The sequence below is a fragment of the Cellulosimicrobium sp. AB352 genome (genome assembly GCF_049538415.1).
Classification (GTDB): Bacteria; Actinomycetota; Actinomycetes; order Actinomycetales; family Cellulomonadaceae; genus Cellulosimicrobium; species Cellulosimicrobium funkei.
This window is the reverse complement of the sequence record NZ_JBMVFX010000002.1, coordinates 56,167-113,837: the sequence shown is the minus strand read 5'-3', so window position 1 is coordinate 113,837 and position 57,671 is coordinate 56,167. Positions and strand designations below refer to the sequence as shown.

43 protein-coding genes, 2 pseudogenes and 1 riboswitch (2 of these 46 only partly in view) are annotated in these 57,671 nt (G+C 75.1%); of the genes and pseudogenes, 25 read left to right on the top strand and 20 right to left on the bottom strand.

The window, feature by feature from the left end:
• The 5 genes from pulA to ACPCUX_RS02005 form a co-directional block, all read left to right on the top strand.
• Positions 1 to 5,267 carry the 3' portion of a pullulanase-type alpha-1,6-glucosidase gene (gene pulA / locus ACPCUX_RS02025; protein WP_423388075.1) on the top strand. The gene continues 925 nt to the left of window position 1, outside the view, so the window shows 5,267 of its 6,192 coding nt (coding positions 926–6,192); its start codon lies off the left edge, out of view; it ends in the stop codon at positions 5,265 to 5,267.
• Positions 5,268 to 5,426: 159 nt separating this feature from the next.
• On the top strand, positions 5,427 to 5,918 hold the full coding sequence (locus ACPCUX_RS02020; RefSeq protein ID WP_137280146.1) for a GNAT family N-acetyltransferase: 492 nt from the start codon (positions 5,427 to 5,429) through the stop codon (positions 5,916 to 5,918).
• Positions 5,919 to 6,266: 348 nt separating this feature from the next.
• Positions 6,267 to 7,823, top strand: a complete 1,557-nt coding sequence (mmsA, locus tag ACPCUX_RS02015) for a multiple monosaccharide ABC transporter ATP-binding protein (protein ID WP_114552655.1) — start codon at positions 6,267 to 6,269, stop codon at positions 7,821 to 7,823.
• A 54-nt stretch (positions 7,824 to 7,877) separates the two neighbouring features.
• A complete protein-coding gene (mmsB, locus tag ACPCUX_RS02010; RefSeq protein WP_051027756.1) occupies positions 7,878 to 9,167 on the top strand; it encodes a multiple monosaccharide ABC transporter permease in 1,290 nt (429 codons plus the stop codon).
• Positions 9,168 to 9,238: 71 nt separating this feature from the next.
• The gene (locus ACPCUX_RS02005; RefSeq protein WP_034655403.1) at positions 9,239 to 10,351 is read left to right on the top strand and encodes a sugar-binding protein; all 1,113 of its coding nucleotides are present in this window, start codon (positions 9,239 to 9,241) and stop codon (positions 10,349 to 10,351) included.
• Between the two features lie 153 nt (positions 10,352 to 10,504).
• Here ACPCUX_RS02005 and purU read toward each other — a convergent pair whose 3' ends face one another.
• A complete protein-coding gene (purU, locus tag ACPCUX_RS02000; RefSeq protein WP_043652779.1) occupies positions 10,505 to 11,425 on the bottom strand; it encodes a formyltetrahydrofolate deformylase in 921 nt (306 codons plus the stop codon).
• A gap of 108 nt (positions 11,426 to 11,533) precedes the next feature.
• Between purU and ACPCUX_RS01995 the strand changes: the two genes are divergently transcribed.
• The 5 genes from ACPCUX_RS01995 (at position 11,534) to ACPCUX_RS01975 (ending at position 16,703) form a co-directional block, all read left to right on the top strand.
• Complete coding sequence (locus ACPCUX_RS01995; RefSeq protein WP_043652776.1) at positions 11,534 to 12,052, top strand: GNAT family N-acetyltransferase; 519 nt, start codon at positions 11,534 to 11,536, stop codon at positions 12,050 to 12,052.
• Between the two features lie 31 nt (positions 12,053 to 12,083).
• Positions 12,084 to 12,194, top strand: a riboswitch (ZMP/ZTP riboswitch).
• Positions 12,195 to 12,275: 81 nt separating this feature from the next.
• The gene (gene glyA / locus ACPCUX_RS01990) at positions 12,276 to 13,565 is read left to right on the top strand and encodes a serine hydroxymethyltransferase (protein WP_085388352.1); all 1,290 of its coding nucleotides are present in this window, start codon (positions 12,276 to 12,278) and stop codon (positions 13,563 to 13,565) included.
• The gene (locus tag ACPCUX_RS01985; protein ID WP_043652770.1) at positions 13,562 to 14,443 is read left to right on the top strand and encodes a bifunctional methylenetetrahydrofolate dehydrogenase/methenyltetrahydrofolate cyclohydrolase; all 882 of its coding nucleotides are present in this window, start codon (positions 13,562 to 13,564) and stop codon (positions 14,441 to 14,443) included. The genes glyA and ACPCUX_RS01985 overlap by 4 nt, the downstream gene beginning before the upstream one ends.
• A gap of 85 nt (positions 14,444 to 14,528) precedes the next feature.
• Positions 14,529 to 15,854 (top strand): MFS transporter, encoded by a 1,326-nt coding sequence (locus tag ACPCUX_RS01980; protein ID WP_423388074.1) that lies wholly within the window; start codon positions 14,529 to 14,531, stop codon positions 15,852 to 15,854.
• A gap of 45 nt (positions 15,855 to 15,899) precedes the next feature.
• Entirely contained in the window at positions 15,900 to 16,703 is an 804-nt protein-coding gene (locus tag ACPCUX_RS01975; protein ID WP_114554294.1) for an exodeoxyribonuclease III, read from the top strand.
• 10 nt (positions 16,704 to 16,713) lie between these two features.
• Here ACPCUX_RS01975 and galK read toward each other — a convergent pair whose 3' ends face one another.
• The 7 genes and pseudogenes from galK to ACPCUX_RS01940 all read right to left on the bottom strand — a co-directional run bounded on the left by galK (position 16,714) and on the right by ACPCUX_RS01940 (position 24,834).
• Complete coding sequence (gene galK / locus ACPCUX_RS01970; RefSeq protein ID WP_371810618.1) at positions 16,714 to 17,976, bottom strand: galactokinase; 1,263 nt, start codon at positions 17,974 to 17,976, stop codon at positions 16,714 to 16,716.
• A gap of 24 nt (positions 17,977 to 18,000) precedes the next feature.
• Positions 18,001 to 19,203, bottom strand: a pseudogene (galT, locus tag ACPCUX_RS01965) (galactose-1-phosphate uridylyltransferase); the annotation flags it as partial.
• A 63-nt stretch (positions 19,204 to 19,266) separates the two neighbouring features.
• Positions 19,267 to 20,040 (bottom strand): DeoR/GlpR family DNA-binding transcription regulator, encoded by a 774-nt coding sequence (locus tag ACPCUX_RS01960; protein WP_043652765.1) that lies wholly within the window; start codon positions 20,038 to 20,040, stop codon positions 19,267 to 19,269.
• A gap of 92 nt (positions 20,041 to 20,132) precedes the next feature.
• Entirely contained in the window at positions 20,133 to 21,344 is a 1,212-nt protein-coding gene (locus tag ACPCUX_RS01955) for an ABC transporter permease (protein ID WP_043652762.1), read from the bottom strand.
• Positions 21,341 to 22,234, bottom strand: coding sequence for an ABC transporter ATP-binding protein (locus ACPCUX_RS01950; RefSeq protein ID WP_081599852.1), 894 nt, complete (start codon positions 22,232 to 22,234; stop codon positions 21,341 to 21,343). Before ACPCUX_RS01950 ends, ACPCUX_RS01955 begins: the two co-directional genes overlap by 4 nt.
• Positions 22,234 to 23,262 (bottom strand): efflux RND transporter periplasmic adaptor subunit, encoded by a 1,029-nt coding sequence (locus ACPCUX_RS01945; RefSeq protein ID WP_423388073.1) that lies wholly within the window; start codon positions 23,260 to 23,262, stop codon positions 22,234 to 22,236. Before ACPCUX_RS01945 ends, ACPCUX_RS01950 begins: the two co-directional genes overlap by 1 nt.
• A 423-nt stretch (positions 23,263 to 23,685) precedes the next feature.
• Positions 23,686 to 24,834, bottom strand: coding sequence for an Mrp/NBP35 family ATP-binding protein (locus tag ACPCUX_RS01940; RefSeq protein WP_085388348.1), 1,149 nt, complete (start codon positions 24,832 to 24,834; stop codon positions 23,686 to 23,688).
• A 109-nt stretch (positions 24,835 to 24,943) separates the two neighbouring features.
• Between ACPCUX_RS01940 and ACPCUX_RS01935 the strand changes: the two genes are divergently transcribed.
• A complete protein-coding gene (locus tag ACPCUX_RS01935; RefSeq protein ID WP_085388347.1) occupies positions 24,944 to 25,741 on the top strand; it encodes a maleylpyruvate isomerase N-terminal domain-containing protein in 798 nt (265 codons plus the stop codon).
• A gap of 10 nt (positions 25,742 to 25,751) precedes the next feature.
• Here ACPCUX_RS01935 and ACPCUX_RS01930 read toward each other — a convergent pair whose 3' ends face one another.
• The gene (locus tag ACPCUX_RS01930; RefSeq protein WP_085388831.1) at positions 25,752 to 26,261 is read right to left on the bottom strand and encodes a DUF1003 domain-containing protein; all 510 of its coding nucleotides are present in this window, start codon (positions 26,259 to 26,261) and stop codon (positions 25,752 to 25,754) included.
• Positions 26,254 to 27,594 carry a magnesium transporter MgtE N-terminal domain-containing protein gene (locus ACPCUX_RS01925; RefSeq protein ID WP_085388346.1) on the bottom strand — a complete coding sequence of 447 codons (1,341 nt, stop codon included), beginning with the start codon at positions 27,592 to 27,594 and terminating at the stop codon, positions 26,254 to 26,256. The genes ACPCUX_RS01930 and ACPCUX_RS01925 overlap by 8 nt, the downstream gene beginning before the upstream one ends.
• A 155-nt stretch (positions 27,595 to 27,749) precedes the next feature.
• Here ACPCUX_RS01925 and ACPCUX_RS01920 point away from each other — a divergent pair, with 155 nt between their 5' ends.
• Entirely contained in the window at positions 27,750 to 28,532 is a 783-nt protein-coding gene (locus ACPCUX_RS01920; RefSeq protein ID WP_423388072.1) for a general stress protein, read from the top strand.
• Between the two features lie 267 nt (positions 28,533 to 28,799).
• Here ACPCUX_RS01920 and ACPCUX_RS01915 read toward each other — a convergent pair whose 3' ends face one another.
• Positions 28,800 to 30,452 carry an aminopeptidase P family protein gene (locus tag ACPCUX_RS01915; RefSeq protein ID WP_144722398.1) on the bottom strand — a complete coding sequence of 551 codons (1,653 nt, stop codon included), beginning with the start codon at positions 30,450 to 30,452 and terminating at the stop codon, positions 28,800 to 28,802.
• A complete protein-coding gene (locus tag ACPCUX_RS01910; protein WP_396050803.1) occupies positions 30,449 to 31,345 on the bottom strand; it encodes an alpha/beta fold hydrolase in 897 nt (298 codons plus the stop codon). The genes ACPCUX_RS01915 and ACPCUX_RS01910 overlap by 4 nt, the downstream gene beginning before the upstream one ends.
• A gap of 117 nt (positions 31,346 to 31,462) precedes the next feature.
• On the opposite strand from ACPCUX_RS01910, the gene ACPCUX_RS01905 reads away from it, so the two are divergent.
• Complete coding sequence (locus tag ACPCUX_RS01905) at positions 31,463 to 32,302, top strand: PHP domain-containing protein (protein WP_085388342.1); 840 nt, start codon at positions 31,463 to 31,465, stop codon at positions 32,300 to 32,302.
• Between the two features lie 7 nt (positions 32,303 to 32,309).
• The gene (locus tag ACPCUX_RS01900; protein ID WP_021482981.1) at positions 32,310 to 32,942 is read left to right on the top strand and encodes a MarC family protein; all 633 of its coding nucleotides are present in this window, start codon (positions 32,310 to 32,312) and stop codon (positions 32,940 to 32,942) included.
• 87 nt (positions 32,943 to 33,029) lie between these two features.
• Here ACPCUX_RS01900 and ACPCUX_RS01895 read toward each other — a convergent pair whose 3' ends face one another.
• Positions 33,030 to 34,859, bottom strand: coding sequence for a chitinase (locus ACPCUX_RS01895; protein WP_423388071.1), 1,830 nt, complete (start codon positions 34,857 to 34,859; stop codon positions 33,030 to 33,032).
• A 139-nt stretch (positions 34,860 to 34,998) separates the two neighbouring features.
• On the opposite strand from ACPCUX_RS01895, the gene ACPCUX_RS01890 reads away from it, so the two are divergent.
• Both ACPCUX_RS01890 and ACPCUX_RS01885 read left to right on the top strand, forming a co-directional pair.
• On the top strand, positions 34,999 to 35,724 hold the full coding sequence (locus ACPCUX_RS01890; RefSeq protein WP_085388340.1) for a FadR/GntR family transcriptional regulator: 726 nt from the start codon (positions 34,999 to 35,001) through the stop codon (positions 35,722 to 35,724).
• The gene (locus ACPCUX_RS01885) at positions 35,721 to 36,911 is read left to right on the top strand and encodes a CynX/NimT family MFS transporter (protein ID WP_423388070.1); all 1,191 of its coding nucleotides are present in this window, start codon (positions 35,721 to 35,723) and stop codon (positions 36,909 to 36,911) included. Before ACPCUX_RS01890 ends, ACPCUX_RS01885 begins: the two co-directional genes overlap by 4 nt.
• A 97-nt stretch (positions 36,912 to 37,008) precedes the next feature.
• Here ACPCUX_RS01885 and ACPCUX_RS01880 read toward each other — a convergent pair whose 3' ends face one another.
• A complete protein-coding gene (locus ACPCUX_RS01880) occupies positions 37,009 to 38,676 on the bottom strand; it encodes a DEAD/DEAH box helicase (protein ID WP_423388069.1) in 1,668 nt (555 codons plus the stop codon).
• A 242-nt stretch (positions 38,677 to 38,918) separates the two neighbouring features.
• On the opposite strand from ACPCUX_RS01880, the gene ACPCUX_RS01875 reads away from it, so the two are divergent.
• Positions 38,919 to 39,632, top strand: coding sequence for a ferritin-like fold-containing protein (locus ACPCUX_RS01875; protein WP_171467618.1), 714 nt, complete (start codon positions 38,919 to 38,921; stop codon positions 39,630 to 39,632).
• Between the two features lie 87 nt (positions 39,633 to 39,719).
• Here ACPCUX_RS01875 and ACPCUX_RS01870 read toward each other — a convergent pair whose 3' ends face one another.
• Together ACPCUX_RS01870 and ACPCUX_RS01865 are read right to left on the bottom strand one after the other, a co-directional pair.
• Complete coding sequence (locus ACPCUX_RS01870; protein WP_034654117.1) at positions 39,720 to 39,944, bottom strand: DUF3107 domain-containing protein; 225 nt, start codon at positions 39,942 to 39,944, stop codon at positions 39,720 to 39,722.
• Positions 39,945 to 40,038: 94 nt separating this feature from the next.
• Positions 40,039 to 40,776, bottom strand: coding sequence for a TetR/AcrR family transcriptional regulator (locus ACPCUX_RS01865; protein ID WP_085388337.1), 738 nt, complete (start codon positions 40,774 to 40,776; stop codon positions 40,039 to 40,041).
• A 66-nt stretch (positions 40,777 to 40,842) separates the two neighbouring features.
• Between ACPCUX_RS01865 and ACPCUX_RS01860 the strand changes: the two genes are divergently transcribed.
• From ACPCUX_RS01860 to ACPCUX_RS01850, 3 genes are all read left to right on the top strand, one after another.
• Positions 40,843 to 41,817, top strand: a complete 975-nt coding sequence (locus ACPCUX_RS01860; RefSeq protein ID WP_085388336.1) for a DUF3152 domain-containing protein — start codon at positions 40,843 to 40,845, stop codon at positions 41,815 to 41,817.
• 62 nt (positions 41,818 to 41,879) lie between these two features.
• Positions 41,880 to 45,326, top strand: coding sequence for a PD-(D/E)XK nuclease family protein (locus ACPCUX_RS01855; protein ID WP_396050809.1), 3,447 nt, complete (start codon positions 41,880 to 41,882; stop codon positions 45,324 to 45,326).
• Positions 45,323 to 48,910 (top strand): UvrD-helicase domain-containing protein, encoded by a 3,588-nt coding sequence (locus tag ACPCUX_RS01850; protein WP_423388068.1) that lies wholly within the window; start codon positions 45,323 to 45,325, stop codon positions 48,908 to 48,910. The genes ACPCUX_RS01855 and ACPCUX_RS01850 overlap by 4 nt, the downstream gene beginning before the upstream one ends.
• Positions 48,911 to 48,922: 12 nt before the next feature.
• On the opposite strand, the gene ACPCUX_RS01845 is transcribed toward ACPCUX_RS01850, so the two are convergent.
• On the bottom strand, positions 48,923 to 49,843 hold the full coding sequence (locus ACPCUX_RS01845; protein ID WP_085388334.1) for a phosphotransferase: 921 nt from the start codon (positions 49,841 to 49,843) through the stop codon (positions 48,923 to 48,925).
• A 120-nt stretch (positions 49,844 to 49,963) separates the two neighbouring features.
• Between ACPCUX_RS01845 and nudC the strand changes: the two genes are divergently transcribed.
• The gene (gene nudC, locus ACPCUX_RS01840; protein WP_232322608.1) at positions 49,964 to 51,091 is read left to right on the top strand and encodes an NAD(+) diphosphatase; all 1,128 of its coding nucleotides are present in this window, start codon (positions 49,964 to 49,966) and stop codon (positions 51,089 to 51,091) included.
• Positions 51,092 to 51,221: 130 nt separating this feature from the next.
• On the opposite strand, the gene ACPCUX_RS01835 is transcribed toward nudC, so the two are convergent.
• Positions 51,222 to 51,488 carry a mycoredoxin gene (locus ACPCUX_RS01835; RefSeq protein WP_076405151.1) on the bottom strand — a complete coding sequence of 89 codons (267 nt, stop codon included), beginning with the start codon at positions 51,486 to 51,488 and terminating at the stop codon, positions 51,222 to 51,224.
• Positions 51,489 to 51,614: 126 nt separating this feature from the next.
• Between ACPCUX_RS01835 and ACPCUX_RS01830 the strand changes: the two genes are divergently transcribed.
• The 3 genes and pseudogenes from ACPCUX_RS01830 to ACPCUX_RS01820 all read left to right on the top strand — a co-directional run.
• Positions 51,615 to 53,669 (top strand): ATP-dependent helicase, encoded by a 2,055-nt coding sequence (locus ACPCUX_RS01830; protein WP_409141047.1) that lies wholly within the window; start codon positions 51,615 to 51,617, stop codon positions 53,667 to 53,669.
• A 166-nt stretch (positions 53,670 to 53,835) separates the two neighbouring features.
• Entirely contained in the window at positions 53,836 to 53,991 is a 156-nt protein-coding gene (locus ACPCUX_RS01825; protein ID WP_157446666.1) for a hypothetical protein, read from the top strand.
• Between the two features lie 250 nt (positions 53,992 to 54,241).
• Positions 54,242 to 54,529, top strand: a pseudogene (locus tag ACPCUX_RS01820) (WhiB family transcriptional regulator); the annotation flags it as partial.
• Positions 54,530 to 54,574: 45 nt separating this feature from the next.
• On the opposite strand, the gene ACPCUX_RS01815 reads toward ACPCUX_RS01820, so the two are convergent.
• Positions 54,575 to 55,675, bottom strand: a complete 1,101-nt coding sequence (locus ACPCUX_RS01815; protein ID WP_144722404.1) for a ThiF family adenylyltransferase — start codon at positions 55,673 to 55,675, stop codon at positions 54,575 to 54,577.
• Between the two features lie 235 nt (positions 55,676 to 55,910).
• Here ACPCUX_RS01815 and ACPCUX_RS01810 point away from each other — a divergent pair, with 235 nt between their 5' ends.
• Positions 55,911 to 56,510 (top strand): YgjP-like metallopeptidase domain-containing protein, encoded by a 600-nt coding sequence (locus tag ACPCUX_RS01810; protein ID WP_232322607.1) that lies wholly within the window; start codon positions 55,911 to 55,913, stop codon positions 56,508 to 56,510.
• A 13-nt stretch (positions 56,511 to 56,523) separates the two neighbouring features.
• Here the strand turns inward: ACPCUX_RS01810 and ACPCUX_RS01805 are convergent, their stop codons facing one another.
• Positions 56,524 to 57,671, bottom strand: the 3' portion of a protein-coding gene (locus ACPCUX_RS01805) for a zinc-dependent metalloprotease (protein ID WP_423388067.1). 445 nt of this gene lie beyond the right edge of the window; 1,148 of the gene's 1,593 nt are visible here — the last part of the coding sequence; the start codon falls outside the window, past its right edge; its stop codon occupies positions 56,524 to 56,526.

Below are 57,671 nucleotides of genomic sequence, written 5' to 3'. Positions count from 1 at the left end.
TCACGAACCACACGGCCGACGTGATCGACTACGAGGAGAAGCAGTACTCGTACGTCGACCAGGCCACGTCGCCGTACCGCGACGCCGAGGGAACCGTGTTCGACCCGGCGGACCACGCGCGCACCGGCGACTTCCCGGCGCTGGACGCCGCGACGTCGTTCCCGTACACGCCGGTCGTCCCGGCGGGCAAGGAGGACCTCAAGGTCCCGGCCTGGCTCAACGACCCGACGCTCTACCACAACCGCGGCAACTCGACGTGGACCGGGGAGTCCGTGACGTACGGGGACTTCGACGGCCTCGACGACCTCATGACCGAGCACCCGACGGTCGTCGACGGGTTCGTCGACGTCTACCAGGACTGGATCGACCTCGGCATCGACGGCTTCCGCATCGACACCGTCAAGCACGTGAACTTCGAGTTCTGGGAGACGTGGACCACCGAGGTCCTCGACTACGCGCACGCGCAGGGCAAGGACGACTTCTTCATGTTCGGCGAGGTGTACGACGCCGACGCGGCGAAGCTCTCGCCCTACGTGCGCAAGACGGACATGAGCTCGACGCTGGACTTCACGTTCCAGTCCGCCGCGACGAGCTTCGCGAGCGGCAACAGCGCCAAGGGCCTCGCGTCGCTCTTCGCGAGCGACGACATGTACACGACGCCCACGACGAACGCGCAGGCGCTGCCGACGTTCCTCGGCAACCACGACATGGGCCGCGTCGGGTACATGCTCGCGAGCACCGACGACCCGCTCGCGCGCGACGAGCTCGCGCACGACCTCATGTACCTGACCCGCGGGCAGCCGGTCGTGTACTACGGCGACGAGCAGGGCTTCGCGGGGAAGGGCGGCGACAAGGACGCGCGCCAGACCCTGTTCGCGACCCAGGTCGACGAGTACGCCGACCAGCCGCTCGTCACGGGCGAGCAGGCGGGCAGCGTCGACCGCTTCGGCACGGACGCGCCGCTGTACGCGCACATCGCCGAGCTCGCCGCGCTGCGCGAGGCGCACCCGGCGCTGGCCGACGGCGCCCAGGTGGAGCGGTACGTCGAGAACGGCGCGGGCGTGTACGCGTTCAGCCGCGTCGACCGCGAGGAGAAGGTCGAGCACCTCGTCGCGCTGAACAACGCGGCGCAGGAGCGGACGGCGACGTTCACGACCCTCACGCCCGGCGCCTCGTACGAGGTGCTCTACGGCGAGCAGGCCGCCCCCGTCACCGCCGACGCGGACGGCGTCGTCACGCTGAGCGTCCCGGCGACGGGCACCGTCGTGCTCCGGGCCGACCGCGAGGTCGGCGCGGACTCGTCGGGCGACATCGCCCTCACCGTGCCGCAGGCCGGGGGCGCGGTCACGGGCGTCGCGCCCGTGGCGGCCACGGTCGACGCGGACGCGTGGGCCGAGACGTCGTTCGCGTGGCGCGAGGTCGGGAGCGCCGAGTGGCACCCGCTCGGCACCGCGGAGGACACGGCGCCGCGCGTCTTCCACGACGTCGCGGGCCTCGCCGACGGCACGCTCGTCGAGTACCGCGCCGTGACGACCGACGCCGACGGCGACCGCGCCGCCGCGTCCACCTTCGCGAGCGTCGGGGTCGACGTGAGCGGGGTCGTGGGCGAGGAGCCCGAGCCCGAGATCGACCTCGTGACCGTGCCCGGCAGCCACAACGCGGCCATGGGCTGCGCGGGCGACTGGGCCCCGGGCTGCGAGGCCGCGAAGCTCACGAAGCGCGCGGACGGCGTCTACGCGGGCACGTTCGACGTCCCCGCCGGGACGTACGAGTACAAGGTCGCGATCAACGGGTCGTGGACCGTGAACTACGGCGTCGGCGGTGTGCAGGACGGCACCAACGCGACGTACACGACGGCCGGCGGCCCGGTGACGTTCTACTGGGACCCGGTGAGCAAGGACTTCTCGAGCACCGCGCAGGGGCCGATCGTCACGCTCGCGGGCTCGTTCCAGGACCAGGTCGGCTGCCCCGGCTCGTGGGCGCCGGACTGCCTGGCGTCCTGGCTCAAGGACCCGGACGGCGACGGCGTCTACACCTGGTCGACCGACCGCCTCGCGGCCGGCGCGTACGAGGGCAAGGTCGCGCACGGCCTGAGCTGGGCCGAGAACTACGGCGTCGGCGGCGCGCGCGACGGGGCGAACTACCAGTTCTCCGTCGGCGACGGCGAGCTGGTCACGTTCTCCTACGACCTCGCGTCCCACGTCCTGACGATCGACGTCGCGAACCCGCCGCTCCCCGGCACCGGCCAGCAGGCCGCGCACTGGGTGCGCGAGGGCGTCGTCGCCTGGCCGGGCGACCTCGGCACGGGCGACGAGTGGACCCTGTGGTCCGCCCCGGAGGGCGGGCTCTCGGTCACCCCGGGCGGCGCCGACGGCGAGGTGCAGGCCCCGGAGGGCACGGCGTCGTACACGCTCCAGGTCGACCCGTCGGGCCTGCCCGACGACGTCGCGGCCGAGTTCCCGGCGCTGGCCGGGCACACCGCGCTGCGCGTGCTCGACGACGGCGAGCCGCTCGACCGCGCGGAGGTCGAGGCAGCGCTCACGGGCCAGCTCCTCGTCACCCGGGCCGACGGCGGCGCGCTCACGGCCGCGACCGGTGTCCAGGTGCCGGGCGTCGTCGACGACCTGTTCGCCGAGGACGCGGCCGAGCGCGAGCTCGGCGTCTCGTGGCACGCCAACGGCAAGTGGGCGTCGTTCGCGCTGTGGGCGCCGACGGCGAAGGCCGTCTCGGTGCTCGCGTGGCCCGCGGGGGCGTCGCTCGACGACGACCCGCGCCGGTTCGAGGCCGCCCGCCAGGCCGACGGCACGTGGACCCTCGACGGCAAGGCGGCCGACAAGAAGCTCGGCGGCGCGGCCGTCGGCTGGAAGGGCGCGCGCTACCTCTACGAGGTGCAGGTCTACGTCCCGAGCACGGGGAAGGTCGAGACGAACGTCGTCACCGACCCGTACTCGGTGGGTCTCACGCTCGACTCCACGCACTCGGTGGCCGTCGACCTCGACGACCCCGCGTTCCGCCCGAGCGCCTGGGAGGGCACGCCCGCCCCGGTCGTCGAGCGGTCGGTCGACCAGACGATCTACGAGCTCCACGTCCGGGACTTCTCGATCTCCGACGAGACGGTCCCGGCGGAGCGGCGCGGCACGTACCTCGCGTTCGCGGAGAAGGACTCGGCCGGCATGACGCACCTGCGCGAGCTCGCGGACGCGGGCGTCACCACGGTGCACCTGCTCCCGACGTTCGACATCGCGTCGATCCCCGAGGACCGCGCGGCCCAGGCCACGACCGGTGACCTCACCGGGTTCGCGCCCGACTCGCCCGAGCAGCAGGCCGCGGTCGCGGCGGTGCAGGCGCAGGACGGCTTCAACTGGGGCTACGACCCGTGGCACTTCAGCACGCCGGAGGGGTCGTACGCGGTCGACGCGGACGGCGGCGCGCGCGTGGCCGAGTTCCGCACCATGGTCGGCTCGCTCCACGGTGCCGGGCTGCAGGTCGTGCTCGACCAGGTGTTCAACCACACCGCCGCGAGCGGGCAGGACGCGAAGTCCGTCCTCGACAAGGTCGTGCCGGGCTACTACCACCGGCAGAACCCGACCACCGGCTCCGTCGAGACGAGCACGTGCTGCCAGAACGTCGCGACCGAGCACGCGATGGCGGGCAAGCTCATGGTCGACTCGGTCGTCACGTGGGCGAAGGACTACCGCGTCGACGGGTTCCGGTTCGACCTCATGGGCCACCACTCGAAGCAGAACATGCTCGACGTCCGGGCCGCGCTCGACGAGCTCACGCTCGCCGAGGACGGCGTCGACGGGAAGTCCGTCTACCTGTACGGCGAGGGCTGGGACTTCGGCGAGGTCGCGGGCAACGCGCTGTTCGAGCAGGCCACGCAGGGCCAGCTCGGCGGCACGGGCATCGGGACCTTCTCCGACCGGCTGCGCGACGCCGTGCACGGCGGCTCGCCCGTCGACGGCGCCACGACGTTCACGCAGGGCTTCGGCACGGGCCTCGCGACCGACCCGAACGGGCAGCCCGCCCGGGCGGGGGAGCCGGGGACCGTGAACGACGGGTCCGCGGACGAGCTCGCCGACCTCGGTCACCAGACCGACCTCGTGCGCCTCGGCCTCGCGGGCAACCTGCGCGACTACACGCTCGTCACGTCGACGGGCGAGGAGAAGCGCGGCGACGAGATCGACTACCGCGGGGCGCCGGCCGGCTACGCCGACTCGCCCGAGGAGGTCGTGACCTACGTCGACGCGCACGACAACGAGACGCTGTTCGACCTGCTCGCGCTCAAGCTCCCGGCCGACACGCCGATGGACGAGCGCGTGCGCATGAACACGGTCTCGCTCGCGACCGCGGCGCTCTCCCAGACGCCGTCGTTCTGGCACGCGGGCACGGACCTGCTGCGGTCGAAGTCGCTCGACCGCAACAGCTACGACTCGGGCGACTGGTTCAACGCGATCGACTGGACCGGTCAGGACAACGGGTTCGGCAAGGGCCTGCCGATGGCGGCCGACAACGAGGACAAGTGGCCGCTCATGGCCCCGCTCCTCGCGAACCCGGCGCTCAAGCCGTCGCCCGACGACATCGCCACCGCGTCGGCGCAGGCGCAGGACCTCCTGCGGCTGCGGCACTCGACCGAGCTGTTCCGGCTCGGCGACCCGGAGCTGATCCGGGAGAAGGTCACCTTCCCGGGTGCCGGGACGGACCAGGTCCCGGGCGTCGTGGCGATGGCGGTGGACGACACCGTCGGCACCGACGTCGACCCCGCGCTCGACGGGCTCCTCGCCGTCTTCAACGCCTCCCCGGACGAGGTCACCGTCCCGCTGTCCGCGCTCGCGGGCCGCGAGTACGTGCTCTCGCCCGTGCAGCAGGAGGGGAGCGACGACGTCGTGCGCGGCACCACGTGGGACGCGGCCACCGGCACGGTGACCGTCCCCGGGCGGTCCGTCGCCGTCCTGGTGCAGCCGCAGGCCGGGGCGGAGCTGCCCGTGTCCGTCGACGTGCAGACGCGCTGCCTCGCGGGCAAGGCGTACGTCGCGGTCCGGGCGACGAACGACGGCGCCGTGCCGGTGGACGTCCGGCTCGCCACGCCGTTCGGCGAGAAGCAGGTCGCGGACGTCGCGCCCGGCAAGAACGCCTACCAGTCGTTCGCGACGCGCCAGAAGGCGGTCGCGGCCGGCGAGGCCACGGTGACCGCCACCGCGGTGGTCGACGGCGAGGAGGTCACCTCGACCTTCACCGTCGAGCACGAGGGAGCCACCTGCTCCTGAGCCGACCGCCGAGGTAGGACGACCCGCCGAGGTAGAGCCCTGGTCATCGCCAGGGCTCTACCTCGGCCTACCCGGTTCTCGCTCGGCTCACCAGGGCTCTACCTCGGCGCACCCCGGTCGGCGTCGTTCTCTCCGGGGCTGGTGCTAGCGTCGCGAGCCGTGACCACCTCGCCCTCGTCCGCCGTCCGCCCGACGGCGGGTCTCGTCTTCCGTCCGGCCGTCGCCGCCGACCTGCCCCGGGTGGTCGAGCTCATCGCCGACGACGCGATCGCGCGCGCCCGCACCGGCGAGGTCGGCCCGGAGCACGAGGCGGCGTTCGCCGCGATCGACGCGGACCCGAACAACGCCCTGGTGGTCGTGGAGCGCGACGGCGAGGTCGTGGGCACCATGCAGCTCACCGTGGTCCCCGGGATCTCCCGCGGCGGCGCGTCGCGGCTGCTGGTCGAGGCCGTCCGGGTCGACCGGCGGCTGCGGGGCCAGGGCGTCGGTCGCGCGATGATGGCGTGGGCGCACGCGTGGGGCGTCGCGCGAGGCTGCGCGCTCGCCCAGCTCACGTCCGACAAGCGACGCACGGACGCCCACCGGTTCTACCGGTCGCTCGGTTACGAGCAGTCGCACGAGGGCTTCAAGCGCCCGCTCCCACCTCGCTAGGCCCGCTCCCACCTCGCGAGGCCCGGACGGCCGGCACCGCCGCGGCCGCCTCGGTGCACCACGCCTGTCGGCAGCGCTGTGCGCTCTCGCCTGAAAGCGCTCTCAAGCATTCACGTCCTGATCGCTTGGGCCAGACCGCACGTGTTCGCGCTCACATCCGGGGCATATGTCTGCGCTGTCATAGGACCAAGGTCGCTATTCGATCACAGTTCGCCCCGGCCTTGCGTTCAGGAGTTGACGCCAAGATCGCGACGGGCATAGCGTCGGGCCCGCTCGGACGGCGCTGAGGGTGTCCGGGTCCGCGGGGCACAGGTGCCCCGCGCGCTGTCCTCGGCAGGAGGAGGTCCGATGACGGACGAGCGCGTGATCCTCGAGATGCGGGGCATCACCAAGGAGTTCCCGGGCGTGCGCGCCCTCGACGACGTCAACCTGCGCGTCCGCGCGGGGGAGATCCACGCGATCTGCGGGGAGAACGGCGCCGGCAAGTCGACGCTCATGAAGGTGCTCTCGGGCGTGTACCCGCACGGCACGTACACGGGCGACATCTACTACGAGGCCGCCGAGGTCCGGTTCAAGGACATCCGCTCGAGCGAGCAGGCAGGCATCGTCATCATCCACCAGGAGCTCGCGCTCATCCCGGAGCTCTCGATCACCGAGAACATCTTCCTCGGCAACGAGGTCAAGGGGTCGTTCGGGATCGACTGGGGCGTGGCGCGGCGCCGGGCGGAGGAGCTCATGGCGCGCGTCGGGCTCCAGGAGTCGCCGGACGCGCAGATCAAGAACATCGGCGTCGGCAAGCAGCAGCTCGTGGAGATCGCCCGCGCGCTGGCGAAGGACGTGCGGCTGCTCATCCTCGACGAGCCGACGTCCGCGCTCAACGAGGAGGACTCGGAGCACCTGCTGGACCTGCTGCGCGGCCTGCGCGCCAAGGGCATGACGAGCATCATCATCTCGCACAAGCTCAACGAGATCGAGGCGATCGCCGACTCGATCACGATCATCCGCGACGGCCGCTCGATCGAGACGCTCGACGTGAAGGACGACGCCGTCGACGAGGACCGCATCATCCGCGGCATGGTCGGCCGTTCGCTCGAGTCGCGCTTCCCCGACCACACCCCGTCGATCGGCGAGACCTTCTTCGAGGTCGAGGGGTGGACCGTCGAGCACCCCGAGGTGCCCGGCCGCCTCGTGTGCAAGGGCTCGACCTTCCACGTGCGGAGGGGAGAGATCGTCGGTTTCGCCGGGATCATGGGCGCGGGGCGCACCGAGCTCGCGCGCTCGATCTTCGGGCGCACCTACGGCCGCTACCTGTCCGGCGTCGTCCGCATCGACGGGCGCGAGGTCTCCATGCCCACGGTGCTCTCGGCGATCGAGAACCGGATCGCGTACGTCCCCGAGGACCGCAAGTCGCTCGGCCTCAACCTGCTCGACACGATCCTGGGCACGATCCAGTCGGCGAACCTGCCGCGCATCGCGAAGGCCGGCGTCATCGACCGCGACGCGGCGTTCGTCGCGGCGGAGGGCTACCGCAAGGCGTTCTCCATCAAGGCGCCGAGCGTGCACGAGGGTGTCGCGAAGCTCTCCGGCGGCAACCAGCAGAAGGTGCTGCTCGCCAAGTGGATGTACACCGAGCCGGAGCTCCTCATCCTCGACGAGCCGACGCGCGGGATCGACGTCGGCGCCAAGTACGAGATCTACGGGCTCGTCCAGAAGCTCGCGGACGCGGGCCGCGGCGTGGTCGTCATCTCGTCGGAGCTGCCCGAGCTGCTCGGGCTGTGCGACCGCATCTACACCGTCTTCGAGGGGCGCATCACCGGTGAGGTCTCCCGGGCCGACGCGACCCAGGAGGGGCTCATGCGGCTCATGACCGGGACGCAGAGCGACGCGCCCGCCGACGCGGCCTGACCCGGCCGCCCCACCCCCAGCCACCCCGTCTCGACCGAGAAGGAACCACCGACGATGTCGTCCATCAAGCAGCTGCTGAGCGGCGGAGCGCGCCAGTTCGGCATGCTCTTCGCGCTCCTCGCCCTGATCATCTTCTTCCAGATCGCGACCGGGGGGCGCGTCCTCACCCCGAGCAACGCGCAGAACCTGCTCAACGGCAACTCCTACATCCTCATCCTCGCGATCGGCATGGTGCTCGTGATCATCGCGGGCCACATCGACCTGTCCGTCGGGTCGGTCGCGGCGGTGACCGGCATCATCGTCGCCCTCGCGATCCGGGACTGGGGGATCCCGTGGTGGCTCGGCATCCTCCTGGGGCTGTGCGTCGGCGCGGTCATCGGCGCGTGGCAGGGCTTCTGGGTCGCGTACGTCGGCATCCCGGGCTTCATCACGACCCTCGCCGGGATGATGATCTTCCGCGGCCTCAACCAGTACATCGGCAAGTCCAACACCGTCCCCGTCCCGACCGAGATCCAGTGGATCGGCGGCGGCTACCTGCCCGAGTGGGGACCGGGCACCGGTCTCAACAACTCGACGCTCCTGCTCGGCGTCCTCGCGATCGCGGCGGTCGTGTGGTCGGAGCTCCGCCGCCGGGCCAGCGCCCGCAAGCTCGGCGCCGACCCGGTCCCGACGTCGGTCGCCGTGACGCGCGTCGTCCTCTTCAGCGCCGTCATCGCCTACCTCACGTACCTCTACGGCTCGGGCCGCGTCGGGACCTCGATCCCCGTGCCCGCGGTCATCCTCATCCTGCTCGTCATCGTCTACCAGTTCGTCGCGCAGCGGACCGTCGGCGGCCGCCACGTGTACGCGGTCGGCGGCAACCGGGCCGCCGCGGCGCTGTCCGGCGTCGACATCAAGCGCACGAACTTCTTCGTCATGATGAACATGTCGGTCCTCGCGGCGCTCGCGGGCATGATCTTCATCGGCCGCTCGACCGCGTCCGGCCCCTTCGACGGCAACATGTGGGAGCTCGACGCGATCGCGGCCGTCTTCATCGGCGGCGCCGCCGTCTCGGGCGGCGTCGGCACGGTCGTCGGCTCCGTCATCGGCGGGCTCGTCATGGCCGTGCTCAACAACGGCCTGCAGCTCATGGGCATCGGCTCGGACCGCACCCAGATCATCAAGGGCCTCGTGCTCCTCATCGCGGTCGCGTTCGACGTCTACAACAAGGTGCAGGGCCGCCCGTCGATCATCGGGCTGATCTTCCCCTCGCGACGCGACAAGGGCACCGGTGCCGTCACCGGCGCCGACGACCCGCAGCCCGAGGTCCCGGTCGAGGCCGGCGCCACGGCCGCCAAGGGCTGAGCCCTCCCGAACCTTCCCGCACGACCCCCGGACCGCATCCGACGACGGATGCCCGACAGAAAGTGGTACCCATGAAGAAGCTCACCACGACGCTCCTGGCGCTCACCGCCGCGAGCGCGCTCGTGCTCAGCGGCTGCTCCTCCGAGCGCGGGGGCGACAGCGGTGGCGGCGAGACGTCCGGCGGCGGCGAGTCCGCGGCGGCCGGCTTCGAGGAGGGCGCGACGATCGGTGTCGCGCTGCCGCAGAAGACGTCGGAGAACTGGGTCCTCGCCGAGAGCCTGTTCAACGACGGTCTCGAGGAGGCCGGCTTCAAGCCGATCGTCCAGTTCGCCAACGGCGGCGTCTCCGAGCAGCAGAGCCAGATCGACGCGATGGTCGAGCAGGGCGCGAAGGTGATCATCGTCGGCGCGATCGACGGGTCGCAGCTCGGCACCCAGCTCAAGAACGCCAAGGACAACGGCGCGACCGTCATCGCGTACGACCGTCTCGTGAAGAACACGGACGCCGTGGACGAGTACATCGCGTTCGACAACTTCAAGGTCGGCGAGCTCCAGGGCCAGGCCCTGCTCCAGGGCCTCGAGGAGCGCAAGGGCGAGGCGCCGTACAACATCGAGCTCATCGCCGGCTCGCCCGACGACGCGAACTCGACGCCGTTCTTCGAGGGCGCCATGAGCGTCCTCCAGCCGAAGATCGACGACGGCACGCTCGTCATCCCGTCCGGCCAGACGTCGTTCGAGCAGGTCGCGACGCAGGGCTGGAAGGCCGAGAACGCCCAGAAGCGCATGGACACCGTGCTCTCGGGCAGCTACTCCGACAAGGAGATCGACGGCGTCCTGTCGCCGAACGACACCCTGGCGCGCGCCGCCCTGACGTCGGCGAAGCAGGCCGGCAAGGAGACCCCGGTCATCACCGGCCAGGACTCCGAGGTCGAGTCCGTGAAGTCGATCGTCGCGGGCGAGCAGTACTCGACGATCTACAAGGACACGCGCAAGCTCGTCGAGGAGTCGATCAACGCGGTCACGGCGCTCCAGGCGGGCGACGAGCCGGAGATCAACGACACCGAGTCGTACGACAACGGCGTGAAGGTCGTCCCGGCCTTCCTGCTCGAGCCCGTCATCGTCACGCAGGAGAACGCCGCCGAGGTCTACGCGGGCGACCCCACCCTGGAGGAGCTCACCAAGTGACCCGTTCGCGCTGAGCGACCGGGAGGCGGCGGCGAACCGGCACGCCGCCGCACGACGGCCCCTGTCACGTCCGAGACGTGGCGGGGGCCGTCGTCGTGCCGGGGAGAGCGGCGGGTGCGCGCCCGGGCTGCCGGGAGCGCGCCCGGCGGCTGCTCAGCGGAAGACGACGGTGCGGTGCCCGTCCAGGAGCACGCGGTGCTCCGCGTGCCAGCGGACGGCGCGCGCGAGCGTCTGGCGCTCGACGTCCTCGCCGATCGCCACGAGGTCCTCGACGCGGCGCGAGTGGTCGACGCGCTCGACGTCCTGCTCGATGATCGGGCCCTCGTCGAGGTCGCCCGTCACGTAGTGGGAGGTCGCGCCGATGAGCTTGACGCCGCGGTCGTGCGCCTGGGCGTACGGGCGCGCGCCCTTGAAGCTCGGCAGGAACGAGTGGTGGATGTTGATGATGCGCCCGGGCATCTCGCGGCACAGCTCGTCCGAGAGGATCTGCATGTACCGGGCGAGCACGACGAGCTCGACGTCGAGCTCGTCGACGAGCTCGCGCAGGCGCGCCTCGGCGACGGCCTTCGTGTCCCGCGTGACGGGCACGTGGTGGAAGGGCTTGCCGTAGAACGACGCGATGTCCTCGAGGTCGCGGTGGTTGCCGACGATGCCGACGACCTCGATCGGCATGCCCTGCGAGCGCTCGCGGTACAGGAGGTCGACGAGGCAGTGCGGTGCCTTCGAGACCATGAGCAGGGTGCGCACGCGCCGCCCGACGACGTCGAGCCGCCACGTCATGGCGAACCGCGCCGCGACCTCCTCGACGGCCCGCTCGAGCTCGGCGCGCTGCGCGGCGGCCTCGACCTGGACGCGCATGAAGAACAGCCCGGAGAGCGGGTCGCCGAACTGCTGCGACTCGGTGATGTTGCCCCCGAGCCGCGCGAGGGCCCCGGCCACGGCGTGCACGATCCCCGGCCCGTCCGGGCACGAGAGCGTGAGGACCCAGTGCGTGGGTTCGCCGGTGGGGGGCTGCGCGGTGCGGGTCGCCGGGACGTCGGTGACGTCGGCGCCGCGGGGATCTGTCGTGGACACCCCTCAGAGGGTAGCCGCGCCCGCGCCCGGCAGGGGCCGCGTCTTGCTCGCGGACACGACCGGTGGACGTGCCCGGTCCTGGTGCGCGATGTCTGACACGATGTCCCCATGAACGACGCGCAGATCACGACCCGCCTCGTCACCGACGCCGAGGCCGGTGAGCTCCTGACCCTGCGCCGGGCGGCGTTCGTCACCGAGGCGCAGCTCTACCAGGACCCGAACATCCCGCCGCTGACCCAGACGCTCCACGAGCTGCGCGAGGACCTCGCGCGCGAGGACGTCGTGACGATCGGTGCGTGGCTCGGCCCGCGGCTCGTCGGGTCCGTGCGGGTGGAGATCGAGGACAGCAAGGCGACGCTCGGCCGGCTCGCCGTCGCGCCGGACATGCAGGGCCGCGGCATCGGGACCCAGATGCTCTTCGAGGTGCTGCCGTACCTGCCGGAGCAGACGACGGAGATCTGGGTGTTCACGGGCAAGGACTCGAAGCAGAACCTCGCCATGTACACCAAGCACGGCTACGAGGAGCAGTACGACAAGGCGGCGGGCGACCTCACGTACACCTACCTGCGCCGCATCCTCGGCGAGGCCGAGGCGCGCAACGAGTCGGGCGCCGTCGGGCAGGAGTAGCCCGGGACCGCCCACGGGCCGTGCGCTAGGATCGACGCGTCGCGACTGGCGCCGCCCGGTGGAACTCCGCCCGGGCAGGGTGGATCACCACCGGGGAGCGGCACGCTGTGCAGACGACGGGTCGTTCGCCTGGGCCCCGGGTCACCCCCTGGTGGGGCGTACCCGGCGAGCCGGGAACGTGACCACCGACGACGAACTGCCAGACACCCGCGGAGGAGACGCCATGAGCGCCCAGCCAGCCGACAACGTCCTCGACACCCCGCTCGCCGAGCTCGACCCCGAGATCGCGGCCGTCCTCGACGGGGAGCTCGCGCGACAGCGCGACACCCTCGAGATGATCGCGTCCGAGAACTTCGTCCCGCGCGCCGTCCTGCAGGCGCAGGGCTCCGTGCTCACCAACAAGTACGCCGAGGGCTACCCGGGCCGCCGCTACTACGGCGGCTGCGAGCAGGTCGACATCGCGGAGAACCTCGCGATCGCCCGCGCCAAGTCGCTGTTCGGCGCGGAGCACGTCAACGTCCAGCCGCACTCGGGCGCCCAGGCGAACGCCGCCGTCCTGCACGCGCTCATCAACAAGGGCGACCGGATCCTCGGCCTCGAGCTGGCGCACGGCGGCCACCTCACGCACGGCATGAAGATCAACTTCTCCGGCAAGCTCTACGACGTCTCCGCCTACGGCGTGGACCCGCAGTCGTACCGCGTCGAGATGGACGAGGTCCGCAAGCAGGCTCTCGAGACCCGTCCCGACGTCATCATCGCCGGCTGGTCCGCGTACCCGCGCCACCTCGACTTCGCGGCGTTCCGCGAGATCGCGGACGAGGCCGGCGCGAAGCTGTGGGTGGACATGGCGCACTTCGCGGGCCTCGTGGCCGCGGGCCTGCACCCGTCCCCGGTGCCGTACGCGGACGTCGTGTCCTCCACGGTCCACAAGACGATCGGCGGCCCGCGCTCCGGCTTCATCCTCAGCAAGGAGGAGTACGCCAAGAAGATCGACTCGGCCGTGTTCCCGGGCCAGCAGGGCGGCCCGCTCATGCACGTCGTCGCGGCCAAGGCCGTGTCGTTCAAGGTCGCGGCCACGGACGGCTTCCGCGACCGCCAGGAGCGCACCCTGCGCGGCGCGAGCATCATCGCGGACCGCCTGACCCAGGCCGACGTCGCCGAGGCCGGCGTCTCGGTCCTCACGGGCGGCACCGACGTCCACCTCGTCCTCGTCGACCTGCGCCACTCGGCGCTCGACGGCCAGCAGGCCGAGGACCTCCTGCACGAGGTCGGCATCACCGTGAACCGCAACGCCGTGCCGTTCGACCCGCGCCCGCCGCGCGTCACGTCCGGCCTGCGCATCGGCACGCCGGCGCTCGCGACCCGCGGCTTCGGCGACGCCGAGTTCACGGAGGTCGCCGAGATCATCGCGACCGCGCTGCGCGAGGGCGCCGCGACCGACGCCGAGGCGCTGCGCGCCCGCGTGCAGAAGCTCACGGCCGACTTCCCGCTGTACCCGGGCCTCCAGCAGTGACCGCCCGGATCCTCGACGGCAAGGCCACCGCCGCCGCGATCAAGGCGGAGCTCAAGGACCGCCTCGCGGTCCTCGCGGGGAAGGGCGTCGTGCCCGGTCTGGGCACGCTCCTCGTCGGCGACGACCCGGGCTCGCAGTGGTACGTCGCGGGCAAGCACCGCGACTGCGCGGAGGTCGGGCTCGCGTCGATCCGGGAGGACCTCCCGGGCGACGCGACGCAGGAGGAGATCGAGGCCGCCGTCCGGCGCCTCAACGACGACCCGGCCTGCACGGGGTACATCGTGCAGCTCCCGCTGCCGCGGGGCATCGACACCAACCGGGTGCTCGAGCTCATCGACCCGGCCAAGGACGCGGACGGGCTGCACCCGACCAACCTCGGCCGGCTCGTGCTGCGCGTCAACGAGGAGGTCACGTCGCCGCTCCCGTGCACGCCGCGCGGGATCATCGAGCTCGTCGAGCGGCACGGGATCTCCCTCGCGGGCAAGGAGGTCGTGGTCGTGGGGCGCGGCGTCACCGTCGGCCGCTCGATCGGCCTGCTGCTCACGCGGCGCGCGGTCAACGCGACCGTGACGCTCACGCACACCGGCACGACGGACCTCCCCGCGCTCGTGCGCCGCGCCGACGTCGTCGTCGCGGCCGCGGGGGTCCGCGGGATCGTCACGCGCGACATGGTGAAGCCGGGCGCCGTCGTGATCGACGTCGGCGTCTCGCGCGAGGTCGACCCGGAGACCGGCAAGAGCCGCGTCGTCGGGGATGCCGCGCCCGACGTCGCCGAGGTCGCGGGCTGGATCTCGCCGAACCCCGGCGGGGTCGGCCCGATGACGCGCGCGATGCTCCTCGCGAACGTCGTCGACGCGGCGGAGCGCGCCTCCGCCTGAGCTCGACGCAGGGCGCGGTCGCGGGTCACCCGCGGCCGCGCCCTGCGGCGTTCCCGGGACGGCGCGCGAGCGCTAGTCTGCGCGGGTGACGGAGCGCATCGCGACGACGGCGGCGTACGCCGTGCAGGGCTTCGGGTTCGCGGTGGTGCTCACGAGCATCCCCGGCTACAAGGACCGGCTCGGCATGGGCGACGACGTCGTGACGCTCGTCGTGCTGGGCGTGTGCGTCCTCGCCGGCCTGGGCAGCGCGCTGTCGGGCGTCGTGGCGGCCGTCCGCGGCGCGCGCACCGTGGTCGTCGGGGGCCTGCTGCTCGCCGCGACGGCGGTGGCGGGGATCGGTCTCGCGCCGTCGTGGCCCCTCTTCTTCGGGGCGATCGGCCTCTACGGGCTCGCGCTCGGCGCCGTGGACGCCGCGATGAACATGCTCGGGATCGACGTCGAGCGCGCGCACGGACGCAGCCTGCTCGCGTCGTTCTACGCCGCGAACGCGGCCGGGGGAGTGCTCGGTGCGCTCGCGGTCTCGGGCGGCGCGCTGGCCGGTCTCGGCCAGCCGCTCGCGCTCCCGCTCGTGGCGCTGCTCGTCGCCGTGGGCGCGGCCTGGCTCGCCCTGCGCCTGCCCGACGGCGGTCGCCCGGTCCCGGAGGCCGTCGCCCCGGACGCCGTGGTCAGGGACGCCCAGGCCAGGGATGCCCAGGTCAAGGATGCCCAGGTCAGGGATGCCGTGGTCGGGGATGCCGGCGTGCGGGACGCCCCGGTGACGTGGGTCGCGGCGGGCACGATCGCGCTGCTCGGTGCAGGGATGCTCGCGTTCCCCGTCGCCGACTCCGCGGTGTCGAGCTGGAGCGCGACGTTCCTGCGCGACGGCCTCGCGGCGAGCGCGGCCGCCGCCCCGCTCGGGTACGCGGCGTACCAGGCGGCGCTCATCGTGTCGCGGCTCGTCGGGGACGGTCTCGTCGAGCGCCTCGGCCGGGTCCGGGTCGTGCGGCTGGGCGGCACGCTCGGCGCCCTGGGGTTCGTCGCGGTGACGGCCGCCCCGGCGTGGCCCGTCGCCGTGCTGGGCCTCGCCGTGACCGGCCTCGGGCTCGGCGTCGTCGCCCCGCTCGCGTTCTCGGCGGTCGGGGACCGGGCCCGGGAGGCGGTCGCGTCGGGCCGGGCGGGAGCGGCGGGGGAGCCCGCCGCCGGGGTCGTGGCGACGGTCACCGACCGGGCGGTCGCGCGGCTCAACGTCTTCACCTACGCGGGCGCCGTGCTCGGCGGCGTCCTCACCGGCGTCTTCGCGACCGCCCACCACCTCCGGGTCGGCTTCGTGGTGCTGGCCGTGCTCGCCGCCGTCTCGGCGGTCCTCGCGAGCGCGTTCCGGCCGGCCCGCGTCGTCGCGGCGCCCGTGAGCGAGGCCACGCCGCCCGCCTGACGCCGGGGCCCGTCGTTGTCGGTGGCGTGTGATGGGATGGCCCGCGTGCTGACCCTCGCCACCGCCAACGTCAACGGAATCCGCGCCGCCTACCGCCGGGGGATGGACGCCTGGATCGCGTCCCGGACGCCCGACGTCCTGCTGCTCCAGGAGGTGCGCGCCCCCGACTCGGTCGTCAACGACCTGCTGGAGGGCTGGCACGTCGCCCACCAGGCGTGCGACATCAAGGGCCGCGCCGGGGTCGCGGTCGCGTCACGCCTGCCCGTGTCCGCGGTCCGCGTCGGCCTCGGGGCCGGCGAGCCCGAGCCGCCGGTCGACACCGGTCGCTGGGTCGAGGCCGACCTGGAGCTGCCCGACGGCGGCCGTCTCACCGTGGTCTCGGCGTACATCCACTCGGGCACCGTGAGCCAGCCGGAGACGATGGTCGCGAAGTACGCCTACCTGGAGAAGGTGACCGCGCGGCTGCGCGAGCTCGCGGCCACGGGCGAGAAGGTCGTCCTGGCGGGCGACCTCAACATCGCGCACCGCAACGTCGACATCAAGAACTGGAAGGGCAACCTCAAGAGCGCCGGCTTCCTCCCGGAGGAGCGCGCGTACGTCGACACGTGGCTCGACCAGGTCGGCCTCGTGGACCTGGGTCGCGTCCACGGCGGCGAGGGCCCGGGCCCGTTCACCTGGTGGTCCTGGCGCGGGCGCGCGTTCGACAACGACTCGGGCTGGCGCATCGACTACCAGCTCGCGACGCCCTCCCTCGCGGAGCGCGCGGTCAAGGTCGAGGTCGACCGCGCGCCGTCGCACGAGGAGCGCTGGAGCGACCACGCGCCCCTCGTCGTCACCTACGACGTCTGAGCGGGACCGGTCAGGCGACCCGCTCGGCGGGCGCGGACGGCGTCGCGAGCAGGAAGCCCGGGGCGCCCAGCCCTTCGCGCTCGAACGCGGCGCGCACGGCGTCGGCGACGGTCTCGACCTGGTCCGCGCGCACGAGCGCGATGGCGGAGCCGCCGAACCCGCCGCCGGTCATTCGCGCACCGAGGGCGCCCGCGACGCGCGCCGCGTCGACCGCGACGTCGAGCTCGACGCTCGAGACCTCGTAGTCGTCGCGCAGCGACGCGTGCGACGCGTTCATCAGCGGCCCGACGGCGTCCGGCCGGCCCTCGCGCAGGAGCGCCACGAGCGCGCGGACGCGGCCGATCTCGGTGACGACGTGGCGCACGCGGCGGCGCGCGACGTCGTCGGGCAGAGCGTCGAGCGCGCGGGCGAGCGCGGCCGCCGGGTCGTCGCTCGCGTCCACCGCGTCGGCGAGCTCGCGCAGCGAGCCGATCCCGAGCGTGCGGGCGGCGTCCTCGCACGTGGCGCGGCGCTGCGCGTACTGGCCGTCGACGAGCTGGTGCTCCGCACGGGTGTCCACGACGAGCAGGGCGAGGCCCGCGGCGTCGAGGTCGAACGGCACCTGCGTGGCGGACTCGACCGGGTCGAGCCCGGGGCGGCAGTCGAGGAGGAGCGCGTGACCGGCCTGCGCGCGCAGCGCCGCCGACTGGTCCATGCCGCCCGTGGGTGCGCCCGCGATCTCGTTCTCGGCGCGGACGCTCGCGGTGGCGAGGACGGCGCGGCCCGCGTCGGTCGCCGCGAGGCCGAGCCCGGCGACGTCGTCGAGCGCGACGGCGACCGCGCACTCGAGGGCCGCGGACGACGAGAGCCCGGCGCCGAACGGGACGCTCGAGTCGACGGCCGCGTCGAACCCGGGGACGGCGGCGGGGTCCGCGCCCTGGGCGACGAGGTGCTCGCGCAGCGCCCACGCGACGCCCGCGACGTACGAGCCCCAGCCCGCGACCTCGCCCGGGCCGACGTCCTCGAGGCGGGCCGTCCACGTCTCGCCGGGCGCCTGCGCGGACGCGAGGCGGACGAGCGAGTCGGTGCGCGGCCGCAGCGCCACGTAGGTGCGGTGGGGCAGCGCGACCGGCAGGCACAGGCCCGCGTTGTAGTCGGTGTGCTCCCCGATGAGGTTGACGCGCCCGGGCGCGGCCCACACGCGGACCTCCTCGCCGGGCTCGTCCGCGCCGAACGCCTCGGCGAGCACGGCACGGGCGCGCGCGGCGCCGTCGTCGTCCGCCAGCGCGGGCACCCAGCCCCGGGCGGCGCTCGTCGGGGCGAGCTCCTGGAGGCGTGCGGCGATGCGCTCGGGCGTCGTGTCGCTGATCCACGCCCCCATGCCGGACTCCGAGCCCGCGAGGTACTTGAGCTTGCCCGGCGCGCGGAGGACGGAGAACACCTGCAGGTGCAGCCGAGCGAGGGTGACGTCGTCGGTGCCGCCGTCGGCGACCGAGCGGCCCTCGCGGGCCGGGGCCTGGTGCCACGCGGCGATGTACGGCAGGGGGATGGGCTCGCCGTCGGCGGTCTCGAAGAACCGGTCGAGGCGGCGCAGCAGCTCGAGGTAGGCGGTGGCCAGGTCGTCGCGCTCGGCGTCCGTGAGCGCGGGCAGGTCGGGCACGTCGCGCCGCGGCGCGAGGTGGACCTCGACGGGCCAGCGCGCCGCGTAGGGCACGTAGGCGACCCAGTGCTCCGTCTCGAGGACCACGCGGCGGCCGTCCGCGAGCTCGGACTCGAGCACGTCGCGCAGCAGGCTGCGGCCGGTGCGGCGGTGGTGCTCGCGCGCCTGGTCGAGCAGCGCGCGCGTGCGCGGCGTCACGTACGGGTAGCCGTAGATCTGGCCGTGCGGGTGGTGCAGGGTGACGCCGATCTCCGGGCCGCGGTTCTCGAAGCAGAAGACCTGCTCCACCCCCGGCTCGGCGCCCAGCGCGGCGGTGCGGTCCGCCCACGCGTCGATGATCGTGCGGACCCGCTGCGGCGGGAGCGCGCCGAACGACGCGCGGTGGTCGCTCGAGAAGCACACGACCTCGCACCGACCCGCCGCCGGTGCGTGCTGCTGGAGCGGCGCGTCCGTGACCACCGCGTCCGGGACGCCGGGCACGCGCTGGAGCGACGGGAAGCGGTTCTCGAAGACCACGACGTCGTAGTCCGTGTCGGGGACCTCGCCGTCCGAGTACGCGCTGCCGGGCCGCGCGGGGCAGAGCGGGCACGAGTCCGCGGCAGGCAGGAAGGTCCGGTTCATGCGGTGCGCGGCGAGCGGGACCCAGTCGCCGGTGAGCGGATCCCGGCGCATCTCCGGGCCGACGTACGGGTGCGGGGTCCCGTCCGGGCCCGGCACCGGGGCGAAGCGGTCCGGCAACGGTCGCGGGTCGTCGAGCCGTCGCGTGCGCTCGCCCGAGACGTACGCGGGGGAGTCGTCGAAGTAGACGAGCTCGCGGCCGTCGGCGAGCCGGGTCGAGGTGCGGCGCAGGTGCGGGTTCATGCGTGGGATGTTCCGATCGCGGTGCGGTGGGGGAGTGCGGGGAGCCGGGGCTGCGGTCGCCGGTCAGGCGACGACGAGCTGCTCGACGAGGTCCTGGACGCGCGCGCGCTCGTCCTCGGCGAGCCCGGCGTCGGTGACGAGGACGTCCACGTCGGCGAACGTCGCGAAGACGCGCAGGCCCGTGGTGTGCCACTTCGTGTGGTCGGCGAGGACGACGGTGCGCCCGGCGGACTCGATGAGCGCGCGGTTCGTCGCGGCCTCGTCGAGGTTCGGCGTCGTGAGCCCGATCTCCGGGTCGACGCCGTGCGCGCCGACGAACGCGAGGTCGACGCGCAGCCCGGACAGCGCGGCCTCGGCGAGCGGGCCGACGAGCGCGTCGGACGGCGTACGGCTGCCGCCGGTGAGGATCGTCTCCAGGCGCGGGTCGTTGGCCCGGTGCAGGACCTCGGCGACCGGGAGGGAGTTCGTCACGACCGTCAGCGGCCGCAGCGCGGGGTCCGCGGCGATGCGGGCGGCGAGCAGGTGCGTCGTCGTGCCGGCGCTCAGCGCGACGGAGGCGTTCGGTGTGATGAGGCGCGCCGCCGCGGTGGCGATCGCCTCCTTCTCCACGGCCTCCCGCGAGCTCTTCGCGGCGAAGCCGGGCTCGTGCGCGGTCGTGTGCGGGGCGACGGCACCGCCGTGCACCTTCCGGACGAGGCCCTGGTCGGCGAGCTCCACGAGGTCGCGCCGGATCGTCATGTCCGACACCCCGAGCTCCCGGGTCAGGTCACCGATGCGGACCGCGCCGTGGTCCCGGATCTCGGCGAGGATGCGCTCCTGGCGCTGTGAGGCGAGCATGCGGACAGTATTGTCCACATCGTCGAGAAATCCAACATGATCAAACACGACCGAACATCGCTCGGCCCGGCGACGAGGCCGGGCCGAGCGGGTCAGTACCGGATCGCGTCGATCACCTTGACGCGCACCGCGACGAGCGCGGGAAGGAGCCCCGCCAGCGCCCCGATCCCGATGGCCGCGAGCATCCCGGTCACCGCGGCGGAGAACGGGAAGCCGGGCGCGTCCTGGACGGCCGAACCCATGAGCACGTCGAGCGGGACGTTGTGCAGCACGACGATCGCGACCGTCACGCCCAGCACGCCCGCGACGGTCGTCGCGACGACGCTCTCCATCATCACGGAGAAGAAGACGCGCCCGGAGCTCGCGCCGAAGCTGCGGCGGATCCCGATCTCGCGGATCCGGTACCGCACCGTGACGAGCGCGATGTTCACGAGGCCGAGCCCGCCGAGCAGCAGCGCGATCGCGCTCACGCCGAGCACGACCCACCGGATCGCGCCGTCGACGACCGACGCCGACGGCGAGTCGGACCGGTAGACGTCGGCCTGGACGCCCTGGAGCGCGCCCGCCACGTCGCGGCGCACCGTCTCGACGAGCGCGTCCGACAGGTCGTCGGGCACCCACAGCTCGAGCCGGGGCGGCCCCATCATCTCCATCGACTCGGGCGTGACCCACGTCGACTGGGCGTCGACCAGCGCGTACGCGACCGGGTCCATGTCGGGCCAGTCGTCGGGGAAGGCCCCGACGACGGTCGCGACGACCGGGTTGTCCCCGCCGATCGTCACCGTCGGGTGCTCGGCCACGGTCGTCCCGCCGAGCGCGTCGAGGAACGCCTGGTTGACGACGAGCGCGGGCGCGAGGCGGTCCGCGTCCGCCTCGGTGAACCAGCGACCCGACGTCACCTGGAAGCGGTGCATCGTGGCCCAGTCGGGCTCCACCCCGGTCGTGGTGATCTCGCGCGTGCCGTCGGGGAACCGCACCGGTGCGGGCGCGTCGCGCAGCATCGAGGAGTAGCCGATGCCATAGCGGTCGACGATCTCGTCGAACACCTGCTCGTACTCCTCCGACGTGGGCATGACGCTCCCGCCCTCGCCCGTGGGCCATGCCGAGACCTGGAGCGTCGCGGCGCGACCGCCCCAGCGTTCGTTCTGCTCGGCGGAGACCTGGCGCAGCATCTCCCCGGCCGCCGAGATCGCGGTGATCGCGCAGACCGCGACGGCGACGCCGACGAGCGCGAGCAGCACCCGGACCTTGTGGACGCGCAGCTCGTCCCAGGCCTCGAGGAGGGCGCCGACGACGCCGGTCATGCCGTGGCCCCCGCGTCGCGTGCGGTGTCCGGGGTCCCGGCCGCGGTGGCGGCGGACGCGCGAGCGGAGAGTGCGTGAGCGACCCCGACGAGCGGCCGGGCCACGTGCTCGGCCTGGTGGTCGTGGCTCGTCCCGGGGTCGGTCCCGGGATCGTGGTCGGTGCCTGGGGCGCCGAGCGCCCCGAGGGAACCGGCGCTGCGCGCGCTGATGGAGATCGGGGTGAGCACGCCGTCGGCGAGGCGGAACTGGCGGGCGGCGCGCGACGCGACGGCGAGGTCGTGCGTGATCGCGATGAGCGCGGACCCGTTCTCGCCGGCGATGGTGTCGAGCAGGTCCATGACCTCGCTGCCCGTGTCGACGTCGAGCGCCCCCGTGGGCTCGTCCGCGAGGATGACGCGCGGGACGCGCACCAGGGCGCGGGCGATCGCGACGCGCTGCTGCTCGCCGCCCGAGAGCTTCTCCGGGGTCGTGTCGAGCCGGTCGCCGAGGCCGACCCGCTCGAGCATCTGGGCGGCCAGCGTGCGCCGCTGCCAGAACTGCCGTCCGCGCGCGTACAGCAGCGGGGCGACGACGTTCTCGAGCGCGGTACGGCCCTGCAGCAGGTTGAACTGCTGGAAGACGAACCCGAAGTCCGTGCCGCGGCGTCGCGCCCGGGCGCGGCCGGAGAGCCGGCCGATCGGGACGCCGTCGAGCAGGTAGTCCCCGCTCGTCGGGCTGTCGAGCAGGCCGAGGATGTTGAGCAGGGTCGACTTGCCCGTCCCCGAGCGGCCCACGATCGAGACGTGCTCGCCCGCGCCGACCGTGAGGTCGATGCCGCGCAGGATCTCGAGCTCGCGGTCGTCGGGGAGCAGCACCGAGCGGGTGACCCCGCTGAGCTCCAGGAGGCTCATCAGTACGAGGCCTCGCTGTCGTCCGTCACCATCATGTCGTCCATGACCGGCATGACGTCCTGGCCCGGCACGAACTCGAGGACCTCGTCGCCCTCGGCGAGGCCCTCGGTCACCTGGACGACCGAGCCGTCGGTGAGACCGAGCGTCACGGCGCGCTCCTCGGGCTCGCCCTCCGCGCCGACGACCCACACCTTGCCCTGCTCGACGCGGCCGAGGACCGCCGTCACGGGCACCACGAGGGCGCCCTCGACGGATCCCGCGGTGATCTCGAGCTCGGCGGCGAGACCGGCGAAGACGGTGACGTCGCCCGGGACGGCGCACGTCACGCTCGCGGACGACGCACCGCCCGCCGGGTCGGGTGCGCCCTCCTCGGGCGCGTTCTCGGGGGCGGCGGCGGCGCCCATGCGGAGGTTCGTGCACACGAACGGCGCGGGGCCGCCGGTGACCGTGACGGTCGCCTCGCCGGGGATCTGGAGGAGCCGGAACTGCTGCTCGGCGACCATGCTGGCCGTGACCGAGAGCGTGCCGGGCGAGACGGTCGCGAAGTCCTCGCCGACCGCCACCTCCTGGTCCTTGAGCGCGGTGAACGTGGCGACCGTCCCGCCGATGGTGGCCTCGACGGTCTCCCGCGTGACCTTCGGTCGGCGCTCGGTGACCGTGACCTCGCCCGTCTCCGGGTCGGTCTCGGTGAGGGGCTCGCGGGGCTCCTCGAGGGTCACCTCGAGGAGGGGCGCGCCTGCCTCGACCACGTCGCCGGGCTTGGCGAGCACCGCCGTGACCACCCCGCGCTGCGTCACCTTCTGCGGAGCGGCCGGGTCGGCGACGACCTGCCCGGTCAGCTTCACGGTGTTGGTGACGTCTCCCGTGGAGACGGCCACGCGGGGTTCCACGAGCTCGGCCGTGGGGAACGCGGGGTCGGTCGCGGGCTCGGGTGCCGAGCGGAACGCGATCACGGCGAGAAGGGCGGCGATCGCCGCCCAGATGACGATGCGGAGGGCGGGGAAGACGATCCGGCGGGTGATACCCACGTGCGGGCTCCTGGGACGACGGTGGCGGGACGGCGAGCGGGCGCTGCTGGCGGGGCCGACGACGGCCCGGCCCGAGGCTAGGGCGGCGACACGGACGGCGTCGTCATCCCTGGGGAGGAGTTCTGTCGCGGCTTCGTCACCGGCGGGTCACCGACCGGTCAGGTCGACGTGACCGCGTGGGGCCCGCGTGCGCGCCTGGCGGACCGCAGCGCTCTGCCCGGGCAGCCGGGGCGGCGTCGCAGGTCAGGGGAATGGTGGGCGGGACGAGGGCAGGGCGGAGCGGCGGCGATGCCACGACACGATCCCCCTCACCGGCCCGACGGCCGTCCCCCCGGACGAGATGCGGGCGAGACTATACCGTGGCGCGCGGAAAAGACAGGAAAAGGACGGTGAAAGACCGGCCGACGTCCGGAGGCCGTCGCGTCAGACGACCGTGACCCCGAGCGACCGCCCCGCGAGCCCGCGGGGCCGGCGCGCGAGACCCGCGGCGACGTCGCGCAGCGCGGCGGCGGCGGGGGAGCCCGGGTCGGAGAGCACGACCGGGGTGCCGCCGTCGCCCGCCTCGCGCAGCGACACGTCGAGCGGCACCTGGCCGAGGAGGGGGACGGAGGTCCCCGTGGCGCGCGACAGGTTCGCCGCGACGCGCTCGCCGCCGCCCGCGCCGAACACCTCGAGGCGCGACCCGTCGGGCTGCTCGAGCCACGACATGTTCTCGACCACGCCGACGACGCCCTGCTGGGTCTGCGTCGCGACCGACCCGGCCCGCTCGGCGACCTCCGCGGCGGCGACCTGCGGCGTCGTGACGACGACGATCTCGCTGCCGGGCAGGAGCTGCGCGACCGAGATCGCGATGTCGCCCGTGCCGGGCGGGAGGTCGAGGAGCAGCACGTCGAGGTCGCCCCAGAACACGTCCGCGAGGAACTGCTGGAGCGCGCGGTGCAGCATCGGTCCGCGCCACACGACGGGCTGGCCCGGGGGCACGAACATGCCGATCGAGACGACCTTCACGCCGTGCGCGATCGGCGGCAGGAGCATGTTGTCCACGCGCGTGGGCTGCCGGTCGACGCCGAGCATGCGCGGGATGGAGAACCCGTAGATGTCGGCGTCGACGACCCCGACCTCGAGGCCCTGCGCGGCGAGCGCGACCGCGAGGTTCGCCGTGACCGACGACTTGCCAACCCCGCCCTTGCCCGACGCGATCGCGTACACCTTCGTCAGCGACCCGGGCTTGGCGAAGGGGATCTCGGGCTCGCCCACGCCGCCGCGCAGCATCGTGCGCAGCTCGGCGCGCTGCTCCGCGGTCATGACGCCGAGGTCGACCCGGACGTCCGCCACGCCCTCGACCGCGCGCACCGCGGCGTCGACGTCGCGCGCGAGCGTGTCGCGCATCGGGCACGTGGCGACCGTGAGGTCGACCCCCACCGTCACGACGGCGCCCGGCGCGCCGGGCTCGACGGCGACCGAGCGGATCATGCCGAGGTCCGTGACGGGGCGGCGGATCTCGGGGTCCAGGACCGTGGTGAGGGCCTGCCGGACGGCGTGCTCGAGCGGGTCTGCGGCGGGGTCGGGCATGCCCCCATCGTAGGCGCGGCCGGAGCCCGGTCGGCCGGGTCGGAGGTCCCGGACCGGACGTGAGCCCCGTCGCACGACGAGCGCCGCGGAACGGCGCTACCGTGCACGGATGGACGCCCTGGCCTCCCTCGCGCGGGACAGCGAGCTGTTCGGCGACGCCGTGCGCAGCGCCCCGCCCGACGCGCGCGTGCCCGCGTGCCCCGAGTGGACGGGCGCCGACCTGCTCTACCACCTCGCCGAGGTGCAGGACTTCTGGGCGCGCGTCGTCGGCCCGGCTCCCGGGGAGGGGATGGACGGCGACGAGGTCGAGCCGCTCGCGCGGCCGGCGTCCGACGCCGAGCTGCCCGCGCTGCTCCAGCGCTCGACGAGCCGGCTCGTCGCGGCGCTCACCGGTCGCGACCCCGACGAGCCGTGCTGGTCGTGGCACGACGACGGCCGGCACGTCGGCTGGGTGCTGCGACGCCAGGCGCACGAGGCGCTCGTCCACCGCGCCGACGCGGAGCTCACGGCCGGGCGTCAGGTCACGCCCGCCGACCCGGGCGTCGCGGCGGACGGCGTCGACGAGGTGCTGTCCGTCATGGTGGACGGGGTGCCCGGGTGGGGCGTCTTCACGCCCGACGGCGCGACGGTCTCCGTCGTCGTCGACGGGCCGGGGGAGCGGCCGCGGAGCTGGGAGCTCGCGTTCGGCCGCTTCACGGGGACCGGTCCGGAGTCGGGGACGGCGTACGACCTCGACGTCGCCCAGCTCGTCGACCTGCCCGGCTCGACGACCACGCAGGTGTCCGGCCCGGCCTGGGCGCTCGACCTGTGGCTCTGGGGCCGCGGCCCGGCGGACGGGCTCGTCGTCACGGGCGACCCCGCCCTCGCCGCGCGCCTGCGCCGGGTCGCGGCGGAGGGCACGCAGTAGGGCCCCAGGGTCAGCGGTCGGCGACCTCGTCGTCGGGCTGACGGGCCGTCTTCTCCTCCAGCTCCTCGAGCAGGTTGCGGATCTCGGACCGCACGAAGTCGCGCGTGGCGACCTCGCTCAGCGCGATGCGCAGCGCGGCCATCTCGCGCGCGAGGTACTCGGTGTCCGCGAGGTTGCGCTCCGCGCGCTGACGGTCCTGCTCCGCGGTGACGCGGTCGCGGTCGTCCTGACGGTTCTGGGCGAGCAGGATGAGCGGCGCGGCGTACGACGCCTGGAGCGAGAGCATGAGCGTGAGCGCGGTGAACCCGAACTCGGCGGAGTCGAACCGCAACCCCTCCGGGCCCCACGAGTTCCACGCGATCCACAGCGCGCAGAACACGGTGAGGTAGACGAGGAACCGCGGCGTGCCGAGGAAGCGTGCGATGCCCTCCGTCGAGCGGCCGACGGCGTCCTGGTCGACCTTGACGCGCGGGAAGAAGCTGCGGCGCGCGGTCTTCGGCGTGTCGAGGCGGTCAGCCACGGGCCACCCCCGCGGTGCCCGGCCGTCCGGGCGCGGCGGTGCGCGCGCGCCCGCTCGCGACGGCACGGCGCGCGGCCTCGGTGTCCTCGTCGTCGGTCTCGCGCCAGTCGTCGGGCAGCATGTGGTCGAGCACGTCGTCCACGCTGATCGCGCCGAGCAGGCGTTTCTCCGCGTCGAGCACGGGCACGCACAGCAGGTCGTAGGTCGCGAGGATGCGGGTCACGCGCCCGAGCGGCGCGTCGGGCGTCACGCCCTCGACGTCGGAGTCGAGCACCGAGCCGACGGCCGCGTGCGGGGGCTCGCGCAGCAGGCGCTGGAAGTGCGCGACGCCGAGGAACCGGCCCGTGGGCGTCTCGAGCGGCGGGCGCGCGACGAACACCATCGACGCGAGCGCGGGCGCGAGGTCCTTGCGGCGGATCTGCGCGAGCGCGGTCGCGATGGTGGTCTCCGGGCCGAGCACGACCGGGTCGGACGTCATGAGGCCGCCCGCGGTGTCCTCCGCGTAGGAGAGGAGGCGGCGCACGTCGCGCGCCTCGTCGGGCTCCATGAGCTCGAGGAGCTGGGCGGCCTGGGCCTCGGGGAGCTCGTGCAGGAGGTCGGCCGCGTCGTCGGGCTGCATCGCCTCCAGGACGTCGGCGGCGCGGTCGGTGTCGAGCCCGGAGAGGATCGCGACCTGGTCGTCCTCGGGCAGCTCCTCCAGGACGTCGGCGAGCCGCTCGTTGTCGAGCGCGCCCGCGACCTCGAGCCGGCGCGTGTCGCCGAGGTCGTGGATGACGTCGGCGAGGTCGGCGGGCTTGAGGTCGTCGTACGCGGCGAGGAGCATCGCGGCGCCCTGCGCCTCCGTGCTCCCGGCGAGCCCGGTCACGGCGTCGACGTCGACGACGAGCGCGTCGCCCCGCCGGCGCAGCCCGAGCGTGCCCTTGTGCTGCGCCTGCCGGCGCACGTACAGCTTGGTGACGAGCCAGTCGCCGGTGCGCTGGCGCTCGATCGCGAGGTCCTCGACGGTCGCCGAGCCCGACCCGTCGACGAACTGCACCGTGCGCTCCAGGAGCTCGCTCACGGCCAGCGTCTCCATCGCGCGCTGCTCGAACCGGCGCATGTTGACCAGCCCGGTGGAGATGACCTGCCCCGCGTCGATGCTCGTCACGCGGGTCAGAGGCAGGAAGACCCGACGCCGGCCGGGCACCTCGACGACCAGGCCCACCGCGCGCGGGGCTCCCTTGGGCCGGATGAGCACGACGACGTCCCGCACCCGCCCGACCTGGTCGCCGATGGGGTCGAACACGCTGGTCCCGGCCAGGCGCGCGACGAAGACGGTGGTGGCTGCACTCACGCCGCCAGCCTACGCACGCGCCCCCGTCGCCGCGCTCCGTCCCGGCAGGTGGTGGGCGTCCCGAGCCGTCTCCCGGCCGCCTCCCCGCCGTCGTCGGCCGGTCGGGGCGGGGAGCGGCCCTCGCGCGCTCCGCCCGGGTAGGACAGACTGGGCGAATGAGCATGTCACGCCCGGGTGCCGTCCCCCGTGTCCCCACCCCGCCGCGCGGCGAGGAGGTGGCGTCGTACGCGACCTACCTCGAGGCGCAGAAGGCGGTCGACTTCCTCTCGGACAACAAGTTCGCGGTCGAGCTCGTGACGATCGTCGGCACCGACCTCAAGATGGTCGAGCGCGTGACGGGCCGCCTCACCTACGGTCGCGTCGCGATCGCGGGCGCCGCGTCCGGCGCGTGGTTCGGCCTCTTCGTCGGCCTGCTGCTCTTCATGTTCTCCGGCCAGGGCGGGTTCGTGCTCACCGCCGTCGGGATCGGCGCCGGGTTCGGCCTGCTCTTCTCGGTGCTGTCGTACGCGCTGACGCAGGGCAAGCGCGACTTCACGTCGCAGAGCCAGATCGTCGCCTCGTCCTACGGCATCCTCTGCGCGCCCGAGCGCGCGGGCGAGGCACGCCAGCTCCTGGGCCGCATGCCCGAGGGCGCGGGCGGCGTCCGCGCGCCCGCCGCGCCGGCCAACCCCGGCTGGGGCACCCCCGGCACCACGCCCCCCGCCGCGCCGCCCGCCCCGGCCCCGGAGCCCTCGGCGGGCGTCCCCGCCGCGGCCCCTCCGGCCGCGCCCCCGGCCCGCACGCCCGACCCGCGCTGGACGACGCCGACCGGCGAGCCGCGCTACGGCGCCATGCGCCCGTCGTCGGACCAGCCGACCGACGCGCCGGCACCCGACGCGGGCCCCGGGTCGGCGCCCGCCCCCGGCACGCACCCGGACCAGCCCGAGCGCCCTGCCTGACCGAGCAGGCGTCCCCGGACCGGTGGGACGACGAAGGCCGGCCGTCGGACGTCGTCGTCCGTCGGCCGGCCCTCGGCGGAAGCGCCGCTAGCGCTTCCGCGACTTCACTGCGGTCTCGGCAGCCCTCTCGCGCTTCTGGGCGCGCTTCTCCTTGATGGACATCGACGCTTCCTTCTTGATGCTCTTCGCCACGTGAGTTCACCTCCCCTCACCGGTGGATGAACGGGCCACCATAGCCCAGTTCCTCCGCCGGTGAGCCGGGCCCGCTCAGCCGCGCAGCCGCGCCATCCAGGCCTCGACGTCCTCGGGCCGACGGGGGAGCGCGGCCGACAGGTTCTCGTTGCCGTCGGCGGTGACGAGGACGTCGTCCTCGATGCGGACGCCGATGCCGCGGTACTCCGCCGGGACGGCCAGGTCGTCCGCCTTGAAGTACAGGCCCGGCTCGATCGTGAAGACCATGCCCGGCTCGAGCACCCCGTCGAGGTAGAGCTCGCGGCGCGCCTGCGCGCAGTCGTGCACGTCGAGGCCGAGGTGGTGGCTCGTGCCGTGCACCATCCAGCGGCGGTGCTGCTGGCCCTCGGGCGAGAGCGACTCGGCGGCGCTCACCGGGAGCAGGCCCCACTCCTCCAGGCGCGCGGCGATGACCTCCATCGCGGCGGCGTGCACGTCGCGGAAGCGCGCGCCCGGCACCGCGACCGCGAACGCGGCGTCCGCGGCGTCGAGCACGGCCTGGTACACGCGGCGCTGGACGTCGGTGAACTCGCCGTCGACGGGCAGCGTGCGTGTCACGTCGGCCGTGTAGAGCGAGTCGACCTCGACGCCCGCGTCGAGCAGCACGAGCTCCCCGGTCCGCACGACGCCGTCGTTGCGGATCCAGTGCAGCGTCGTCGCGTGCTCGCCGGCCGCGGCGATCGTCTCGTAGCCGACGGTGTTCCCCTCGAGGCGCGCGTGGGCGTCGAACGTCGTCTCGATGACCCGCTCGCCGCGGCGGTGCCCGACGGCGCGCGGCAGGCTCCGCACGACCTCCTCGAAGCCCGCGATCGTCGCCGCGACGGCCTCGCGCATCTGCTCGACCTCGTGCGCGTCCTTGACCAGGCGCAGCTCGGAGACGGCCTCGACGAGCGCGGCGTCCGTGCGGCGGTACGCGGCCTCGGCGCGCGCGAGCCACTCGGCCTCGGAGAGCTGCTGGTCCTCGGCGGACGCGGCCGCCTCGACGTCGTCGACGCCCGCCTCCGCGCGGATCGCCTCGACGAGCGCCTCCACGGCCTCGTCCGCGCCCGCGACGACGAGGAGCGTGACCCCGCCGGCGCCGACGTCCTTCGCGAGCGCGTCGCGCAGCTCGTCGACGTGCCGCGCCTCCACGCCGGTCGCGGTCGTGACGTCGTCGAGCGACGGACGCGCGCCGACCCAGAACTCGCCGTACCGCGCGTCCGCGTAGAACTCCTCCGTGTCGCGCGCGGCGAGCGGGCGGACGTACAGCACGGCGTGGTGGTCGGACCCGGCGTCCCCGGTGCCCGGCTCCACGGGGTGCAGCACGAGCACCGCGTCGGGCTCCTGGTCCGTGCCGTAGCCGGTGAGGTGCGCGAACGCCGAGTGCGGGCGGAAGCGGTAGTCCGTGTCGTTCGAGCGCGTCTTCAGCGGGCCGGCGGGCACGACGAGGCGCGCGCCCGGGAACCGGGCCGACAGCGCGGCGCGGCGCGCGACGGTGAACGGCGCGGCCGGCAGGGGCTCGACGTCGAGCGCGGTGCGCGGCGCCCAGCCGCTCGTGATGAAGGCCTTGAACGCGTCGGAGTCCGGGCGCTGGGAGCGGTTGCTCCCGCGCGCGGCCAGGTCCTGGGCCTCGCCGGGGCCGGCGTGCTCGGCGGCCTGGTCGGGCGTCTCGGACAGGGGCGCGGGCGTGACGGGGGTGGCGTCGGTCATGCCCCCAGTCTCGCACCGCGCACGCGGCCGAAGTCCGCGAGCGCGCGCCCGAGCACGCGGTTGAAGGCCTCGGGGGCCTCGCTGTTGACGTCGTGGCCGGCGCGCGGCACGACGACGAGCGCCGCGTCCGCGGCCGCGGCGAGGTAGCGCTGCTCGTCGAGGCGCATGTGGTCGCGCGCGCCGTTGACGAGCCACACGGGGACGTCGACGTCGCGCACGTGGGCGAGCCACGAGCGGCCCGCGAGCTGGGTGAGCGCGTCGGTGACGACGTGCCAGCCGGGCGCGACCGGCGTCGGCGGCCCGGCGTCGGCCGGCCCGGCCAGCGCGTACGACGACGCGGCACCGCCCGGCAGGCCGCGCCCGCCGCGGGCGATCGTGCCCCACGCGGTCGCGGTCGTGCGCGCGGCCCAGCGCGCGCCGCGACCGACGGCGCCGCCCCCGGCGACGACGAGGCGCGCGACGTCGCGGTACAGCGCGACCGGCTTGCCCTTGGGGTCGGACGTGCACGCGGCGGCGACCACGCCCGCGAGGTTGGCGGGGCGGCGGGCCGCCCAGGCGAGCGACGTGTAGCCGCCGAGCGAGAGGCCGACGAGCGCGACCCGGCGGTCGGGGCCGAACGACGCGGCCGCCTCGTCGAGCACCTCGAAGGAGCGGTCGAGCGTGAAGCGCTCGTGCGCGCGGGCGCCGTGCGCGGGCAGGTCGACCGCGACGGCGTCGTGGCCGAGTGCGCGCACGTGCTCGACCTGGTGGTCCCAGATCGCGCCCGAGGTGCGCATGCCGTGGACGAAGACCACCGCGGGCGGGGCCTGCGTGGGGTCGGGGGACGCTGGCGTCGAGGGGGTCGAGGGGGAGGTCGTCGCGAGGGCTGCCGTGGGGGGCGTCGTGAGGGTCATCGCTCCCGACTCTGGCACCCCAGCCTGGGACGACCGTGGGGAGGGGCCGCGCCCCGTGTGGACATCGTGTGGGGGTCCCGTGCCGCCGCCTCGGTGCGTCGTCACTATCCTGGTCCCGTGCGCATCGACCTCCACACCCACTCGACCGCGTCCGACGGCACGGACGCCCCGGGGGAGGTCGTCGAGGCGGCCGCCGCGGCCGGGCTCGACGTCGTCGCGCTGACCGACCATGACACGACGGCGGGCTGGGCGCAGGCGACGGACGCGGCGCTCGCGCACGGGGTCGCGCTCGTGCGCGGCGCGGAGATCTCGGCCCGCTCCGGCGGCATCAGCGTGCACGTGCTGTCCTACCTGCACGACCCGGCGCACGCCGCCCTCCTCGCCGAGCTGGACCGCACGCGCGACGCGCGCACGAGCCGGGCCCGGCGGATGGTCGACCTCATCGCCGAGGACTACCCGATCACGTGGGAGGATGTGCTCGCCCAGACCGTCGCGGGGACGACGATCGGGCGACCGCACATCGCCGACGCGCTCGTCGCGGCCGGGCTCGCGCCCGACCGCTCCGCCGCGTTCGCGACCATCCTCGCCACGGACACCCCGTACTACGTGCCCCACTACGCGCCCGACGCCGTCGTGGCCGTGCGCGGGATCCGCGCCGCGGGCGGCGTGCCCGTCTTCGCCCACCCGGGCGCGGACGGTCGCGGCCGCGTCGTGGCCGACGCCGTGATCGAGGAGATGGCCGAGGCGGGGCTCGCCGGGCTCGAGGTGTTCCACCGCGACCACGACGAGCGTCAGCGTGCACGGCTCGAGGACCTGGCCCGGACCCTGGGCCTGTTCGTCACCGGGTCGAGCGACTACCACGGGGCCGGCAAACCGAACCGGCTCGGGGAGAACACGACAGCACCGACCGTGCTGGAGCAGATCGAGGAGCTGGGACAGTTGGACGTGATCCGATGATCGGACGATGAGCGAGTTCTTCGACGTCCGGCTCTTCACGGAGGTCTTCGTCACCCTGTTCGTCATCATGGACCCGCCCGGCACGGTGCCGGTGTTCCTGGGCCTGACGAGCGCGATGGGCGCCAAGCAGCGCAACCAGGCGGCGCGCACCGCGATCCTCGTGGCGTTCGGCGTGATCGTCGCGTTCGCGGTGTTCGGCCAGCAGATCCTCAGCTACATGCACATCTCGCTGCCCGCGCTCCAGACGGCGGGCGGCCTGCTGCTGCTCCTCGTGGCGATGGAGCTGCTCACCGGGAAGATGGAGGAGCCGCAGCCGTCGGGCAACAAGGGTGTCAACGTCGCGCTCGTGCCGCTCGGGACGCCGCTGCTCGCCGGCCCGGGCGCGATCGTCGCGACGATGGTCTTCGTGCAGCGCGCGGGGGAGCGCGGCGGGGGCGTCGCCGAGTGGGTCGCCATCGCGGCGGGCGTCGTCGCGGTGCACGTGTGCCTGTGGCTCTCGATGCGCTTCGCGAACGTCATCAACCGCGTCCTCGGCGACTCGGGCACGATCCTCGTGACCCGGATCGCCGGTCTGCTGCTCGCGGCCATCGCCGTGCAGCTCGTGGCCGACGCCGTCATCGAGTTCGTCCAGACCGCCTGACCCGCGGCCCGTCGTCGCGGACGACCGGCGTCCGGGGCGGTGGCCCCGGACGCCGGTCGCCGTTCGCGGTCGCGCGCTCGTGGTCGGTCAGGGCCAGTACGCGTCGAAGGTCCGGGAGAGCTCTCCGCCGTTGAAGCGGTCCCAGTTGATCGACCACGTCATGAGGCCGCGCAGCCCCGGCCAGCGCCCGTGGGTCCGGTACGACCCGCAGCCCGTGCCCTTCGTGAGGCAGTCCAGGGCCTGGGTGACCTGCGCGGGCGGGGTATGGCCGTTGCCCGCCTGCGTGCTGGCCGGCAGGCCGATCGCGACCTGGTCGGGGCGGAGCGGGGGGAACATCTTCGTCGTTTCGCGCGCGACCGGGAAGCCGGTGAGCAGCATGTCCGTCAGCGCGACGTGGAAGTCCGCCCCGCCCATCGAGTGGTACTGGTCGTCGAGCCCCATGATCGGCCCCGAGTTGTAGTGCTGGACGTGGAGCAGCGTCAGGTCGTCGCGCAGGGCGTGGATCACCGGCAGGTAGGCGCCGCAGCGCGGGTCCTGGCCGCCCCACGGGCCGGAGCCGTAGAACTGGTAGCCGTTCTGGACGAAGAAGGTCTCCGGCGCCATCGTCAGCACGAAGTCGTCGCCGGAGCGCGCGGTGAGCGCTTTGAGCGCGGAGATGAGGTTGACGATCACGGGGGTGGTCGGGGCGCGGAAGTCCGTGTCGCCCGGGTTCAGGTACAGCGAGTGCCCCTCGAAGTCGATGTCGACCCCGTCCAGCCCGTAGGTGTCGATGATCGAGCTCACGGAGGCGACGAACGCGTCGCGCGCGGCGGTCGTCGTGAGCTGGACCTGGCCGTTCTGCCCGCCGATCGAGAGGAGCACCTTCTTCCCGGCCGCGCGCTTGGCGGCGACGGCGGCCTTGAACTCCGCGACCGACTCCACGTTCGGGCACTCGGTCCGCGGGCAGAGGCTGAACCGGATGTCGCCGGACGTGACGCTCGTCGGCTCGCCGAACGCGAGGTTGATGACGTCCCACGAGTCCGGGACGTCCGCCATGCGGACGTAGCCCGACCCGTTGGCGAACGACGTGTGCAGGTAGCCGACGAGCGCGTGCGCCGGCAGCCCGGCGCCGGGTCCGCCGCCGGTGCCGCCGGTCGCCGTGGTGACGGCGACGGCGGCGGAGCGGGGTGACTCGCCCGCGGCGTTGGTCGCGGTGACCTGGAAGGAGTAGGCGGTGGCGGCGGTGAGCCCGGAGACGGTGGTGGACGGGGCCGCGGTCGCGGCGACGCGGGTGCCGTCGCGGTAGACGGCGTAGCCAGTGGCGCCGGCCACGGCACCCCAGGTGAGGGGCACGCTCGTGGCGGTGGGCGTCCCGGCGGTCAGACCGGTGGGGGTCGCGGGCGGCTGCGCCGTGCCGCCGCCCGGACCCACGAGGCTGACGTCGTCCACGAGGTAGGCGGGCTGGCCGTACCAGCCGTGCACGAAGACCGTCGCGGTCGTCGCCGCCGCGGTGGTCGTGAAGGTCACGCTGAGCCGTTGCCAGGTCGAGGCCGAGGGCGTCCAGGTGGTGACGTCCTGCGCCGTCGCGCCGCTCGCCCCGAGGTACGCGTAGGAGCCCTGGACCCACGCGCTGAGCGTGTAGGTCGACGAGGGTCGGACGGCGACGGTCTGCGAGCAGCGCGCGTTGTCCGTTCCGGCGGGCGTGGCCCGGAGCGCCCCGCTGCCGGTGCGGACCGTGCTCGTGACCGGCTGCCCCGTGGAGCCGGAGCAGGTCCACCCGGACAGCCCGGACTCGAACCCGCCGTTGACGGCGAGCTCGGTGTCCGCGGCCGCGGCGGTCGTGGTCCCGGTGAGGAGCGTCCCGACGAGCGTGGCGGAGGCGACCAGGGCGAGGAGGCTGCGCAGCCGTCGTCGGGGTCGTGACGCGGTGTGGTCCATGGTGGTCTCGCTTTCGTCGTCGAAGGAGCGGTCCTGTCGCAAGGTCCTCGCGGTGCCGCGCGCTGGTCAACCCCCGTACGCGGGACCCCGTACGCCCGCTGCGCCGCCCGCACCAAACAGGGGATGTTAGGTTCTTTCGGTGAACCAGCCGATCAGTCCTCCCCGCAAGGTGTCGGAGCTCGTCGTCGAACGGCTCATGCAGCGCGTCGAGCGCGGGGAGTGGCCCGTCGGCACCCGCATCCCGCCCGAGCCCGAGCTCGTCGCCGAGCTCGGCGTCGGGCGCAACACGGTGCGCGAGGCCGTGCGCGCGCTCGAGCACGCCGGGATCCTCGAGCCGCGCCGCGGCGACGGCACCTACGTGCGCGCGGCCGACGGGCTCGACGCCGCACTGACCCGGCGGGCCCGGACCACGGACGCGCTCCACGTGCTCGAGGTGCGCGAGATCCTCGAGCGCGGTGCGGCGCGCGCCGCTGCCGGGCGGGCCGACGCCGTCGCCCTCCGCCGCCTCGACGCGGCCCTCGCCGCCCAGGTCGCGGCACGCGACGGGGACGAGCAGGCCTTCCAGGCCGCCGACGTCGCCTTCCACGGCGAGGTCGTGCGCGCCGGGGGCAACCCCCTGCTCGCCGACCTCTACGGAGGCCTCGACCACGCGCTCGTCCGTACGCTCCCGTCCGGCGGGCAGCGTCGGCACCACCGCGACGTCCCCGGTCACGAGGAGGTCGTCGCGGCGATCCGGGCGGCCGACGCCGACGCGGCCGAGGCCGCCGTCGTCGCGACGATCGACGCCGTGCGGGCGCAGCTCGTCGAGGCCGCCGCGGACCGTCCTGGTCGCGCCGACGCCGACGCCGACGAGGTCGAGGCGTGAGCGGGCTGCGCCGTCCGCTGGGGCTGGCCGCCGTCGTCGCGATCGTCCTCGCGGCGCTCAACCTCCGGCCGGCCGTCGTCGCGATCTCGCCCGTGCTCGGCGAGATCCGCACGGACCTGGGCCTCAGCGCGACGGCGGCGGGCGTGCTCACGACGCTTCCTGTCCTCTGCTTCGGGCTCCTCGCGCCGCTCGCGCCCGTGCTCGCGCGGCGCTGGGGGCTCGAGCGCGCGCTCTTCGTGAGCCTCGTCCTGCTGTGCGTCGGCTTCGCGCTGCGCCTCGTGCCCTCGACCGCCGGGCTGTTCGCCGGGACGGTCGTCGCCGGGTGCGCGATCGGGCTCGGGAACGTGCTGCTGCCCGCGCTCATCAAGCGCGACTTCGCCGACCGCATCGGTCTCATGACCGGCCTCTACTCGATGGCGCTCTCCGGCGGGGCGGCGCTCGCGGCGGGCCTGACCCTGCCCGTCGCGTCCGCGGCCGGCCTCGACTGGCGCGGCGCGCTCGCGACCTGGGGCGTCCTCGCCGTGCTCGGGGCGATCGTCTGGGTGCCGCGCGCGCTGCGGCCCGACCCCGCCGGCACGGTGGCGTTCGGACCCGGCACGGGACCGGCCGCCGCGCGGTCGGCGGTGTGGCGCAGCCCCCTCGCCTGGGCGGTCACCGTCGTCATGGGCATGCAGTCGCTGTCGTTCTACGCGGTCAACGCCTGGCTGCCCGAGATCATGGTCGCGCTCGGCCGGACGCCGGAGGTGGGCGGCTGGCTCCTGGCGCTGTGCAACCTCGCGGGGATCGTCGGCTCGTTCGTCACCCCGGTCCTCGCCGGGCGCATGCCGCGCCAGCGCGGCATCGGCCTCGTGCTCGTGGTGCTCGTCGGCTCGGGGCTGCTCGGGCTCGCCGCCGCGCCCGGCGGCGCGGCGCTCTGGGTCGTGCTCGTCGGCCTCGGGCAGGGCGGCGGGATCAGCCTCGCGCTCACCCTCATGGCGCTGCGGGCGCGCGACGCCGCGCACACGTCCGAGCTCTCCGGCATGGCGCAGAGCGCCGGCTACCTGCTCGCCGCGACCGGCCCGCTCGGCCTCGGGCTCGCGCACGACGTCACGGGCACATGGACGGTCCCGCTCCTGCTCCTCGTCGCCGCGGCGGCCGTCCAGGGCGTCGCGGTGTGGTTCGCCGGGCGCGACGCGCACGTGCACTGACCCGGACGCGACGAACCCCGGGCCGCGTCCCCGCGGCCTGGTGACCGTGGGACGCGACCCGGGGTTCGTCGTCGGGCTCGGGAACCGCCGGGAGCGGCTACTCCGCGGGCTGGGCGGTCGCCTCGGCGGCACCGCCCTGCTGCTCGACGGGGCGGCCGCCGCGCGTGCGGCGGCGGCTGCGGGACCGACGGCGGCGCTCGCCGCCCTCGGTCGCCGGGGCGCCCTCGGTCGCCTCGGTGCGCTCACCCTCGGCACGCGCGCCCGTGCGCTCGGTCTCGCCGCGACGCCCGCCGGAGCGGCCCTGGCCGCCGGACCGGCCCCGGTCGCCCTCGGGACGGCCGCGGCCGCCGTCGGACCGGCCGCCCTGGCGCCCGCGCGACCCGCCCGCGGGCGTGTGCCGCTTGCCGGTCTCGCCGAGGTCCTCGATCTCCTCCGCCTCGAGCCCGGCGAGCGTGCGCCGCTCCTTGGGGAGGCGGCCCTTCGTGCCCTCGGGGATGTGCAGGTCGGTGTACAGGTGCGGCGAGCTCGAGTACGTCTCGACCGGCTCGGGGATGCCGAGGTCGAGGGCCTTGTCGATGAGCGACCAGCGGGGGATGTCGTCCCAGTCGACGAACGTCACGGCGGTGCCCTTGTTGCCCGCGCGGCCGGTGCGGCCGGTGCGGTGCAGATACGTCTTCTCGTCCTCGGGGCACTGGTAGTTCACGACGTGGGTGACGTCCTCGACGTCGATGCCGCGCGCCGCGACGTCCGTCGCGACGAGCACGTCGATCTTGCCGTTGCGGAACGCGCGCAGCGCCTGCTCGCGCGCGCCCTGCCCGAGGTCGCCGTGGATCGAGCCGGCCGCGAACCCGCGGTCGACGAGCTCGTCCGCCACCTTCGCGGCGGTCCGCTTGGTCCGGGCGAACACGATGGTGCGCCCGCGGCCCTCGGCCTGGAGGATGCGCGCGAGCATCTCGACCTTGTCCAGCGCGTGCGCGCGGTAGACGACCTGCTCGATGTTCTTGACCGTCTGGCCGCCGTCGTCGGGGTCGTTCGCGCGGATGTGCGTCGGCTGCTTCATGTAGCGGCGCGCCATCGAGACGACGGCGCCCGGCATGGTCGCCGAGAAGAGCATCGTGTGGCGCTGCGCGGGCGTGCGGGCCAGGATCTTCTCGACGTCCGGGAGGAACCCGAGATCGAGCATCTCGTCCGCCTCGTCGAGGACCACGGTCGCGGCGCGCGTGAGGTTGAGGTGGCCCTGGTTCATCAGGTCGATCATGCGGCCGGGCGTGCCGACGACGACCTCGACGCCGCGCGTCAGCGCCTCGACCTGCGGCTCGTAGGCGCGACCGCCGTAGAGCTGGACGATGCGCACCGAGCGACGCTTCGAGGCCGTGGTGAGGTCGTTCGCGACCTGGACGGCGAGCTCGCGCGTCGGGACGACGACGAGCGCCTGCGGCTTGCCGGGGGAGGGCAGCTCGTCGAAGCCGGGCTCGCCCAGGGCGACGACGCGGTGCAGCAGCGGCACGCCGAAGCCGAGGGTCTTGCCGGTACCGGTCTTGGCCTGGCCGATGATGTCGTGGCCGGACATGGCGACCGGGAGCGTCATCGCCTGGATGGGGAAGGGCTGGACGATGCCCGCGTCGGAGAGCGCGTCGACGATCTCCTGGCGGACGCCGAAGTCCGCGAAGGTCGTGTTGTCCGCGTGCACGCTGGCGGCGACGGACGTCGCGTCCGCGCTCACGTCCGGCGTCGCGTCGGTGGTGGTGGCGTCTGTGGTGGTCACTGGTGCCTCTGTCTCGTTCGGGCACGCGCGACCGTCGGCGGGCCCGTCGGGGCCCGGAGCCGGGGAGGTTCCCGGTCGCGGTCGTGCGCACCTCGTGGCCGGCAGCCGATCGTGGGATGTCGTGGCCAGGCCCGCGCTGCGGACCGTGCCGTGCCGTCGTCGTACGCGTGACGAGCGTGAGGTCTGGACGACCGGGCAACCGATGTACGTCGGCCATGATATCGGAGAACTATCCTGGCCCGATGAGCGACGCCGAGCACGCGAGCCCCACGACCCTGCCCCCGGCGGACCACACCGACGCGGTGGAGCTGCTCGGCCTCGTCGCGTACACCGAGCTCGCGAGCTTCGGGCGCCTCGCGGGCGACGCCGCGCACGCCCCCACGCTGCGCCAGCGCCAGGCCCTGTCCCGTCTCGCGGCCGCGATGCTCGACCGGCAGGAGCGCGTGCTCGTGCGCGTCGAGGAGCTGGGCGGTGACCCGGCGGACTGCATGACCCCGTTCGACGGCCTGTTCGACGACTTCGACGCGCGCACGAAGCCCAGCACGTGGTGGGAGGGCATCCTCAAGGGCTACGTGGGCCAGGGCGTCGCGGACGACTTCTGCCTCCTCGCGGCCCAGGGCCTCGACGAGCGCTCGCGCGACGTCGTCGTGGAGGCGCTCACGCACGACACCCCGTCGCAGCGCTACGCCCCGGTCATCGCCGAGGTCGCCGCGGAGGACCCGGTGCTCGCGTCGCGCCTCGCGCTGTGGGGTCGGCGCCTCGTCGGGGAGGCGCTCGGCGTCGTCGGCGACGTGCTGTCCAGGCGTCCCGCGCTCGCCCGGCTCGTGGCGGCGGGGGCCGAGCCGGTCGCCGCCGACGGCGGGAGCGGGCCCGCGCCCGCGACGCAGTCCTGGGTCTTCGCGCGCCTCACGGCGGAGCACTCCCGGCGGATGGACCGCCTGGGCCTCGCGGCATGACGAAGCCGCCGCCGCGCCCGGGGGCGCGACGGCGGCACGTGACGGTCGGGTTCCGAGGGTCGGGTCCCGACGTCCAGACCTGCAGGCTCAGAGGGAGCCGAAACCCACCCGGCGCTGCTCCTCGGTGCCGATCTCGACGTAGCCGAGCGACGCCGTCGGGACGATCACGCGGCGACCGCGCGAGTCGGTGAGCTCGAGGGCGGGGGCGCCGCCGAGCGCGTCGGCGACCGCGGTGGCCACGGCCTCGGCGGTCAGATCCGTGTCGACGACGATCTCACGGGCCAGGTTCTGCACACCGATCGTGACTTCCACTCAGCTCTCCTCACAGCGGCTGCGCCAGGCGCAGCGACGACGGGCCTCGGGCCGCCGGTGGGCGTCCCACCGGCGACAACGCGATCGATAGTAGTCAGATTCCCGTCGCCGACCCGTCGGGCGCGCTGAGGGAGCCCGACGGCGGCCGCCGCAGCATGCCGCGCACCCCGCGCCACACGAGGCGCGGCACGAGGCGGGTGACGTCGTCGGCCGTCGCGCCGCCGTCGGGGCGCACGACCTCCGTCGCGGCGGCCCGCCCGACGGCGGTGCACGTCCGCGCGACGACGAGCGCCTCGTCGGCGTCGAGGTCCGTGATGCGCACGAGCACGTCGGCGAACGCGCCGGCGATCGTCGTGTCCGGCGCGAGCACGCGCGCCCGGACGACCGGGTCCCGCATGACGTCGGACTCGAAGAGCAGCGCGGCCGAGCGGCCCGCCGCGCGCGCGTACGCGACGTAGGCCCGCACGATGCCCTCGATCACGGCGAGGCCGTCGACCGCGAGGGCGTCGAGGTCGCCCGCGGGGTTCCCCGGCGCGGGCTCGCGGAACGGGTCCAGCGTCGCGTGCACGGCTCCCACGAGGCGTTCGCCCTGGTCGTCGACGATCGCGAGGTAGAGGTCGAGCTTCGACGGGAAGTGCCGGTACAGCACGGGCTTGCCGACCCCGGCGCGGTCGGCGATGTCGTCCATCGAGATGTGGTGGTAGCCGTGAGAGGCGAAGAGCTCCTCGGCGATCGTGAGGAGCTGCGCGCGGCGCTCGTCGCGCGGCATCCGGGTGCGCAGGCCCGGGGGAGCGGCGGCCGCGCCGCGCGTGCGTCCCTCGGTGGCTCCCATGGGGGGAGGATACGGAAACCGCGGTTCGTGTCGACCTCGCGTCGCGAGGAGTGGGACGATGGGCGGGTGCCCGACAGACATACCCCCCCGAACCGCCTCTCGACCGCCCGTGCCGGGGGTCGCACGACGGGTCTGCGGCACGGCGCCGCGGTCGCCGCGTGCCTCGTCGTCGGCCTCGGCGGCGGTGCGGCGACGGCGGAGGTCTGGGACCTGGGCCGGGCGGCGGGCACCGCGGCTGTTCCCGCCACAGACGTCCGCGCGGAGCCGCCGGCCCCGGAGCGCGACGAGTCGGCGGCCGTGAGCCGGTCGTCCGTCGAGCGCGCGGGCGCCGTCGAGCAGGGCCCGGGCCTCCTCGGCCCGATCGCGCCGCGCCCGGACGCGATCACCGCGCCCGAGCCCACCCCCGCCCCCACGACGACGACGCCCGAGCCCCTCGCGGAGCCGGCACCCGTCGAGACGCCCGAGGCCCCGGTCGCGGAGCCCGGCTCCGGTCTGGTCGGGACGGTCGTCGTCGCGCCGGACCTCGGCGGTTCGCTCGTCGTCGTGCCGGGGGAGAGCCCCGCGCCCGGGACGGGCACGGTCCGCTCCGTCCGGGTCGAGGTCGAGGCCGGGCTGCCCGTCGACGGCGAGGTGTTCGCCGCCGCGGTGCTCGCGACGCTCAACGACCCGCGCGGCTGGTCGGTCCCCGACGGCGTGACGTTCTCGCGGACGGCGGCCGACGACGCGTCCATCCGGGTCGTGCTCGCGAGCCCCGCCACGACCGACCGCCTGTGCGCCCCGCTGGCGACCGAGAGCCGCTACTCGTGCGGCAACTCGGTGACGGGCGCCGCCGTGCTGAACTTCGAGCGGTGGGTGCTCGGGGCGCCCGACTTCGGCGACGACCTCGCCACGTACCGGCAGTACCTCGTCAACCACGAGGTCGGGCACGTGCTCGGCCACGGCCACGAGGACTGCCCCGCGCCGGGCGCCGTCGCCCCGGTCATGGTCCAGCAGTCCATCTCGGCCCAGGGCTGCCTGACCAACGGCTGGCCCGTCCCGTAACCCCCGGCCCCACGGCGCGCGCCCGCGCGGCGGTGTGGGTGGCGCGTGATGGGATCAGGTCCGTGCCCCGGACGACGACCGCCCCCCGCCTCGTCGCGCGGCCTCGCGAGCTCGAGGCCGACGCGGTGCTCGACGACTCCCAGCGCGCGGCGCTGGCCGCCGCGGCCGGCCCCGGGGCCACCCTCGTGGTGGGCGCACCCGGGACGGGCAAGACCCTCGTCGCGCAGGAGGTCGTGCTCGCGGCCCTGCGCGACGGCGTGGCGCCCGAGCGGGTGCTCCTCCTCGCGGCGTCGCGCCGCGCCGCCGCCGCGCTCCGTGACCGGCTTTCGGCCCGCGCGCGCCGCACGGTCGGCGCGCCTCTGGTGCGCACCGCCGCGTCCGCGGCCTTCGCCGTCCTGCGGGAGCGCGCGGCCGCGCTGGGCGAGCCCGTCCCCACGCTGATCTCCGGCCCGGAGCAGGACCTCGTGCTCGCCGAGCTCCTGGAGGGCCATCTCGACGGCGGCCTCGCGCACCTCGGCACCCCGCTCGCGCTGCCCGCGGGCCTGCCCGAGGAGGCGCTCGGCCTCCGGGGGCTGCGCCAGGAGCTCCGCGACCTCCTCATGCGCGCGGCGGAGCGCGGCCTGACCCCGGCCGACCTCGCCGCCCTCGGCGAGCGCTACGACCGCCCGGAGTGGTCGCTCGGCGCGCAGCTCTTCGCGGAGTACCTCGACGTCACCGCCCTGCGCACGGGCACGCCCGACGCCGGGTCGCGGTTCGACCCGGCGATCGTCGTCGACGAGGCCGCGGAGGCGCTGCTCGCCTGGGACGACGAGGTGCCCGACGCCGCCCGGCCGCGCTGGGACCTCGTCGTCGTCGACGACTACCAGGAGGCGACGGTCGCGACCGCGCGCCTCCTGCACGTGCTGCACGACGACGGCGCGCGCCTCGTGCTGCTCGGCGACCCCGACGCGGCGGTGCAGACGTTCCGCGGCGCGAGCCCGGGGCTCGTGGGCCGGGCGTCCGCCCCGGCCCGGCGGGACGGCGCTCGCCGGGGCGAGCTGGGCGCGCGCGTCGCCGTGCTGGGCACCGCCTGGCGCCAGAGCGCGCCGCTGCGCGAGGTGACGCGCCGCGTGACCGCGCAGGTCGGCACCGTCGCCGGGGCGGTGCACCGTGGCGCCGCGCCGCGGGACGTCGACGGGCGTCCGGGCGAGGCGGCCGACGTCGGCCCCGGCGTCCCGCCCGTGCAGGTCGCGGTGCTCTCGGCCGTCGCGCAGGAGGCCGCGTTCGTCGCCCGGGAGCTGCGCGCGGAGCACCTGCTGCACGGCACCCCCTGGCACCGGATGGCCGTCGTCGCGCGCACGGGGACGCGGCTCGCGGCGCTGCGCCGCGAGCTCGTCGCCGCCTCCGTCCCCGTGACGCTGCTCGGCTCCGACGTCCCGCTGCGCGACGAGCCGGCGGTCGCGCCGCTCCTCGCGGCCGTGCGCGTGTGCGTCGCCGACGCGGAGGACCCCGAGGCTCTCGACCCGTTCACCGCGGCGGCGCTGCTCACGTCGCCCGTGGGCGCGCTCGACGTCGTCGCGCTGCGCCGTCTGCGCCGGGCGCTGCGGGCCGAGGAGCTCGAGGGCGGGGGTGGGCGCTCGTCCGACGCGCTGCTCGTCGAGCTGCTCCTCGACCCGGCGCGCGCTGCGACGCTCCCGCCCACGGTGCGTCGCGGGCCGGTCGCGGTCGCCCGGGCGCTCGCGGCGGGGCGGGCTGCGGCGGCGGAGCCCGGCGCGACGGCGCAGACGGTCCTGTGGGCGGTGTGGGCCGCGACCGGTCTCGCGGAGCGCTGGCGCTCGGCGGCGCTCGACGGCGGCCCCGCCGGGGCGCGCGCGGACCGTGACCTCGACGCGGTGCTCGCGCTGTTCCGCGCCGCGGAGACGTTCGTCGACCGCATGCCGGGCGCGCCCGCCGGAGCGTTCGTCGAGTACCTCGCCTCGCAGGACCTGCCCGCCGACTCGCTCGCGGCGAGCGCGAGCGGGGCCGACGCCGTGGCGGCGCTCACCCCCGCCGGTGCTGCCGGGCGCGAGTGGGACGTCGTCGTGGTGGCGGGCGTCCAGGACGGCGTGTGGCCCGACCTCCGGCTGCGCGACTCGCTGCTCGGCTCGCAGGCGCTCGTCGAGCTCCTCGCCGGCCGCGCCCAGGACGCGCACGGGGTCGGTTCGCAGGCGCGAGCCCAGGTGCTCGCCGACGAGCTGCGGGCCTTCGTCGTCGCGACGTCGCGTGCGACGCGTCGCCTCGTCGTGACGGCCGTGCAGGACGCCGAGGAGGCGCCGTCGGTGTTCTGCGACCTCGTCGTGCCGCCGTCGGCGCCCGAGGGCCCCGACGGCACGGACGGTCCCGACGAGCGTGGTCCCCAGGACGGCCCGGACGTACCCGCGGCGGGTGCCGGTCCCGCACCCGTCGGCCCCGCACCTGTGGGCCGCGCACCCGTCGGCCCGGGGTCCGCGGACGGCGGGGGCGGGCAGGTCGAGCCGGCCGAGCCCGCCGAGCGGCGGCACGTGCGCGTCGGGGCGCCTCTCGACCTGCGCGGGCTGGTCGCCGCGGCCCGCGGCGTCCTCGTCGAGGCGGCTGCGCGCGAGGCCGGCGGCGCCGGGACGCCCGGGCCGGACGAGCGCGCCGTCGCGGCGGCGACGCTCCTGGCGGACCTCGGGGCGCTCGGCGTCGCGGAGGCCCGCCCGGAGACGTGGTACGGCGTGGCGGGCGTGTCGAGCACGGCGCCGCTGCGCGGTGCGGAGGAGACCGTCACGGTGTCGCCCTCGAAGGTCGAGACGGTCTCGACGTGCCCGCTGCGGTGGTCGCTCGAGGCGGCCGGCGGGACGGCGCCCGACGCGACGCACCAGAGCCTCGGCACGCTCGTCCACTCGATCGCCGAGACCCACCCGTCCGGGTCGCTCGCCGAGCTGCGCGCGGAGCTCGACCGCCGGTGGGCGGAGCTCGCGCTGCCCGACGGCTGGCCTGCGCGCCAGCTCCGGCGCCGGGCCGAGCGCATGGTCGAGAAGCTCGCGGCCTACGTCGCGCAGGCGGGCGAGCCGCTCCTCGTCGAGCCGTCGTTCGACGTCACCGTCGGCCGCGCCCGGCTGCGCGGCACGATCGACCGGGTCGAGGCAGCGGGGGAGGGCAAGGTCCGCGTCGTCGACCTCAAGACCGGTCGGCGCACCGCCACGAAGGCGGAGGGCGCGGAGCACCCCCAGCTCGGTGCCTACCAGCTCGCGGTCGAGGCGGGCGCGCTCGACGTGCCGGAGGGCACGCGCAGCGCGGGTGCGCAGCTCGTCTACGTCGGGAGCACCCACGTGGGCCCTGCCGTCGTGGCCCAGCCCGCGCTGGAGCCGGAGCCCGACGGGTCGAGCTGGGCGCGCGACCTCGTGGAGGAGGCCGCCGGCACCATGTCGGCGGCGACGTTCACGGCCCGCCAGAACGGGCTGTGCGAGATGTGCCCCGTGCGCCGGGCGTGCCCGGTGCAGCCCGAGGGCAGGAGGGTGGTGGCGTGAGCAGCGAGCTGTTCGAGCTCCCGGAGGCGGGCGCGAGCGGGCCGACGGTGCGTCTCGTCGCGGCCGACGGCCTCCCGGTCGAGAGCGCCGACGCCCCGGGCGACGGGCACCGGGCGGCGGAGGCGCCGCAGCCGACGCTCTCCGCGACGCGGATCGCCGACCTCCTCGGACGTCCTCGCCCGACCCCGGAGCAGGTCGAGGTGATCGAGGCGCCGCTCGAGCCGACGCTCGTCGTCGCCGGGGCCGGCTCGGGCAAGACGGAGACGATGGCGGCGCGCGTCGTCTGGCTCATCGCGAACGAGCTCGTCCCGCCGGACGCGGTGCTGGGCCTCACGTTCACGCGCAAGGCGGCGGGGGAGCTCGCGGAGCGCGTCCAGGTGCGGCTCGCCCAGCTCGCGCGCGCCCGGGGCGGGGCGGCGTCGGCGCTCTCGCTGCTCGACCGGCCGACCGTCGCGACGTACAACGCGTACGCCGCGTCGCTCGTCGGCGACCACGGGCTGCGCGTCGGCGTCGAGCCGGGGGCCCGCCTCCTCGGCGAGGCGCAGCAGTGGCAGCTCGCGTCCGAGGTCGTGGAGTCGTGGGACGACGACCTGGGCACCGACCGCGCGCTGAGCACGGTCGTCGCGGCGGTACTCGGCCTCTCCGGCGCGCTCGGCGAGCACCTCCTCGACCCCGCCGAGGCGCGGGACCGCCTGGCCGAGATCGTCGAGCAGCTCGACGCGCTCCCGCTCGGGCCGCGGCAGAAGGCCCGGACCAAGGAGGTCGAGAAGCTCGTCGGCGACGTCGCGGAACGGGTCCGCCTGCTCGACGTCGTCGCGGAGTACCGCCGCCGCAAGCGCGCAACCGACTCCCTCGACTTCGGCGACCAGGTGGCGCTCGCGGCGCGGCTCGCGCGCGAGGTGCCCGTGGTGGGGGAGACCGAGCGCGCCCGCTTCCGCGTCGTCCTCCTGGACGAGTACCAGGACACGTCGCACGCGCAGGTCGAGCTCCTCGCGGGGCTGTTCGGCGGCGGGCACCCCGTGACGGCCGTGGGCGACCCGCACCAGTCGATCTACGGGTGGCGCGGCGCGAGCGCGGGCGGCCTCGCGCGGTTCCCCGACCGCTTCCCGCGCGCGGGCGGCGACCGCTCGGCCGTGCGCTTCCTCTCGACGTCGTGGCGCAACGACGCCGCCGTCCTCGCGGCGGCGAACGTCACGGCCGGTCCGCTGCGCGGTGCCGTCGCCGGTGGCCGGGGCGACCGGGTCGAGGTGCCGCCGCTCGCGCTGCGTCCCGGCGCGGGCCCGGGCGCGGTGGCCGCGCACGTGGCGGCGACCGCCGAGGAGGAGGCCGCGGCCGTGGCCGAGCGCGTCGCCGCGCGTTGGCGCCCGGCGAGCGCGCCGGGCGGGCGCGTCACCGCGGCCGTGCTGTGCCGCAAGCGCAGCCAGTTCGCGGCGGTCGAGGTCGCGCTGCGGCGGCGCGGGCTCCCCGTGGAGGTCGTCGGCCTCGGCGGGCTGCTCACGACGCCCGAGGTCGTCGACGTCGTCGCGCTGCTCGAGGCCGTGCACGACCCCTCGCGCGGCGACGCGCTCGTGCGTCTCCTCACCGGGCCCCGGCTCAACCTCGGCGCCGCCGACCTGCACGCGCTCGGGAGCCGCGCGGCGGACCTCGCGCGGCTCGAGGGCGCGCTCGGCTCGCGCCGTCGTGCGCCCGCCGCGGAGGACGCCGAGTCGGGGCTCGTGGTCGTCGAGGGCGACGTGGCTGACCACCGCTCGATCGTCGACGCGCTCGACGACCTCCCGGACCCGGGCGAGCCGGCGGCGGACGGGCGCACGCTCTCCGCGGAGGGCCACGCGCGGCTCTCGGCGCTCTCCCGGACCCTGCGCGCGCTGCGCGGCCTCACCTACCTGTCGCTCCCGGAGCTCGTCGTCGAGGCGGAGCGCGCCCTGGGCCTCGACGTCGAGGCCGTGACGAACGAGGCGCTGCTCGCGTCGCGGCGGCTGGTCGACCCGGAGGCGGTGAGCGACCGGGCCCGCGAGCACCTCGACGCGTTCCGCGACGTCGCCGCGACGTTCACGCAGACGGCGGACGTCGTGACGCTCGGGGCGTTCCTCGCCTGGCTCGGGGTCGCCTCGACCCGGGAGAACGGGCTCGACCTGCCCGTGCGCGAGCCCGACCCGGACGCGGTGCAGGTCATCACCGCGCACGCCGCGAAGGGCCTCGAGTGGGACGTCGTCGTCGTGCCCGGTCTCGTGGACGGCGTGTTCCCCACGACGGCCCAGTCGTCGTCGGGCGTGCGCGCGGACAGCGGCTGGCTCACCGACGTGAGCCAGCTCCCGTACCCGCTGCGCGGTGACGCCGCCGACCTGCCCGAGTTCCGCTTCGACCTCGCGGCGGACACGAAGGAGCTCGTGGCGCGGCGCGACGAGTTCCGCGCGGCGAGCGGCGAGCACCAGCTCGCCGAGGAGCGACGCCTCGCCTACGTGGCCTTCACGCGGGCGCGCCGCGAGCTGTACCTCACGGCGTCCTGGTGGCAGACGGGGTCGCGCCCGCGCGCGCTGTCGCCGTTCCTCGTCGAGCTCGTCGAGGCGGGGGTCGTGACGGCCGACGGATGGTCGGCCCCGCCCGGTCCCGACGACTCCAACCCGCTCGAGGACGTCGAGGTGACCGGCACGTGGCCCGTGCCCGACGACGCTCCCGGCGGGTCTGCGCGGTCCGTCCTGCGGGACACCGCGGCGGCCGTCGAGCGTGCGGCGGCCGAGCGTGCGGCAGCCGAGCGTGACGCGGCGGGACGTGACGCGGCGGACCGTGTCGCGCCCGCCGGGGCCGGGACGGTCGACGCCCTGCCCGGGCAGGGGGGCGTGGACGGCACGGGCGGCCCCGCCGGGCTCACGGCGCCCTCCGGGGTCCTCGTCGACGCCGAGGGGCGTGACCTCGTCGCGCTCGCGCGCGTCCTGCTCGCGGAGCGCGCCGAGCGTTCGGGCCGAGAGGTCGAGCTGCCGGCGCACGTCTCGGCGTCGAGCCTCGTGCGGCTCGCGGCGGACCGCGACGAGTACGCGCTCCACCTGCGCCGCCCGGTCCCGGTCGAGCCCACGGTCCACGCGCGCCGGGGCACCCGGTTCCACCTGTGGGCCGAGCGGTACTTCACGACGTCGTCCCTGCTCGACGTCGAGGACCTCCCCGGGGCGGACGACGACGACCTCGACCCCGACGCCGACCTCGAGACGCTCCAGCGGACGTTCCTGGCCTCGGAGTGGGCTACGCGCACGCCGGTCGCGGTCGAGGTCGACGTCGAGACGCCCGTCGGGTCGACGGTCCTGCGGTCGCGCATCGACGCGGTGTTCCCCGAGCTCCCGGAGCACGCGGGCGGCGCCCACGACGCCGTCGTGGTCGTCGACTGGAAGACGGGGCGTGCGCCGTCCGACCCGGAGGCGCGCAGCGTGCGCGAGGTGCAGCTCGCGGTCTACCGGCTCGCGTGGTCGCGCTGGACGGGGGTGCCGCTGGAGCAGGTGAACGCCGCGTTCTACTACGTCGCGTCCGACGAGACCGTGCGTCCGCGCCGCCTGCTGAGCGAGGCCGAGATCGAGGCGCTGCTGGTCGCCGACTGAGCCGGCGACGCCTCAGTCGTCGGCGTCCTGCGTCGCCTCGTCGAGGTCGGCCAGCATGTCGAGGGCGTCGGCGACCACGTCGTCGAGCCCGTTGCGCACGCCGTGCAGGAGCCAGCGCGCGAGCGCGAGCTCGCCGACGAGGAGCGCACGGTCCAGCAGGTGCTTGTCGGTGAGCTCGGTGCGGCGCAGCTGGTACGCCTCCATGATCGAGTCGACGGCCTCGGGCGGTGCCGAGACGAGCAGCCACGCGAGGTCGTCGGCGGGGTCCGCGACGCGCGCGCTCGCCCAGTCCGTCACCGCGACGACGCGTCCGCGGGCGACGAGCACCTGCTCCGGGCCCAGGTCGCCGTGCACGACGACCGGCTGGAACCGCCACAGCGAGACGTCCTCGAGCGCGGTCTCCCAGCGGCGCAGGAGCGTCGGCGGGACCTTGCCCGTGGCCGCGGCCTCGTCGAGCTCCGCCATGCGGCGCGCGCGGTACTCCTCGACCTCGTAGCCCGGCAGGCCGGCGTCGTCGACGATCGTGCGCGGCAGCTCGTGGACCGACGCGAGCACGCGGCCCAGGTCGGCCGCGAGGCCCGGTCCGGGCCGCAGGCTGTCGACGTCGAGCGGCTCGCCCTCGAGCGCCGGGTGCACGACGGCCCGCCCGCCCTCGGGCAGGAGCGCGGTGCCGCTGACGCGCGGCACGGCGAACGACAGCACCCCCGACTCGGCGTAGTGCTGCAACGAGCCCAGCAGCTCCGCCTCGGCCTCGAGCGCGGCGCCGGCCTGGAGGCTGCGGGGTGCGCGCACGGTCCAGCGGGCGCCGTCGGCGTCGGTGACGACGGCGGTGTCGTAGTCGCCCGGGTCCTCGACGGGTCGCGCGCTGCGGGCGTCCAGGCCGGGCACGGCGGCGGTCGCGAGCGCGGCGAGGGTCAACGGAGAGCGAGGCACGCGACCACGGTAGTCGGTCCCCGCACGCGCCCGGTCGACCCACGCCGTCCGACGCCGCACCCCGCCCGGCGGCGCCCGCGCAGGCGGGTGGCCCGGCCGGGGGTGGCCTACGGTCGGGGGGTGAGCACCCCTGCCGCCCGGCCGTCGTCGGGCACGAGCGACCCCGCCGCGGCCCCGGACCGACCCACGACCACGTCGACCGGCACCCCGACCGACACCGGGACCGGCACGGTCCCCGGGCCGGGCGCCCTGCCGCGCACCCCGCTGGACCACCTCCCGCTGCCGCTCGACGGCGCGTTCGTCGACCGCGCGGAGCACCGCCGCGCGGAGCCGGACCTCGTGCGCACGCTGCGGTCGCAGCCGACGACGCGCGTCCTGCTGGTCCACCGCGGCCGGCTCGCGCTCGGCGGCCCGGGCGCGGCGGACGGCGTCGCCCTCCTGGACCCGGCCGAGCTGCGCGACGTCGACCCGGCGACCGACGACGACCAGGGCCGCTGGCTCTTCCTCGGCGAGGGCGACGGCACGGCGTACCTCGCGCTCGTCCTGCCCGACGACGCCGACGCCGAGGAGGTCGACATCGAGGGCGTGGACGCCTCCGAGCCGTTCGCCGTGCTCGCGCGCGAGCGGACGTGGTCGGGGCTGCGGGACCTCGTCGGCGAGGTCGCGGCGCCCGTCGCGGGGCTCGCGACGGAGGCCGTCGCGCTCGCGGCGTGGCACGCGAACCACCCGCGGTGCCCGCGCTGCGGCGGCCGGACGACCGTCGAGAAGGGCGGCTGGACGCGCCGCTGCGTGGCCCAGGGCGTCGAGCTGTACCCGCGCACGGACCCGGCGGTCATCATGACGGTCGTGCACGGCGAGGGGTCCGACGAGCGCCTGCTGCTGGGGCACGCGGCGCACTGGCCGGAGCGGCGGTTCTCGACCCTCGCGGGCTACGTCGAGCCCGGGGAGTCGCTCGAGAACGCGGTGCGGCGGGAGGTCGCGGAGGAGGCGGGCGTCGTCGTCGGCGACGTGGCCTACCGGGGGAGCCAGCCGTGGCCGTTCCCCGCCTCGCTCATGCTCGGGTTCTCGGCGCGCGCGCTGACGACCGAGCTGCACGTGGACGGCGTCGAGCTCACCGACGCGCGCTGGTTCACGCGGGCCGAGCTCGCCGACGCCGTCCGGTCGGGCGAGGTGCTGCTGCCGGGCCGGTCGTCGATCGCGCGGGCGCTCGTCGAGGACTGGTTCGGCGCGCGCCTCGCCGACGACTGACAGCGGCTCAGGGCCGCTCAGAGCGGCGGGCGGCGAGGGGCGGCGCGACGCACCGCCGTCGGACGACCCCTGCTCGGGGACGCGGAAGGGCCCGGTCCGGACGTCCGGACCGGGCCCTCCCACGACCGCGTCAGGCGGCGAGGCGCTTCTTGACCTCCGCGAGGGACGGGTTCGTCGCGGCGGAGCCGTCCGGGAAGACGACGGTCGGCACGGTGCGGTTGCCGTCGTTGACGGACTCCACGAACTCGGCGGTGCCGGGCGTCTCCTCGATGTTGACCTCGGTGTAGCCGATGCCCTCGGAGTCGAGCTGCGTCTTGAGGCGGCGGCAGTACCCGCACCAGGTCGTCGAGTACATGACGATCGAGCCGGCGTCGGGAAGGGTCGGGGCGGTGCTCATCGAGGGCTCTCCTGCTGCGGTTCCGGGCGGCGCGTGCCGCGGGCGGTCGGGTCGTGACGGTAACACCGGGGGAGCGCGGGCTGTTCCCCGCCCGCGTGTCACCGGGGGCTGCGAGAATCGCGGGTGATGTCCACGCCACCGGTCTCACGCCCGCTCTCCCACCGCTCCGCCGACGAGATCCTCGACGCGCTCGACCCCGACCAGCGCGACGTCGCGGTCGCGCTGCGCGGGCCCGTGTGCGTGCTCGCCGGCGCGGGGACGGGCAAGACGCGCGCGATCACGCACCGCATCGCGTACGGGGTCCGCACGGGCGTGTACGTGCCGACGAGCGTGCTCGCCGTGACGTTCACGGCGCGCGCGGCGGGCGAGATGCGCACGCGGCTGCGCGAGCTCGGCGCGACGGGCGTCCAGGCGCGCACGTTCCACGCGGCCGCGCTGCGCCAGCTCGGCTACTTCTGGCCCAAGGTCGTCGGCGGGGCGCCGCCGCGCATCCTCGAGCACAAGGCGCCCGTCGTCGCGGAGTCGGCGCGGCGGCTCGGCGTCGGGGTGGACCGCGTCGCGGTGCGGGACCTGTCGTCCGAGATCGAGTGGGCCAAGGTCTCGCTCGTCACCGCCGACGACTACGTCCGGGCGTGCGAGGCGATCGACCGCGAACCCCCGGCCGGCTACGACCACCAGACCGTCGCGCGCCTCCTCACGGCCTACGAGGACGTGAAGACCGAGCGGTCGGTCATCGACTTCGAGGACGTGCTCCTCATGCTCGGCGACATGCTCGCGACACAGGGCACGGTGGCCGACGAGGTGCGGCGCCAGTACCGCCACTTCGTCGTCGACGAGTACCAGGACGTCTCGCCCCTGCAGCAATTCGTGCTCGACCAGTGGCTCGGGGGGCGCGACGAGCTGTGCGTCGTCGGGGACCCGTCGCAGACGATCTACTCGTTCACCGGCGCGACGCCGCACCACCTCCTCACGTTCTCGCGCACGCACCCCAAGGCCCAGGTGATCCGCCTCGTGCGCGACTACCGCTCGACGCCGCAGGTGGTGAACCTCGCGAACCAGCTCCTCGCACGCGCGGGCCGTGCGGGCGGCGCGCACCAGGCGCTCGAGCTCGTCGCCCAGCGGCCGGCGGGGCCGCCCGTCGCCTTCACCGCGTACGACGACGACGAGGCGGAGGCGAGCGGGATCGCGCAGCGCATCGGGCGGCTCCTCGCCGCGGGCACGCGCGCGAGCGAGATCGCGGTGCTCTACCGGACCAACGCGCAGTCGGAGGCGTTCGAGTCGGCGCTCGCGGACGCGGGCATCGGCTACCTCGTGCGGGGCGGGGAGCGCTTCTTCCAGCGTAAGGAGGTCCGCGACGCGATCGTCCTGCTGCGCGGGGCGGCCCGCTCCGCCGACCCGGACGTCCCCATGCCGGAGACGGTGCGCGACGTCCTGGCCGCCGCGGGCTGGGCCCCCGCGCCGCCGGCCGCGCGCGGCGCGGCGCGGGAGCGCTGGGAGTCCACGCAGGCTCTCGTCGCGCTCGCCGACGACGTCGCCGGGCTCGCCGCGGCGTCCGACGCCCCGGCCCCGACCGTCGCGACCTTCGTCGCCGAGCTCGACGAGCGCGCCGCGGCCCAGCACGCCCCGACGGTCGAGGGAGTGACCCTGGCGTCGCTGCACGCGGCGAAGGGCCTGGAGTGGGACGCCGTCTTCCTCGCCGGGATGAGCGAGGGGCTCATGCCGATCTCCCTCGCGGAGACAGACGAGGCGGTCGCGGAGGAGCGCCGGCTGCTCTACGTCGGCATCACGCGGGCACGCGAGCACCTCGAGCTCTCGTTCGCGCGCTCGCGCAACCCCGGCGGCCGGGCGACGCGCCGGCGCACGCGGTTCCTCGACGGGCTCTGGCCCGACGAGCCGGGCGTGCGCGGGACGCGACGTGCGCGCGCGGGGCAGTCCAAGGTCCGGCTCACGGGGGAGTACGACCAGGCGCTGTTCGAGGAACTGCGCGAGTGGCGTCGCCAGGTCGCGCAGGAGACGGACAAGCCGGCGTTCACCGTGCTCGTGGACTCGGCGCTCGCGGCCGTCGCCGAGACGCGGCCGACGAGCCAGGCCGACCTCGCACGCATCAACGGTCTGGGGCCCGCGAAGATCGAGCGGTACGGGGCCACGATCCTCGAGATCGTGCGCCGCGCGGAGGGCTGACGAGCCCCCGTCCGTGCCTCTCGACGAGGGCCGGGTGAACTCGTCGAAGAATTTCTCGTAAATAAGTTGTGCCTCCTGTGAGGGGCGGCATATGGTCGACGAGTCCTGTTGGGAAGGGGCGCGCCGAGAGGCGGGCGCCTGATGGAGAGAGGGGGTGGGAGAGCTGATGAACAACCAGATCGCCATGGCGAACCTGCTGGATCACGCGTCCGCGTACACGGGCACGCCAGGAGAGCTCCGTCCGCGTGCCATCGCGCACCGCGGCGGCACCTTCATCGCCCGCCCCGCTCCCGACTCCGCCCCCAGGACGAACCCGGTCTGACCGACCGGAACCTTCCAGGCCGCGGAGTCCCTCAAGGACCCGCGGCCTTCGTGTTCTCCGAGCACGTCCGCCGATGAGGATCACCGGCCCCACCCGTCTCCACGAGACGGGGCCGCTGTCCTCAGGGTCCTGTGACGACGACGTTCACACCCACGACAGGACATCACTGGAGGACATCGTGCGGCTCACCGCGCTGCTCGACAACATCACCGCTCAGGGGGGATCCGGCCCCTGGGTCCCTCACCAACCGCTGGCCACGCCGCTCGGCGAGAACGACTCCGCGGAGTTCGACCGCCTTCTCGCGGGCCTGCTGCCCTGCCGCACCAACGACCCGGAGCTCTGGTTCGCCGAGCGCACCGCCGAGGTCGAGGAGGCCAAGGCCCTGTGCCGCACCTGCCCGCTCGTCGAGGGCTGCCTCGCCGGTGCGGTCGAGCGTCGCGAGCCCTGGGGCGTCTGGGGCGGCGAGGTCTTCGTGGACGGCGTCGTGGTCGCGCGCAAGCGCGGCCGCGGCCGTCCGAGCAAGGCCGAGGTGCTCGCCCGCGAGGCCGAGCGCCAGGCCCAGGAGGCCGCACGGACCGAGGCGTCAGTCGGCGCCTCGACGGCGGCCTGACATGGGCAGCGGCGCCCCGTCCGGGGGCGTGCGCGCCAGCTCGCCGCACCCGCAGCGCGGGTGGCGGCTCGACCCGCGCAGCCGCGGCACGGCATCGGGAGCAGGAATCTCGATGCAGGCCGTGGCTGCGCGGGGCACCAGCCCGTCCAGGGCTGCCAGGACCTGACCGAGCGCGACGGCCGCGGCCGACGCCGCGAGCAGCGTCTCCTCGCTCCGGTGCGCGGACGCCTCGCGCAGCTGTCGAGCGACCTGCGGCCAGCAGGGGTCCACGTCCGCGCGGTGCAGGTCCGCGCACGTCAGGCACGGGTCGAGCCCCGGCCGGACGAACGGCCCGACCACGACGTCGGCCTCGCGCACCACGACTGACAGGTGCGCGACCCCCGCACCCACCAACCTCCGGACCCGGACCGGGTCCGCGGCTCCGTGCTCGACCACGACGACGACGTCGGGCGCGGGGGCCCGCGCCTCCTCCGGCGTGACCGGGGTCGAGGTCGTCACGACGCCCGGAGCGACCTCCTCGACGATGCGTCGCACCGCGCCCTCGCGCGGCGACCCGACGTCCCGCAGCCGGTAGGCCCCGCCCCCGACGTCCGTGGTGAGCACCGTGCCCGGGTCGTCGAGCACGAGCGCGCCCACCCCCGCCGTCGCGAGATGGACGGCGAGCGCGGCACCCACCCGCCCGAGCCCGACGACGGCGACGGTCGCCCGGGCGCGCGCCGCGAGCACGCGGTGCCCCGCGCCGTCGGGCAGCAGGGCCGACAGCACGGCGAGGTCCGCCGCACCGTGCCCCGGGGCGGGCGACGTCGGACGGCGCCGGCGCGCCGTGACGAGGAGGTGCGCGTCGTCGAGCAGGCGGACGAGCGCGGCGCGGCGCGTGCGCTGCGCGGGGGAGCCCGGGACGTCGGGTGCGCCGCCGTGCCGAGCGGGCGCGGCGAGCGCGCGCAGCCAGCGCTCCTCGTCCGCGTCGAGCCCGGTGAGCCGCACCGACCACCGCGGGTCGGAGCCGACCTGCACCTCGCCGGGGCCTCGCCGCAGGAGCGGCGCCTCGGGTCGCAGCACGCGTCGTCGCTGCACGGCTCCTCCCTCCGTCGTCGTGCGGCGTCCGTCCGGACGCCCGACGTCAGCCTGGCACGGGCCCGAGACCCGCCGACGGTTGTCCACAGGCTCCGTGCCGATGGTCGGGCGGGGAGGATCTCTTTGCCGTCGCCACAGGTCTCCACGTCGTCCGCTCGACCGAACTCCGCGGGAGAGCGCGCCACTCCGCGCGCGCCCCTGCCATTTCGTGGCGAGAACCACTACGGTCTGAGGCGTGGTCCGGGAGACGATCGTGGAGGTTCGGCGCAGCCGCCGACGCAAGAGCACGGTGAGCGCCTACCGCGACGGCGAGCGCACGATCGTCGCGATCCCGGCGCGGTTCACGCGCGCGCAGGAGCGCGAGTGGGTCCAGCGCATGCTCGACCGCCTCGCCGACTCCGAGCGTCGGCGGCGGCCGTCGGACGCCGAGCTGGCGCGCCGCGCCGTCGAGCTGTCCGACAAGTACCTGGACGGCCGCGCCCGCCCCACGAGCGTGCGGTGGGCGGGGAACCAGGACCGCCGCTGGGGCTCGTGCACGCTCATCGACGGCACGATCCGCATCTCGACGCGCGTCCGGGGGATGCCGTCCTGGGTCCTCGACTACGTGCTCCTGCACGAGCTCGCGCACCTGCTCCACGCCGGCCACGGCCCGGGGTTCTGGAAGCTCCTCGAGGCCTACCCGCGTACCGAGCGGGCACGAGGATTCCTGGAGGGCGTGTCGTTCTCGCGCGACGCGGACCTCGAGCCGGACGACGCGGACCTCGAGCCGGGCGACGTCGAGGCGGGGGACGGCGCCGCGGAAACCGCGGCACCGCCCGCGGACGCCGGGAACTGACGCCCAGGTCAGGTCAGCGCGGCGCGCCGCCCTGGCCGGTCGCCTCGCCCGTCCCGCCGTCGTCCGTCGGTCCGGCCGCGTCCGGGTCGTCCGCGGACCCGTCGGCGACCGGGGCGTCGTCGTCCGAGCCGTCGGCCGTCGCCTGCGCCGACTCGGTGGTGGGCGATCCCTCCGCGGCGCGGAAGATCTCCTCGAGCGCGCGGTCGACGTCGGCCTCCTCCGCGCGGGTCGCGGCGCGCCGGCCCTCGTAGCCGGACGGGTCGTCGAGGTCGGTCCCGTCGGGGAGCAGGTCGGGGTGGTCCCACACGGCGTCGCGCGCACCGGCGCCGGACTGCGCCGCGATGAGCGCCCACAGGGCGGCCGCGTCGCGCGAGCGGCGCGGGCGCAGCTCGAGGCCGACGAGCGTCGCGAACGTGTGCTCCGCGGGCCCGCCCGCCGCCCGACGACGGCGCAGCATCTCCCGCAGCGGGACGGCGTGGGGCAGGTGGGGGAGCGCCGCGACGGCGGTCACCTCGTCGACCCAGCCCTCGACGAGCGCGAGCGTCGTCTCGAGGCGCGCCAGGGTCGCCTGCTGCTCGGGCGTGTTCTGCAGGCCGAAGACGCCGCCCGACAGCGCGCGCTGGAGCGCGTCGGTGTCCGCGAGGTCGACGTCGGCGAGCTGGGACTCGAGCGCCGAGAGGTCGATGGTGATGCCGCGCGCGTAGGCGTCGACGAGCCCGCGCAGGTGCCCGCGCAGCCACGACACGTGCGTGAACAGGCGCGCGTGGGCGGCCTCGCGCAGGGCGAGGAAGAGGCGGACCTCCTCGGCGGGGGCGTCCAGGCCCTCGGCGAACGCCGCGACGTTCGTCGGCAGGAGGACCGTCGCAGGGCGGTCGAGCAGCGGCAGCCCGACGTCGGTCGCGCCGAAGACCTCGCGCGAGAGCGTCCCGGCGGCCTGACCCACCTGCATGCCGAACACCGCGGAGCCGAGGCGCCGCATGAGCGCGGCCGGGTCGCCCGCGGGCAGCCCGAGCGCACCGGCCGGCAGACCGGGCAGCGTGAAACCGACGCCCGGCAGGGCGGAGGTGCCGTCCCCCATGCCCTCGGGGAGCTGGTCGCGCAGGACCGTGGCGAGCGCGTCCGCGACGGACGCGGCGACCGGGGCGACGAGCTCGTTCCACG

Coding starts and splice junctions, on each gene's coding strand:
- ACPCUX_RS01875 (WP_171467618.1), top strand. CDS start 38,919: ATGAGCGACGCCGAGCACGCGAGCCCCACGACCCTGCCCCCGGCGGAC.
- ACPCUX_RS01950 (WP_081599852.1), bottom strand. CDS start 22,234: ATGAGCCTCCTGGAGCTCAGCGGGGTCACCCGCTCGGTGCTGCTCCCC.
- ACPCUX_RS02005 (WP_034655403.1), top strand. CDS start 9,239: ATGAAGAAGCTCACCACGACGCTCCTGGCGCTCACCGCCGCGAGCGCG.
- ACPCUX_RS01920 (WP_423388072.1), top strand. CDS start 27,750: ATGAGCATGTCACGCCCGGGTGCCGTCCCCCGTGTCCCCACCCCGCCG.
- ACPCUX_RS01955 (WP_043652762.1), bottom strand. CDS start 21,344: ATGACCGGCGTCGTCGGCGCCCTCCTCGAGGCCTGGGACGAGCTGCGC.
- ACPCUX_RS01895 (WP_423388071.1), bottom strand. CDS start 34,859: ATGGACCACACCGCGTCACGACCCCGACGACGGCTGCGCAGCCTCCTC.
- mmsA (WP_114552655.1), top strand. CDS start 6,267: ATGACGGACGAGCGCGTGATCCTCGAGATGCGGGGCATCACCAAGGAG.
- ACPCUX_RS01910 (WP_396050803.1), bottom strand. CDS start 31,345: ATGACCCTCACGACGCCCCCCACGGCAGCCCTCGCGACGACCTCCCCC.
- mmsB (WP_051027756.1), top strand. CDS start 7,878: ATGTCGTCCATCAAGCAGCTGCTGAGCGGCGGAGCGCGCCAGTTCGGC.
- ACPCUX_RS01900 (WP_021482981.1), top strand. CDS start 32,310: ATGAGCGAGTTCTTCGACGTCCGGCTCTTCACGGAGGTCTTCGTCACC.
- ACPCUX_RS01835 (WP_076405151.1), bottom strand. CDS start 51,488: ATGAGCACCGCCCCGACCCTTCCCGACGCCGGCTCGATCGTCATGTAC.
- ACPCUX_RS01995 (WP_043652776.1), top strand. CDS start 11,534: ATGAACGACGCGCAGATCACGACCCGCCTCGTCACCGACGCCGAGGCC.
- ACPCUX_RS01825 (WP_157446666.1), top strand. CDS start 53,836: ATGAACAACCAGATCGCCATGGCGAACCTGCTGGATCACGCGTCCGCG.
- ACPCUX_RS01960 (WP_043652765.1), bottom strand. CDS start 20,040: ATGCTCGCCTCACAGCGCCAGGAGCGCATCCTCGCCGAGATCCGGGAC.
- glyA (WP_085388352.1), top strand. CDS start 12,276: ATGAGCGCCCAGCCAGCCGACAACGTCCTCGACACCCCGCTCGCCGAG.
- ACPCUX_RS01830 (WP_409141047.1), top strand. CDS start 51,615: ATGTCCACGCCACCGGTCTCACGCCCGCTCTCCCACCGCTCCGCCGAC.
- ACPCUX_RS01915 (WP_144722398.1), bottom strand. CDS start 30,452: ATGACCGACGCCACCCCCGTCACGCCCGCGCCCCTGTCCGAGACGCCC.
- ACPCUX_RS01865 (WP_085388337.1), bottom strand. CDS start 40,776: ATGGGAGCCACCGAGGGACGCACGCGCGGCGCGGCCGCCGCTCCCCCG.
- ACPCUX_RS01935 (WP_085388347.1), top strand. CDS start 24,944: ATGGACGCCCTGGCCTCCCTCGCGCGGGACAGCGAGCTGTTCGGCGAC.
- ACPCUX_RS01940 (WP_085388348.1), bottom strand. CDS start 24,834: ATGCCCGACCCCGCCGCAGACCCGCTCGAGCACGCCGTCCGGCAGGCC.